50 protein-coding genes and 2 pseudogenes are annotated in these 57,671 nt (G+C 63.6%); 43 read left to right on the forward strand and 9 right to left on the reverse strand.

What is annotated here, in order from left to right:
- The first annotated feature begins 176 nt into the window (after positions 1-176).
- The 25 genes from ACFFGH_RS32270 to ACFFGH_RS32385 all read left to right on the forward strand — a co-directional run bounded on the left by ACFFGH_RS32270 (position 177) and on the right by ACFFGH_RS32385 (position 21,058).
- Complete coding sequence (locus tag ACFFGH_RS32270; RefSeq protein WP_386676639.1) at positions 177-578, forward strand: hypothetical protein; 402 nt, start codon at positions 177-179, stop codon at positions 576-578.
- A gap of 471 nt (positions 579-1,049) precedes the next feature.
- Positions 1,050-1,466 (forward strand): hypothetical protein, encoded by a 417-nt coding sequence (locus ACFFGH_RS32275; protein WP_386676641.1) that lies wholly within the window; start codon positions 1,050-1,052, stop codon positions 1,464-1,466.
- 498 nt (positions 1,467-1,964) lie between these two features.
- Positions 1,965-2,351 (forward strand): ribonuclease E inhibitor RraB, encoded by a 387-nt coding sequence (locus ACFFGH_RS32280; protein ID WP_386676643.1) that lies wholly within the window; start codon positions 1,965-1,967, stop codon positions 2,349-2,351.
- 144 nt (positions 2,352-2,495) lie between these two features.
- The gene (locus tag ACFFGH_RS32285) at positions 2,496-2,810 is read left to right on the forward strand and encodes a hypothetical protein (protein WP_386676645.1); all 315 of its coding nucleotides are present in this window, start codon (positions 2,496-2,498) and stop codon (positions 2,808-2,810) included.
- 1,453 nt (positions 2,811-4,263) lie between these two features.
- Positions 4,264-4,521 (forward strand): hypothetical protein, encoded by a 258-nt coding sequence (locus ACFFGH_RS32290; RefSeq protein ID WP_386676646.1) that lies wholly within the window; start codon positions 4,264-4,266, stop codon positions 4,519-4,521.
- 77 nt (positions 4,522-4,598) lie between these two features.
- Positions 4,599-5,255, forward strand: a complete 657-nt coding sequence (locus ACFFGH_RS32295) for a suppressor of fused domain protein (protein ID WP_386676648.1) — start codon at positions 4,599-4,601, stop codon at positions 5,253-5,255.
- Between the two features lie 480 nt (positions 5,256-5,735).
- Positions 5,736-6,071, forward strand: coding sequence for a hypothetical protein (locus tag ACFFGH_RS32300; protein WP_386676650.1), 336 nt, complete (start codon positions 5,736-5,738; stop codon positions 6,069-6,071).
- An 89-nt stretch (positions 6,072-6,160) separates the two neighbouring features.
- Complete coding sequence (locus ACFFGH_RS32305; protein WP_386676652.1) at positions 6,161-6,559, forward strand: MerC family mercury resistance protein; 399 nt, start codon at positions 6,161-6,163, stop codon at positions 6,557-6,559.
- The gene (locus ACFFGH_RS32310; RefSeq protein ID WP_386676654.1) at positions 6,541-6,762 is read left to right on the forward strand and encodes a GDCCVxC domain-containing (seleno)protein; all 222 of its coding nucleotides are present in this window, start codon (positions 6,541-6,543) and stop codon (positions 6,760-6,762) included. The genes ACFFGH_RS32305 and ACFFGH_RS32310 overlap by 19 nt, the downstream gene beginning before the upstream one ends.
- Positions 6,763-6,840: 78 nt before the next feature.
- Entirely contained in the window at positions 6,841-7,506 is a 666-nt protein-coding gene (locus ACFFGH_RS32315; protein ID WP_386676656.1) for a DUF998 domain-containing protein, read from the forward strand.
- 1,343 nt (positions 7,507-8,849) lie between these two features.
- Positions 8,850-9,125: a hypothetical protein gene (locus ACFFGH_RS32320; protein ID WP_386676658.1), complete on the forward strand. Its 276-nt coding sequence runs from the start codon at positions 8,850-8,852 to the stop codon at positions 9,123-9,125.
- Between the two features lie 79 nt (positions 9,126-9,204).
- Positions 9,205-9,591, forward strand: coding sequence for a hypothetical protein (locus tag ACFFGH_RS32325; protein ID WP_386676660.1), 387 nt, complete (start codon positions 9,205-9,207; stop codon positions 9,589-9,591).
- Between the two features lie 514 nt (positions 9,592-10,105).
- A complete protein-coding gene (locus ACFFGH_RS32330; RefSeq protein ID WP_386676662.1) occupies positions 10,106-10,537 on the forward strand; it encodes a hypothetical protein in 432 nt (143 codons plus the stop codon).
- Between the two features lie 69 nt (positions 10,538-10,606).
- A complete protein-coding gene (locus tag ACFFGH_RS32335) occupies positions 10,607-10,936 on the forward strand; it encodes a hypothetical protein (protein ID WP_386676664.1) in 330 nt (109 codons plus the stop codon).
- 85 nt (positions 10,937-11,021) lie between these two features.
- Entirely contained in the window at positions 11,022-11,849 is an 828-nt protein-coding gene (locus ACFFGH_RS32340; protein ID WP_386676666.1) for a nucleotidyltransferase domain-containing protein, read from the forward strand.
- A 479-nt stretch (positions 11,850-12,328) separates the two neighbouring features.
- A complete protein-coding gene (locus tag ACFFGH_RS32345; protein WP_386676668.1) occupies positions 12,329-12,913 on the forward strand; it encodes a hypothetical protein in 585 nt (194 codons plus the stop codon).
- Between the two features lie 61 nt (positions 12,914-12,974).
- Positions 12,975-13,412: a YbbD-related protein gene (locus ACFFGH_RS34550; RefSeq protein WP_512700307.1), complete on the forward strand. Its 438-nt coding sequence runs from the start codon at positions 12,975-12,977 to the stop codon at positions 13,410-13,412.
- A gap of 68 nt (positions 13,413-13,480) precedes the next feature.
- Positions 13,481-13,813, forward strand: coding sequence for a hypothetical protein (locus tag ACFFGH_RS32350; protein ID WP_386676670.1), 333 nt, complete (start codon positions 13,481-13,483; stop codon positions 13,811-13,813).
- Positions 13,814-13,878: 65 nt separating this feature from the next.
- Positions 13,879-14,274, forward strand: a complete 396-nt coding sequence (locus ACFFGH_RS32355) for a YbbD-related protein (RefSeq protein ID WP_386676672.1) — start codon at positions 13,879-13,881, stop codon at positions 14,272-14,274.
- Between the two features lie 281 nt (positions 14,275-14,555).
- Positions 14,556-14,861 (forward strand): hypothetical protein, encoded by a 306-nt coding sequence (locus ACFFGH_RS32360; RefSeq protein WP_386676674.1) that lies wholly within the window; start codon positions 14,556-14,558, stop codon positions 14,859-14,861.
- A 744-nt stretch (positions 14,862-15,605) separates the two neighbouring features.
- A complete protein-coding gene (locus tag ACFFGH_RS32365; RefSeq protein WP_386676676.1) occupies positions 15,606-16,202 on the forward strand; it encodes a hypothetical protein in 597 nt (198 codons plus the stop codon).
- A 72-nt stretch (positions 16,203-16,274) separates the two neighbouring features.
- Positions 16,275-16,730, forward strand: coding sequence for a hypothetical protein (locus tag ACFFGH_RS32370; protein WP_386676678.1), 456 nt, complete (start codon positions 16,275-16,277; stop codon positions 16,728-16,730).
- Between the two features lie 968 nt (positions 16,731-17,698).
- Positions 17,699-18,271 (forward strand): hypothetical protein, encoded by a 573-nt coding sequence (locus ACFFGH_RS32375; protein WP_386676679.1) that lies wholly within the window; start codon positions 17,699-17,701, stop codon positions 18,269-18,271.
- 1,831 nt (positions 18,272-20,102) lie between these two features.
- Complete coding sequence (locus ACFFGH_RS32380; protein ID WP_386676681.1) at positions 20,103-20,465, forward strand: hypothetical protein; 363 nt, start codon at positions 20,103-20,105, stop codon at positions 20,463-20,465.
- A gap of 20 nt (positions 20,466-20,485) precedes the next feature.
- Positions 20,486-21,058 carry a hypothetical protein gene (locus tag ACFFGH_RS32385; protein ID WP_386676682.1) on the forward strand — a complete coding sequence of 191 codons (573 nt, stop codon included), beginning with the start codon at positions 20,486-20,488 and terminating at the stop codon, positions 21,056-21,058.
- Here the strand turns inward: ACFFGH_RS32385 and ACFFGH_RS32390 are convergent.
- Positions 21,029-22,012, reverse strand: coding sequence for an IS30 family transposase (locus tag ACFFGH_RS32390; RefSeq protein ID WP_446686187.1), 984 nt, complete (start codon positions 22,010-22,012; stop codon positions 21,029-21,031). The two genes, ACFFGH_RS32385 and ACFFGH_RS32390, sit on opposite strands and share 30 nt — an antisense overlap.
- A 336-nt stretch (positions 22,013-22,348) precedes the next feature.
- Between ACFFGH_RS32390 and ACFFGH_RS32395 the strand changes: the two genes are divergently transcribed.
- The 3 genes from ACFFGH_RS32395 (at position 22,349) to ACFFGH_RS32405 (ending at position 27,006) form a co-directional block, all read left to right on the forward strand.
- The gene (locus ACFFGH_RS32395) at positions 22,349-23,320 is read left to right on the forward strand and encodes a CPBP family intramembrane glutamic endopeptidase (RefSeq protein WP_386676686.1); all 972 of its coding nucleotides are present in this window, start codon (positions 22,349-22,351) and stop codon (positions 23,318-23,320) included.
- Positions 23,321-25,104: 1,784 nt separating this feature from the next.
- A complete protein-coding gene (locus tag ACFFGH_RS32400) occupies positions 25,105-26,148 on the forward strand; it encodes a hypothetical protein (protein WP_386676688.1) in 1,044 nt (347 codons plus the stop codon).
- An 18-nt stretch (positions 26,149-26,166) separates the two neighbouring features.
- Positions 26,167-27,006 (forward strand): hypothetical protein, encoded by an 840-nt coding sequence (locus ACFFGH_RS32405; protein WP_386676690.1) that lies wholly within the window; start codon positions 26,167-26,169, stop codon positions 27,004-27,006.
- Between the two features lie 591 nt (positions 27,007-27,597).
- On the opposite strand, the gene ACFFGH_RS32410 is transcribed toward ACFFGH_RS32405, so the two are convergent.
- Both ACFFGH_RS32410 and ACFFGH_RS32415 read right to left on the reverse strand, forming a co-directional pair.
- A complete protein-coding gene (locus ACFFGH_RS32410) occupies positions 27,598-28,686 on the reverse strand; it encodes a potassium channel family protein (protein WP_386676692.1) in 1,089 nt (362 codons plus the stop codon).
- 203 nt (positions 28,687-28,889) lie between these two features.
- Complete coding sequence (locus ACFFGH_RS32415) at positions 28,890-31,007, reverse strand: TonB-dependent receptor (RefSeq protein ID WP_386676694.1); 2,118 nt, start codon at positions 31,005-31,007, stop codon at positions 28,890-28,892.
- A gap of 283 nt (positions 31,008-31,290) precedes the next feature.
- Between ACFFGH_RS32415 and ACFFGH_RS32420 the strand changes: the two genes are divergently transcribed.
- Both ACFFGH_RS32420 and ACFFGH_RS32425 read left to right on the forward strand, forming a co-directional pair.
- Positions 31,291-33,027: a PQQ-dependent sugar dehydrogenase gene (locus tag ACFFGH_RS32420; protein ID WP_386676696.1), complete on the forward strand. Its 1,737-nt coding sequence runs from the start codon at positions 31,291-31,293 to the stop codon at positions 33,025-33,027.
- Between the two features lie 65 nt (positions 33,028-33,092).
- A pseudogene (locus ACFFGH_RS32425) lies at positions 33,093-33,245 on the forward strand (IS3 family transposase); the annotation flags it as partial.
- Positions 33,246-33,276: 31 nt separating this feature from the next.
- On the opposite strand, the gene msrA reads toward ACFFGH_RS32425, so the two are convergent.
- Both msrA and msrB read right to left on the reverse strand, forming a co-directional pair.
- Positions 33,277-33,960 carry a peptide-methionine (S)-S-oxide reductase MsrA gene (gene msrA, locus ACFFGH_RS32430; protein ID WP_386676698.1) on the reverse strand — a complete coding sequence of 228 codons (684 nt, stop codon included), beginning with the start codon at positions 33,958-33,960 and terminating at the stop codon, positions 33,277-33,279.
- A 2-nt stretch (positions 33,961-33,962) separates the two neighbouring features.
- Positions 33,963-34,493, reverse strand: a complete 531-nt coding sequence (gene msrB, locus ACFFGH_RS32435) for a peptide-methionine (R)-S-oxide reductase MsrB (protein ID WP_386676700.1) — start codon at positions 34,491-34,493, stop codon at positions 33,963-33,965.
- A 1,047-nt stretch (positions 34,494-35,540) separates the two neighbouring features.
- Here msrB and ACFFGH_RS32440 point away from each other — a divergent pair.
- A complete protein-coding gene (locus ACFFGH_RS32440) occupies positions 35,541-36,311 on the forward strand; it encodes a formate/nitrite transporter family protein (RefSeq protein WP_386676702.1) in 771 nt (256 codons plus the stop codon).
- A 499-nt stretch (positions 36,312-36,810) separates the two neighbouring features.
- Here the strand turns inward: ACFFGH_RS32440 and ACFFGH_RS32445 are convergent, their stop codons facing one another.
- The 3 genes and pseudogenes from ACFFGH_RS32445 to ACFFGH_RS32455 all read right to left on the reverse strand — a co-directional run bounded on the left by ACFFGH_RS32445 (position 36,811) and on the right by ACFFGH_RS32455 (position 38,649).
- Complete coding sequence (locus ACFFGH_RS32445) at positions 36,811-37,173, reverse strand: response regulator (protein ID WP_386676778.1); 363 nt, start codon at positions 37,171-37,173, stop codon at positions 36,811-36,813.
- A gap of 96 nt (positions 37,174-37,269) precedes the next feature.
- A pseudogene (locus tag ACFFGH_RS32450) lies at positions 37,270-37,521 on the reverse strand (sensor histidine kinase); the annotation flags it as partial.
- A 15-nt stretch (positions 37,522-37,536) separates the two neighbouring features.
- Entirely contained in the window at positions 37,537-38,649 is a 1,113-nt protein-coding gene (locus tag ACFFGH_RS32455) for a sensor histidine kinase (RefSeq protein ID WP_386676704.1), read from the reverse strand.
- A 314-nt stretch (positions 38,650-38,963) separates the two neighbouring features.
- Between ACFFGH_RS32455 and ACFFGH_RS32460 the strand changes: the two genes are divergently transcribed.
- The 8 genes from ACFFGH_RS32460 to ACFFGH_RS32495 all read left to right on the forward strand — a co-directional run bounded on the left by ACFFGH_RS32460 (position 38,964) and on the right by ACFFGH_RS32495 (position 50,517).
- Positions 38,964-41,132, forward strand: coding sequence for a hybrid sensor histidine kinase/response regulator (locus tag ACFFGH_RS32460; protein ID WP_386676706.1), 2,169 nt, complete (start codon positions 38,964-38,966; stop codon positions 41,130-41,132).
- Positions 41,133-41,310: 178 nt separating this feature from the next.
- Complete coding sequence (locus ACFFGH_RS32465) at positions 41,311-41,742, forward strand: H-NS histone family protein (RefSeq protein ID WP_386676708.1); 432 nt, start codon at positions 41,311-41,313, stop codon at positions 41,740-41,742.
- Positions 41,743-41,942: 200 nt separating this feature from the next.
- A complete protein-coding gene (locus tag ACFFGH_RS32470) occupies positions 41,943-43,808 on the forward strand; it encodes a HEAT repeat domain-containing protein (RefSeq protein WP_386676710.1) in 1,866 nt (621 codons plus the stop codon).
- Positions 43,809-44,382: 574 nt separating this feature from the next.
- Positions 44,383-45,231, forward strand: coding sequence for an RDD family protein (locus tag ACFFGH_RS32475; protein ID WP_386676712.1), 849 nt, complete (start codon positions 44,383-44,385; stop codon positions 45,229-45,231).
- Between the two features lie 98 nt (positions 45,232-45,329).
- Complete coding sequence (locus ACFFGH_RS32480) at positions 45,330-46,817, forward strand: hypothetical protein (RefSeq protein WP_386676714.1); 1,488 nt, start codon at positions 45,330-45,332, stop codon at positions 46,815-46,817.
- A 318-nt stretch (positions 46,818-47,135) separates the two neighbouring features.
- Positions 47,136-47,447, forward strand: a complete 312-nt coding sequence (locus ACFFGH_RS32485) for a hypothetical protein (protein WP_386676716.1) — start codon at positions 47,136-47,138, stop codon at positions 47,445-47,447.
- Positions 47,448-47,538: 91 nt separating this feature from the next.
- Positions 47,539-48,843, forward strand: coding sequence for a VIT domain-containing protein (locus tag ACFFGH_RS32490; RefSeq protein ID WP_386676718.1), 1,305 nt, complete (start codon positions 47,539-47,541; stop codon positions 48,841-48,843).
- A 105-nt stretch (positions 48,844-48,948) separates the two neighbouring features.
- Positions 48,949-50,517 (forward strand): DUF2135 domain-containing protein, encoded by a 1,569-nt coding sequence (locus tag ACFFGH_RS32495; RefSeq protein WP_386676720.1) that lies wholly within the window; start codon positions 48,949-48,951, stop codon positions 50,515-50,517.
- Between the two features lie 154 nt (positions 50,518-50,671).
- Here the strand turns inward: ACFFGH_RS32495 and ACFFGH_RS32500 are convergent, their stop codons facing one another.
- A complete protein-coding gene (locus tag ACFFGH_RS32500; protein WP_386676722.1) occupies positions 50,672-52,303 on the reverse strand; it encodes an FMN-binding glutamate synthase family protein in 1,632 nt (543 codons plus the stop codon).
- A 145-nt stretch (positions 52,304-52,448) separates the two neighbouring features.
- Here ACFFGH_RS32500 and ACFFGH_RS32505 point away from each other — a divergent pair, with 145 nt between their 5' ends.
- The 4 genes from ACFFGH_RS32505 to ACFFGH_RS32520 all read left to right on the forward strand — a co-directional run bounded on the left by ACFFGH_RS32505 (position 52,449) and on the right by ACFFGH_RS32520 (position 57,209).
- Positions 52,449-53,498: a bifunctional nicotinamide-nucleotide adenylyltransferase/Nudix hydroxylase gene (locus ACFFGH_RS32505; RefSeq protein WP_386676724.1), complete on the forward strand. Its 1,050-nt coding sequence runs from the start codon at positions 52,449-52,451 to the stop codon at positions 53,496-53,498.
- A 60-nt stretch (positions 53,499-53,558) separates the two neighbouring features.
- Positions 53,559-54,983, forward strand: coding sequence for a nicotinate phosphoribosyltransferase (locus ACFFGH_RS32510; protein WP_386676726.1), 1,425 nt, complete (start codon positions 53,559-53,561; stop codon positions 54,981-54,983).
- A 97-nt stretch (positions 54,984-55,080) separates the two neighbouring features.
- The gene (locus ACFFGH_RS32515; protein ID WP_386676780.1) at positions 55,081-56,154 is read left to right on the forward strand and encodes a hypothetical protein; all 1,074 of its coding nucleotides are present in this window, start codon (positions 55,081-55,083) and stop codon (positions 56,152-56,154) included.
- Complete coding sequence (locus tag ACFFGH_RS32520; protein ID WP_386676728.1) at positions 56,151-57,209, forward strand: DNA methyltransferase; 1,059 nt, start codon at positions 56,151-56,153, stop codon at positions 57,207-57,209. Before ACFFGH_RS32515 ends, ACFFGH_RS32520 begins: the two co-directional genes overlap by 4 nt.
- Positions 57,210-57,671: the final 462 nt, after the last annotated feature.

The following is a 57,671-nucleotide window of genomic DNA, read 5'->3' on the forward strand; positions in this document are numbered from 1 at the left end:
TCGTACAGGTAACATCGGCCCGTCGCTGTCAGGGTCCGGCGCGACCTCACGCTTTCTTCCGGGCCAGCGAGTGTCCAGGTGCTTCGGACCCTTTCGGTCCTAACTACGCGTTCAAGCCGAAACCGCTTCGCGGTTCGGCTTAACTTGGGTGTTAGGCGGCTGATGGAGCAGCAACGGTGATCGAGGTTTTGGCTTTAGCCATCGTAGTTGCTGCCGGGTTGTTCTTCGTCACGCTCGGAGGCGTTTCGCTCGTCAGGCCGCAGCATGCGAGTCGGTTCTTGCTCGGTTTCGCCGGCTCGCCCGCGAAGCACTACGCAGAGCTCGCTGTGCGGTTCCTCGTTGGCGCAGCCTTCGTACTCACCGCACCCCGAGCACTTGCCCCCAGCGCGTTCAACCTGTTCGGCTGGGCTCTCTTGGCCACTACCACCGCCCTTCTGCTCGTGCCCTGGCACTGGCATCATCGCTTTGCCCAACGTGCCGTGCCCGAGGCGCTCCGGCTTCTCCCGGTCGTTGGCCTGTCCTCAGTGGTGCTCGGCGGCTTGGTTCTGTGGGCGGTGTTCAGTGGCAACGCCGCCTAACAATTCGTCTAAGCCGACGCCGCTTCGCGGCGCGGCTTAACTCAGGTGTTAGCCGCCCGTGGAAGAAATCCTGCTTCTGTTGCTTAAGCTCACAGTCCCGGTCTGGCTGGTTGTGGAAATCGTTTTGGCGGTCGTCCGGAGGCGCTGGTCGCTGACCCGGCGGTATGTTCTTTGCGCTTCGGCTTTCCGCGCCGTCGCAGTCGCGCCAGTTGCGGTTGCCGGCGGGCACGGCGGCGCACTTTTACCCCTTCCAGTAGCAGCGTGGTATTTGCTCAAAGATCCACAGGGCGTTTCTGTGCCCGGCTCCTTCGCTGCCGCAAGCGTGGCGTTAACCTTTCTAATCGCCGCACTGGCTGCGTCGGCAGTACATGCCGCTCGGACTCGTCGCCGGTCGGCTAACAGTTCGTCCAAGCCGACGCCGCTTCGCGGCGCGGCTTAACTCAGGTGTTAGCCGCCAAAGGAGAGTCTCGCTTGACCAAGAAGAGCATCACTGAAGTCGCTGGAGAAGTCGCATACGAGCTTCTGGTGCCAGGCTACGTAAAGGTTATACGGAACGCGATGTCCGAATCACAAGGGGACATTCGTACCGCCGAGTCAAAAGGCATTGCAGAGCTGGAACTTGAAGCCGCGAAACAAAAGATCATCATGAAGTATCAGGCACATCAGGCCCGCGCTTCGCAGGAAATCGCCATTGCCGAGCGCATCGCGACGTCTGAGGTAGTGGAAATAACCGAGTACTACGACGCTTCAGGAAAGGGCCATGCCGGCCTGACGGCCAACGAGTCATCTATTACCGCAGGCTTCGGCGGCGAAGGGCGTAAAGTCACCCACCGTGTGATCAAATTTGTGGGCGTCTCAGGCGCTATCACGAGCCCACGCGAGGGCTAACAATTCGTCCAAGCCGACGCCGCTTCGCGGCGCGGCTTAACTCAGGTGTTAGGTGCGTGATGCAGGTTCCTAGCCGCTGGCAAGTTCTTTCTGCGCTGCTTCCGCTCCTCACCTGCCTGGCGCTGTGGGCTGCCTTCTGGATAGTCCTTACCGCCTTGGAGCTATCAGGCATCCCGACGGGTTCGCGCAGGGACACGCTGTGGTTTCTGGCAGTTGCCGGCTGTTCTTCGGCGTTTGTGCACGGCGTAGCGACACTCTTGTGCCGGGGTCTCCGTTTCGGTCCACTCGTGGTTGCGGCCGCCACGGGCGCTACAGCATCGGTAGTGGCCGTGCTCTTGGCGTCTCAGCGCGGCATCTCATACGGCGCCCTGCCGGTGCTCGTATTCGCTATCGTGTTCGCCGGTGTGGCATGGGTCGTAGGCGGCCGGGCACGCACCTAACAATTCGTCCAAGCCGACGCCGCTTCGCGGCGCGGCTTAACTCAGGTGTTAGACCGCTATGAAAGTCATCTCGCGCTTGTTGGCAATCCTCCTGCTGCTCCTCGCGCTGCCATGCGCTGCTCAGTCTGTGGTTGAACAGCAGGACGCTTCAGTCATTGAGAACCTTCGGGCAGCAGGCTCGGACCTCTCCAAGCCCCATGACGTGGACTTCTTCTACTTCCCCGGCAAGGCCCAGGCAGAGGCGGCCGCAGCTGAGCTTTCAGCTGCCTCATATGAGGTAGTGGCAGTCGAAAGCGCGCCGAAGAGTACGCTGTGGCAGATTCACGCCAAGCGGAGCATGGCGCTGCAGCTTGAGGCCATGAACGCCACCACTCGCGCGCTCGAGGCATTGGCCTCTCGGTACGGCGGCGACTACGATGGCTGGGGCACCGCCGTCGTCGAGTAGCGGCCTAACAATTCGTCCAAGCCGACGCCGCTTCGCGGCGCGGCTTAACTCAGGTGTTAGGCCGCTATGCAAAGTTCGCGAATCGCCTTGGAGACTCCCCTTGGCCGCCTCGATGGCCGGGACTGTATCCACTTGGATGCGTGCTTGGCCGACCACGCCAACGCGACACTTCAGCTCGAGGGTGACATCAGCGGAAATGTGCCGGATCCCGCCATGCTTGGCGTGTGGGTTCCGTACGTCCTCCGGTTCCAAGGGGTCGCGGCCTGGAAACGAGAGGACTTGGATGGCTCGGACTGGCACACTTGGGCCTCAAGCCTCGACGAGGTTCAAGACTCCTCGTGGGCGCGGGCGATCGGCGAGCCAGATCTGCGCCATATCGCCATCCAAACCTACGACGATGTCTTCAATGTGGTCTGCGTCGGCTTTACCCTGGAACTCGGTGAACCGTACGCGGCCTAACAGTTCGTCCAAGCCGACGCCGCTTCGCGGCGCGGCTTAACTCAGGTGTTAGGCGGCGGACCTGACGCTCGGCGCGGACCCGGCAAAAGATCCGCAGGGCATCACCAAACTCGTTTACATTCGCCAGCTGTATGAGGAGGCACTGATGAAACACTCACAGATGCAGGCCGCTTTTATATCCATCGCAGCTTTCGGCGCGGTCGCGGGGCTTGTTCTCATTGGCATTTCGTTCGTCCAAGCCTTCGCCTCGGACGCGCAGGTGTCACTGGCCCAGCATCCGCTTCTAGTCCCTGGTGTTGCGTGTCTCGTGTCGAGCATGGTCGCTGGCTTGCTGTTGCGTCACCAGCGGAACACGCGCGAGGCTAGCTCACCCGGCAAGTCTGCCGCCCCCTAACAGTTCGTCCAAGCCGACGCCGCTTCGCGGCGCGGCTTAACTCAGGTGTTAGCTGCTTTGGGGAGCAATGACGCGCATGTGGACTAAGCATCTACCAGCTTTTGCAGCCGTAGCGACGCTACTGACCGGCTGCGCGAGCACGCAGCCTCGCGGTGAGCCTTTTCGGGCATTAGAGACAGCGCCGTTAGACCGCGCTCTCGTCTACGTTTTCCGGCCAAGAACGTTCACTGGCGGCGGCGTAAAGCACGACGTTCGTCTGGACGGCTTGCCTATTGGCTCGCTGGTCAACTGTTCCTTCCTCTCAGCCGCCGTTTCTCCAGGTAGCTACAGCCTTACGGCTGCCGCCCGGCCCAAGTTCTCAATGTCTCCGCCGCAGGCGGATATAACGCTGCGCCCGCAAACTCGCCACTTCCTACTTCTGGACATCGACGGGTCCTTTGTGGTCTTCCCTGGCGCCGGAGTGAGCTCGACAATCACCATGGGGTGGAGGGAAACTCCTGAGACTGAGGCGGTTGCCCTGATGCGCGAGTGCAGCCGAGCGCCAGCAGCTAACAGTTCGTCCAAGCCGATGCCGGTTCGCGGCACGGCTTAACTCAGGTGTTAGGCCCTTCAGAGGCACTTCTGTGTTTGGAGTAGGTGCAGCAATCGCATACTTGTGCGCTCTCGCCCTCCTGGCGAGCCCGCTGCTTGCGACTACCTACGGCTTCGATCTGTACTTCGCGCTCGCTGTCATCGCAGTTGTGGTAGCGGCGACCGTCGCGGCAACAGTCTCTTGGGCAGCCTTCCGCACAGGCTGCGCTGTGTTCTCACGCACCGTGCCTGCCATCACATCCGCCATACTCGGCTTCGCGTCGGCGCTCGTGAGCTCCGTTGCTCTAGTGCAGCTGTACGTGCACGGCCGTGGCAACTCCGGATGGATCGCATTCGGCATTGGAGTCGCGGTTGTGCCGTTTCTTGCTGCTCGTATAGGTCGGAGTTCAGGGCCTAACAGTTCGTCCAAGCCGAAACCGCTTCGCGGTTCGGCTTAACTCAGGTGTTAGGCGGCACTGGGAGCCCCTCGTGATCGACAAGGAAAAACACCCGGTTGGCTGGGCGTTGCTCATGTACGAGCTGGAAGACGCGCACGAGCATTTGGGCAACCTGATCCGCAAAATGGCCTCGGACCCGGCTTACGGAGAGGGGAACTTCCAGGTTGATCTCGGCCATGTGTATGCGCACCTAAACATGGCGTGGCACCGCCGGAACACCGAAGAGGATCTGTCGGACGAGGAGCTCGAAATCGCTGATCGTTTTCCCGCGGACCTCAAACCCCTATAGTGCCGCCTAACAATTCGTCCAAGCCGACACCGCTTCGCGGCGCGGCTTAACTCAGGTGTTATGTCTCAGAGGCGTGTATGTCGTCACTTGAAGAAGTCTGGGAGTTTCGGGAAGCGACCCTGTACCCGTCGCTGTTCGGCGAGGTCGAAAGCGGCATCTACGTACTCGACCCGGAAGACTTCGTAGCGCTAGGCGCCACTGAGTACGACCCACGGTGGCTACATCTCGGCGTCTTCGTCTTTCGGCCGACCGAGAGTAGGAAGAGCTGGCTGTACGTGACCTCAGGCGGATCCACTCCTTGGGAGACGACGCCCGACGAGTACAGCCCAGAGGAGTACTCCTGGCTTGGGGTCGAGCTTGTGCTGGAGGCCCCAAGCAAAGCGGAGTGGCCCATCAGAGTCCTGAAGAGGATGCTAGCGTTCCATGTACTGGCGGCGCGCGGTCATTTCGGCGACAGGCCTGGGCTGGACTATGGAGCACGGCTGCCTCTGGGAGGCCCCATTGCCCCCGGCACGGACTCGGCTCTTCAGTTCGCGATGGTTGCCGCACCCGAGCACTACCCGGCGACCAGCTCACTGGCTTCTGGCAAATTCGACTTCCTGCACGTCGTCGGCATTTCAGAGTCCGAGCGGGACTTCGCCAAGGATGCCGGACATGAGGAACTAGTCAGAAAGCTCAGTGCGGCGGCGGCGTTCCCGGTCACCGACCCACAGCGCGCGTCGGTCACGGGCTGAGACATAACAATTCGTCCAAGCCGACGCCGCTTCGCGGCGCGGCTTAACTCAGGTGTTAGGCGGGCAGCAGTGGCTGTCCTGGTCGGTGAGGTTCTGCGCCGCTTCGCGCTGCCGTCGCTCGCAGGCAAAGGTGCCGTGGTTTTCGTCACAGCGCCCGCGGCTTCGCTCGGGACGGCTGACTGGCTTCGGACGCATCGGGCCTCGCGCTCTTTCTGCCCGCGCCCGGCAGGGTTCTCGGGCGTAACTTCGTCACGCTGTGGCGGTTCTCGGCGGGCGCTTCTCACGCAGTCGCCGCCGGGTGGGCTGCCTTCGGCCACTGCCGGCTGACCGCTCTGCCTGTTGCTGTGCCGCCCTGCCCGGCCTCTAGCCTTGGTCTCGGCCCTTGTCTCTTTTACGGCTCCGGCCGGTATGCTGCAGCCTAACTATTCGTTCAAGCCGACGCCGCTTCGCGGCGCGGCTTAACTCAGGTGTTAGGCAGCAATGGCAGCTCTGTCGCTAATCCGTAGAAACAAAGGCCGGCTGATCGCGATCGAGGTGGTCGCGGTCGCTGTCTTCGCCCTTGAGTTGGCGCTTCTGCGGAGCGCTGAAGGTGTTGGCGCGACTGGACCACTGCTGGCTCTTGGGTTACTACCGCCACTGGTGGCGACTGCGGTCTTCTTCCCGCTGCTCTACCTGGCCTGGTTCGGGAAGGGTTGCTCGGGCTGGTACCAGCAGCTTATGCGGGCTTTCTTCTGGCTTGCTGCGTTCGGAGCCGCTGCATTCTGGCTGGCTTTCTACTGGGCCTTTGTGCTGCAGCCAGCTACAGTTGCTGCCTAACAATTCGTCCAAGCCGAAACCGCTTCGCGGTTCGGCTTAACTCAGGTGTTAGGTGCCGCAGACACGACACCGAGGCCTGAAGGAGCGGCATGAGCACCACGGGTATCCTCGACAAGACCAGTAGCTTGGGCGCGCTAATTGCCGCCATGTCCTGCGCAGGCTGCTTTCCCGCACTGGGTTCGCTGGGTGCCGCGCTGGGCCTGAGCCTTCTTGGGCAGTACGAGGGCTTTCTGTTCCGCAAGCTTCTGCCAGGGCTTGCGCTCCTCGCGCTCGTCGTGAACGCCTGGGCTTGGTACAGGCACCGACAGCTTGGTCGTAGCCTTCTCTCGGTTACCGGGCCAGCCGCCGTGCTAATGGCCCTGCTGGTCGTGTGGTCCCGCGGTGGGAGCATCTACCTGTTCTATGCTCGCATCGGACTCATGCTGGTCAGCTCGGTCGCGGACCTGCTCCACCCCTTAAAGGCTCCTCAATGTCAGCCCTTGAACTAGAGCCACTGATTACCTGCCCCAGGTGCGGCGCGGCCACGCAGGAAAGCATGCCCACCAATGCCTGCCAGTGGTTCTATGAGTGTCCCGGCTGCCGTGAGGTGTTGCAGCCGCTCGCCGGGGACTGCTGCGTCTTCTGCTCGGACGGGACCGTCAAGTGTCCGCCTATCCAGCAGGGCACGTCCTGCTGCGGGGGCGGCACCTAACAATTCGTCCAAGCCGACGCCGCTTCGCGGCGCGGCTTAACTCAGGTGTTAGGCGCTGCATCCAGCATGGAGGCGACTTTGGAAAACAGAATCAAGCTAGCTCGTGTGTTAGCGGTAGGTAGCGTCGGTTACGCGATCGCTTTCTACATGGCGGGCGGTGCGCTGAAGCCCGGATACTCGCACACGGCAAACTTCATCAGCGAGCTCAACGCGACCGGCACGCCGTGGGCCCAAGAGCTCGGCCTTTTTGGGTTCGTCCCGCTCGGGCTGCTCTTGGCTGCCTTCCTGTGGGTGGCCTATCCAGTTGGCCGTGCTGCCGGCGCAAGTCGCTCCGGTTTTCTACTCCTGTGGTCGCAGCCACTCGCGTATATCGGCGTTGCAGCTGCACCCTGCGACCCGGGCTGCCCCGCGGACGGCTCTTCGCTACAGCAGGTCCACAACCTGCTCGGGCTCGTCACGTACTTTGCTGCGGCCGCCGGTTTCTTTCTATTGTCGTTCCATCCCCGCCTTGCCATAGGTGGCAGGTGGTTCTTGCGCACCGCCGCAATTGCCTGGCTCGGCCTGTTCATCGTTATGCTGGCGCCAGAGTTCTCGCCCGTCAGGGGCCTTTTGCAACGTGTCGCAGAAGCCATTCTCTGGTCCTGCGTCCTACTAGTCGCTTGGCGCATGCTGGGGCGGCCGGACCACGCGTCGGCAGCCCCTAACAATTCGTCCAAGCCGACGCCGCTTCGCGGCGCGGCTTAACTCAGGTGTTAGGCGCCATACAGAGAGACTCAACTCTTGAAAAGAAAAACACCAGTCGCATGCTTAACGATACTTTTCAGCTTGGTCGCTTGCGGCCGAGACGAGCCGCCTCGTGAGCGTCTGGAAAGGGCCAGAGCTCAGGCGTATGCAGATCACCCCGATGACGCAGTAGAGGGCTCTAGAGCGTTGAATCGCGCACTTGATGGGGAGGCGATCAATATTGCACCTCAAGTAGAGCCAAAAGTTCGAGCTGCAACCATTTTTGTCGGCTATTACACAAAGAACGCCATGGCGGTTCCCTTGGTGTGCCGAGAGTACGGAGTTCAAGAGGTTTCTTACTCGAGTAGCTTCAAGTCAGCGAACGCCCGTCTGCTTGAAACGGCCAGTGCAGTGGTAGACGCTTCCTCCTTGATGGATCGAGCGCTACCGGGGGCTATCGAGGATGCGCGGAGCGAACTGCAGAGGATCGCTAATGCACAAGGCACCGACCTCGCAGGCGCTTGCCGCTGGGTTGAGGCTGGCGGGGCCGACTTAGCTGACAGCGCTCAGCTTGCGCACGTGCTACCGGGCGTACATGCGGATCTCACAAGGACGCAGTAGGCAGCAGTCACTGTGCTGGCGCCTAACAATTCGTCCAAGCCGACGCCGCTTCGCGGCGCGGCTTAACTCAGGTGTTAGGCCCTAAATGAGCGGCTCTGCAGACTGGAAGGAAGTGCCAAAAGCCTACAGCGGGCGCTGGAGCCGCGCGTTCCGTTCGGCACTGGATGGGCAGTTCCTCAGTTGTCCCGTTTGCGATGGAGACAAGCTGCAGATCTGGTACTGGGCGTGGGATCCGGCACCGCTAACCATTGGTCGCCGAAGCTTTCTCGGGCGTGGCTTCCTTTGGGAGTGGTGCCAGGACTGCTGTACCTATTCGATGACCAGCTGCGCTGTCCCGTCCGAGTGGCCCGCGCTGGCCGGCAATCACTCCGCGCCCCCAGAGGAAATATACTGCTTAGCGGATCGCATGGTCGGCCCCGGATTACGCGGTTAGGGCCTAACAATTCGTCCAAGCCGACGCCGCTTCGCGGCGCGGCTTAACTCAGGTGTTAGGGGTCAGGTGCAGCATGCTCGCTCTCGATAGCCCAGTTTGGTCAGAGCTGCAGCATGCTTATGGCCCGGCGTCGAACATCCCGGGCATGCTTCGGCGGCTGCCCGAGTTTCCCGACGAATCAGAGCACCAAGCAGAGCCCTGGTTCAGCCTTTGAAGCTCCCTGTGCCACCAGGGCGATGTCTACCCGGCATCGTTCGCTGCGGTTCCGCACATCGTCGCAGCTCTGGAAGCGGATCCGGGCCGAGCCACGATGAGCTTTTTTCTTCTTCCGGCCAGCATCGAACTCGCTCGCCATGAGCACGCGGCGGCGCTTCCGGCCTCCTTGTCCGCCGCCTACCTTTCTGCGCTGAGCAAGCTACCAATGTTGGCGGGCCTCGCGTCGCGGCCGGACTGGCCCGCTGATGTCTGCGCCTCCGCTCTCGCAGCTGTCGCCGCGGCCACTGGCAATCACCTGCTCGCGCAGCTCATCATGGAAGTGGAAGGGTCAGAAATCCCGGAGGTCCTAGAGTGGCTGGAGGATCGCTGACCCCTAACAATTCGTCCAAGCCGAAACCGCTTCGCGGTTCGGCTTAACTCAGGTGTTAGGCCGCATGGGAGTTGTCTGAATGGCATGGAAAATCTACTTCTGGCTCGTCGCCGCACTCATCGTGCTGCCGTTGCCATTTAAGCTTTTCGAGTACGCGACCGGGAGAGACGGCAGCCCGACGTCCATCAAAGCCGAGGAATTGATCAACGCCGCGTTTTTTGGCGTCGGCTTAGTCGGCCTGTACGGTTTCGCATACGAGCGGCCACATCTTGTTCCCCCGTTGTTCTGGGCAGGCTGGGTCGTCGTGGCCATCGTATTGTCGGTGGGCGGCCTTTTCTGGTCACCGAAGGTCAAGTACGGTTCGGGGGTTATGGGCAAGTCGAGGACTCGCATCGTCTTGGCAGTCGGCACGCTCTTTCTTGCCCCTATGCTGGTAGGCGTGTGGCTTTACTCGGCTGCTGCCTAACAATTCGTCCAAGCCGACGCCGCTTCGCGGCGCGGCTTAACTCAGGTGTTAGGCGGGCAGCAATGGCTGCCTTGGTCAGTGAGGCTCTGCTCGGCTTCGCACTACAACCACACTCAGGCAAAGGCACCGCGGTTCTCGTCGCAGCGCCCGCAAGTTCGTCCGGGACAGCGGGCTGCCTTCTGCCGCATCGGGCCTCAGGCTCTTCCGGCTCGCGCCCTCGCCGCTCTTTCGGGCGTTACTCCGTAACGCACTGTCCGCTCGTACCGGGCGCTTGCCCGGCACCGCCGCCAATTTAACTGCCTTCGGACGCAGGCGGCCACCGCTCCTACCCGTTGCTGTGCCGCCCCGCTCGGCCTCCGGCTTCGGTCTCGGCCGTTGTCTCTTTTCCGGCTGCGGCCGGTATGCTGCAGCCTAACTATTCGTTCAAGCCGAGCCCGCTTCGAAGCTCCAGAACTCCATAGCGGTTCTCGGGCGGGCCGGCTTAACTCAGGTGTTAGCTGCCTTGGAGGCATGCGTGGCAAGCGATGTTCAAACCGAAGTGGGCCGACTTGCCGATGAAGCGATCGGAATGCTCCAAGACCGGGCAGAGGGCCTGCTGGACTTCAGCCCGGCCAGCCTGCACGTCGTGGAAGAAATCCTTGAAGAGGCATCCCGCTTCAGAGACGAGCTGCCGGAAGCGCAGATCACCGCCATAACCCAGCGGGTGGGCTGCTACATCTTGGAGATAGCGCACCGGCAATTCGGGGGCCAGTTCTTCTGGCATCAGGACTTGGGAGCACCAATCCTCGTCACCGGGGAGCCGAAGAAGCATGTGGCACTTGCCACTTGGGCCAAGGTGCGCAGCCGCATTGCGGGCGACCTCGGAGACAACTTGCCGTTTTTCTACGAGGGCTTTGCGGCTCGCGCAGCGACGGCCCCAGCCGGTACGCACGCGCTGTATGTCTAGGGCGGCAGCTAACAATTCGTCCAAGCCGACGCCGCTTCGCGGCGCGGCTTAACTCAGGTGTCAGGCCGCATGGAAGTTGCCGTAAAGTTTGTTGCACTGATATCGGCGATCGCTATCGTGCCGGCCTTTGTCGCTTCATTTATCGCGTCGTACCGTCTCGACCGCTACGTACGGCAGAAGCACCCTGAAGTGTGGGCCGAGATAGAGGCCGTGCCCGGGGCCGAGCCGTCGCTGTCATCGCCAGGCACAAGGTGGGTCACGCAACGCACCTACCGGCACATCCCGGATCCGCAGCTCCACCGGCTAGGCGATAAGGCGTACCACTGCCTCTACGTTGCCGTCTTCACGCTAGTCGTCCTCATTCTTTCCATGCTGCTGGCTGGCGCGCTCGGCTGGTAAGTGCGGCATGATGCGGCCTAACAATTCGTCCAAGCCGAAACCGCTTCGCGGTTCGGCTTAACTCAGGTGTTAGCCCTCAGAAGCCATGATCCCCGAAGACATTAGAACCGAGATCCTGCGCCGCCTTCGCAATGCTGAGGCGGAGCACGGCGTACGCATCCTGTTCGCGATTGAGTCCGGTAGCAGGGCCTGGGGCTTTGCCTCTCCGAACAGCGACTACGACGTGCGTTTCATCTACATGCGGGAGCCGGAGTGGTACCAAGCCGTGGACCTCGAAGAGCGCCGCGACGTCATCGAGTATCCGATCGTGGACGACATCGACCTGAACGGCTGGGACGTCAGAAAAGCGCTCCGGTTGTTTTGGAAGTCCAACCCGGCGTTTGTGGAGTGGATCCAGTCGCCCATCACCTACATTGACCAGAGTCTGTTTCGGGAGGCGGCGCTCGCTCTGCTGCCCGAGATCTACTCGCCGGAAAAGGGCATCTACCATTACCGGAGCATGGCTAAGACCAACTACCGGGGCTATCTCCGGGAGCCCGTGGTCCGGCTGAAGAAATACTTCTACGTGCTCAGGCCACTGTTGGCGGCCCGCTGGATTGCCAAAACAGGCTCTGCCGCTCCAATCGAGTTCGAGAAGCTTCTGTCGCTCCTCCAGCAAGAACCAGCCGTCCTCTCCGAGGTGCATTCACTCCTGGAGCAAAAGCGAGGCGCACCAGAGTTGGGGCTCGCCCCCGCCGTCCCGCCGCTCAACGCCTTCATCGAGGCGGAACTCGAGGGCGGCTCCGTGGAGATTCCGCAGAAGTCCCGAAATCCGAGAGTCGTGAACCAGCTGAACGAGCTGTTTCATCGTGTCCTTGAAGAGTACAGGGCTAACAATTCGTCCAAGCCGACGCCGCTTCGCGGCGCGGCTTAACTCAGGTGTTAGGCGCCGGAGGGGGGCTGCGTGGCAAGGTCATACTACTTTCTCAAACCGTCCGATCTGCCGCTATCTGCAGCTGATCTCGATGAGTCAAGCGCCTCTCCGATCGATCCTGAAGAGGCTGTCGCCAATCTTAAGCAGGCCATGCCATCTCTGGTCTGGTCCTCGGCTACGGAAGCATCAGGCGAGGCCGCGGAAGGCTGGGTTGAGTTCTCTCAACCTGGTGAGGGCGCCTCCCGATCACTCGCTCTGCGTTGCTCGCTCCGCTCGGACTACACTTCCTTGGTCCAGAGCCTGTGCGACCGCTTCGGGTGGGTAGCGTTTGATGAAACGCCCGCTCTTTTCCAGCCCTACCGTCCGCCCGAGGCACTGTAACTGTGGCGTTCGCAGCCCGCTCGCCTAACAATTCGTCCAAGCCGAAACCGCTTCGCGGTTCGGCTTAACTCAGGTGTTAGATTTCTTTGGGGAAGCCTATGCGTCGTCTTGGAGTAATAGCTGCAGTTTTTCTAGCGCCGGCTGTCTTAGGCGCGTCCGAAGCGGAGCAGGTCACGATCGAGGTGTTTCGCGAGCCGCCCTTACTCCTGCTTCAGGTAGGCGCTTTAGCGGGAGATGGCCTGATCGAACGGATGACTCAAGCTCAAGGCCCCGTGCCTAAAGAAGTCAGCGTATCCCACCAGCTGGCTGATTCATTGCTTGTAGAGCTGGCTGCCCGTGACATGCCGCTCGGTCCGGTGCCCACGGAAGCTCAGCCCCAGAAGCGCGGTCGCTCTCTCAGCGGAGACAAGCCTAGTTCGCTCCAGGTATTCACCGATTACAGCGCCATTTCTTACCTCCCGTTTCGCTGGGGCACCTATCAATACGGCATGAAGGGCCGTGCCCGATTCATCGACAGCAACGGCAAGGTTGTCTGGGAAAAGAAGTGCTACATCAAGCACACAAAGGAAGATCCCCGGTTTCAGATCACCAAGGAGGGCTTTGACAGTGAAGGCCGCCGCATCCAAGAGGTGGTGCAAGCTGCTGCACAGGAATGTGCACGTCTCATCGCCAAAGAAATCTAACAACTCGTCCAAGCCGACGCCGCTTCGCGGCGCGGCTTAACTCAGGTGTTAGGGCGCACACATGCATCGTCTCGGCGTGCTGTTCGGATTCTCGGCGCTGTGCATCGCGGCAGCGGTGTGGGGCTGCTCCGCGCTGGAGAGGCCTGAGTATTCGTTCGCCACTTGGCCCGACGCAGTTGCATCCGGGCAAACCGGCCACGGAAAGTGGATCCCTGCGGATATCCCACCTGCCGCCGTAAATATTCGCGCCACCTACGCGATTGATTCAGAGCACACACTCGTGGCCTTCGAGCTGCCGCTGGGCGCGCCGATCCGAGTGCCTTCTCGGTGCAAGCCTACGCCTGCAGCTTCGGTCGCGCTTACTGGGCGCCCTGCGACATGGTGGCCCGAGGAACTGAGCGGCCCCGGCCAGCCGGAAGCTGGCATGTCCTTATTTTCGTGCGGCGGCGGCCAGTACTATGCGCTAGCGGGCGGTCGCGGCTACTTCTGGCGGCTGTAGGTGCGCCCTAACAATTCGTCCAAGCCGACGCCGCTTCGCGGCGCGGCTTAACTCAGGTGTTAGGCCTCATGTTCAACCTCTTCGCAACGTGCGACGAAAGCCTGGGCCGCGCCGGCTGGCTTCTCATCCTCATGCTTGGAAGTGCTGTTGCGCTCGGGCTGGTACTTCCTGAGCTAGGAATTGCCACGGATTACGTTTTTGCGGGTGTCTGGCTTTTCAACTTGCTGCCTGCTTGGTACAACGCAAAAGCAGCTCGAGCTCTCGGTAAGAGCCGGCTCACTTGGGGCCTCGTCTCGGAATTAGCTCCTATGGGTGCTCTGGGTGTGTGGGCTTGGCTGCATTCAGAAGATGCCTTGCATCAGCTGGCGCGCAGGCATGGTCAGCCCGACAATGAGGCCTAACAATTCGTCCAAGCCGAAACCGCTTCGCGGTTCGGCTTAACTCAGGTGTTAGGCCTCATACCGACATGCGCCGACTCCTCACCATCACACTCATCGTTGCCGTAGCAGCCTTACTGGGCGGCTGCAATGACATAAGCAGTAGTCACGCCACCCGTGCGGATGCAGTAGACATCATCGACCGCGGCTGGGTTCCGGCCGTGCTTCCCGATTCGTCTACGAACATCCGGGAGACACACAACCTGGACTTGAACGTCGGCCATGGCACATTCATGTTCGGAGCGACCGACGCAGCTTCTTTTAGGGCTAAGCTCACTCCGGCCCGAGCTCCTCGGACGCGGGACATCGAGGCCCGGGCCTCCCTTGAGAAGTCCGGTTATGTCTTCTATTCGTACGAGGATTTCGAGATCGCGGTGAACTGGAAGCACCGTAAAGGGAAATTCTGGCTGGGGCTCAACCGCTGAGGCGTAACTATTCGTCCAAGCCGACGCCGCTTCGCGGCGCGGCTTAACTCAGGTGTTAGCCCTTGAAATCACTCTTCTCGCTGCTTGTTGTGCTTCTCACGCTTACACCGGGCCTCGCAGGCGCCTGCTCGGTGAATCGGCCTCTATCGAAGTTCATTCCTTCACTAGGGGCATTTGAGAAGGCCCACGAGTTCTACATCGCACTAGACGTGCCTGCCCCGACCCTAAGAGTCAGATCGCTTGAGCGAGCGACGTCCACCGTGGGTGGCGACTGCAGACGCATGGCTTGGGTCTCTCTTGAGGTCTCTATTCCAGAAGGCTCGCGCTTTACCTTACGAGAGCTGGGCTTCGTGTTCCGGGCGCCAAACGGGCCCGCGCAAAGCCGGTTCTTGGCTTTCCCCAATTTCCCCATAGTTTCCTCCGAACTGACACCAGACGGGAAGGCAGCCATCTTCGCTTTCGCGCTTCATGATCCGCCCGAAGGCTGGGACCAGCCTTTTTCGCTTGAGCTTGAGGCATTTGCTATCAATGGCGGGCTTCAGGTCGGTCCAGCTACACGTATCCGTATTGGCCCGGTCAAGGGCTAACAATTCGTCCAAGCCGACACCGCTTCGCGGCGCGGCTTAACTCAGGTGTTAGGCCGCGCCAAACGGAACATTGATGTGAGCCCGCTCTTCGGCTGCATCAGCGGCGCTGGTTGCTCCACGCCTCGGCTGGTCAAGGGTGCTCCGAGGGCTCCCGGCGGCTCGGGTCCGGCAGCCGTGCACTGCTGTCGCCTCCGGACCGATCAGCCGCTACTCTTCCGCGAAAGGCCTGCAGCCACTTGGTTGTCGCTGCCTAACAATTCGTCCAAGCCGACACCGCTTCGTGGCTTCGTTGAAAGGTCCGGTCGCTCAGCCATCTGAGTTCCGGCTGCCCTTGCGCAGCGGCGCGGCTTAACTCAGGTGTTAGGGCGCTATGGACAGCCAACCTGTCTCGACAAAGCGAAAGCTGGCGCTGGCGGCGTGGCTCCTAGCACCCGTAGCGCTCGCAGTTGCCCTCGCGATTTCGATGGTGGAGGCCCGAGCCACATTTGGCGGCGGCGCGGAAGCGCTGTCGCTCCTCATCATGGCTGCCGCGTTACCGGGGCTGGCTGCCCTCCTGCTTACCCGACGCTGGTCGATCTCCGTAAGAATATTCCTCGCGCTTTGTTACCTTATCGTCGCAGGGGGCGTAGTGGTCTTGGCTGCACTGTTCTTGTCGTGCTCATGGACCGGTGCTTGCCTGTAGCGCCCTAACAATTCGTCCAAGCCGACGCCGCTTCGCGGCGCGGCTTAACTCAGGTGTTAGCCGTGCAGGAGAGTGCCGTGGAATTAGCAATATGCGAACTCGTCGAACTGGACGGAGATGACCTCTACGACCAGATGATCTGGATCGACTGGCGTAGCTTTGAGTCTGAGGTTATCGACTCGTTCTCAGAACGGCTCCCAGCCGAAGATCGTCTGGGGTACACCAACGAGGAAACTCCAACTGCAATCACTTACCGCGGGAAAGCCTACCGAAACCCGCTAACTTCTACTCCAAGTGACCGTTACGTCACAATATTCTCAATCGCCGAAATCCTAAAGCCCGAATACCACATCTACACGGAAAAAGAATCTTGTGACGGCGACACGCACGGGTTTTTTCTGTTCACAGATGCCGAGTTTTCCGAACTCTGCACAGAGCACGCAGCGTGGGTAAAGGATCGACTGAGGCCGTTGGCGCTCGGCATAGACGGATTCAGCGGGTTCAACATTCCTTACTTCGGCAATGAATCGCACGGCGACCCGGATCTGGCGCAAAAGTTCGAGCGGCTCCACACTAAGATGCACGCCCGCCACGAACGGCTGTTGAAAAAGATCACAGAGCAACTTGAAGGCAAACGGCCGTTCTGGAAGTTCTGGTGAGCGCGGGCACGGCTAACAATTCGTCCAAGCCGACGCCGCTTCGCGGCGCGGCTTAACTCAGGTGTTAGAGCCGTGCAGCAGTTTGGTCGCTATCTGACGTATTCACTGCTGGCCACCTTACTGGCTCTTCCAGCCGGGGCAGTGGCCGCTGGTCTTGCCGTCGGCCTCTTCGGGTTCTTCTCTGCGCCCGACAGTGCGCTGGGCCTCGCCCAGAACATCGGCATCGGTCTCTTCTCGGCCATTCCCGCTGTGCTGCTGGGTTTAGTGCCTGCCCTCGTCTGGGGAGCACCTGCTTACGCGGCTCTGGCAGCGCAAGGGCGCGAGAGCTTCCTTTCCGCCACCATCGTCGGCGCGCTACCTGGACTGCTTATCCTCCCCGCAGAGAGGCAGTTGGGCGTTCTGTTTATCCTTTTTGGCGTTCCTGTGGCCCTCTGCACACATGCGCTGGCCCGGAGGCGCGTCCGAGCCTTGCGTAACCACGGCTCTAACAATTCGTCCAAGCCGAAACCGCTTCGCGGTTCGGCTTAACTCAGGTGTTAGAGCCCGCATGCAGCATCGCCAGCTACTGTTTAGATCCGCCTTGGTATTCGCCGTGGTCGGGCCGCTTGTGGGCAACATCTGCGCTTGGGCATATCTCGTGCTCAACGATCCAAGCGGCGGCTCTTCCAGTCCCGCCGAGTACTTCAGTCCACTCATGCTACTGCTCGTCATGGGGAGCCTCGCAGTCGCTTACGTTGGCGGCGCCGTACCCGCCGCGCTATCTGGGGCCCTATTCGGCTGGTGCCTAGCGCGCTACCGGCTGTCCTACGTGTCATCAGCAGCCGTAGGTGCTGGTGCGGGTTTCGCATGCACGCTTGCAGCAACCTTTGTACTAGCTAGCTTCGAGGTCTCCGCCGTACAGTCCGCCACTGGCCTGGCGGTTATAGGGGCGTGCGCCGGCCTGGTGTCAGCGTGCGTGGTAAAGCACTCGGCGGGCTCTAACAATTCGTCCAAGCCGACGCCGCTTCGCGGCGCGGCTTAACTCAGGTGTTAGGCCTATGCACTCGGCATTCGCTGCGGCTGTAGTGCTAGTGGCGGCAGCCGCGCCAAGTGACGACCAACCGATGCCGAGGGCGGCTGCGCCGTTGGTTGCCGCGGTACATGCTGCGGCAGCTGCTCGTGACTCTGCGGCCCTGCGTTCACTCATGCCCCCAGACTTCGTCTCGAGCTTCGGCCCTGCCAGTAGCCCCGAGGAAGCCCTGGGCCTGTGGCGTTCGGATCCCGGCCAGCTGCAGCATCTGGCGCAGGCCACCGCGGGTGTTTGCCAGTTTCACCCTCCGGATTACATCGAGTGCCCGCGCAACGCCGGGACTGGTCACCGGGCCGGGTTCAGGCTCGTAGGTGGCAACTGGGTCTTCTCGTCTTTCGTGGCCGGCGATTAACGGGCAGCATAGGCCTAACAATTCGTCCAAGCCGACGCCGCTTCGCGGCGCGGCTTAACTCAGGTGTTAGCCGCATTGAAGACCTTCCTCGCGTTTGCAGTTGGCATACTTCTCGGCGCGCTGGCTTGCACACTCGCGTTTCAGTACCGCATGAACGCCGAGGATGCGGCCCTCGCTGACGCTGCTGCAGCTGAGGCGGTTGAGGCCGAGAGGGCGGTAGCGCGTCTCGACGCTATAGAACGGAACCATGACCTCGGCGGTACGTGGGCAGGCTCGCTGCGTTTGGTATCCCCTGGAGAACCAACGGTCAGTTCCAATCTTCAGCTCTGTCTGCTTCTGAATGGGCAGCAGCTGTCGAGGGTTTTAGTCCGAGAAGACGGCACTTGGCGCGAACTCAAGCCAGGTTCCTTCAGTACCGCGCGGCTGGGTCCAACAGCGGTGCTCTCCTCGGTCACTGCCGGGCAACCCAATGGCGGCAGCGAATGGGTGGAGGCGTGGGCGGTGACAGTGACGAGATCGGGGCCGAAGACGGCTAAGGTGGCCGTGTCGCGCCTGGTCAACAATCTGCAACTGTCCGCCCCATCAGAAGATACGCAGTTCACGTTCCAAGGGCAGGGAGAACTGAAACATGCGCAGGAATGCGGCTAACAACTCGTCCAAGCCGAAACCGCTTCGCGGTTCGGCTTAACTCAGGTGTTAGGCCGCATTGGAACAAGCCATGTTGTGTGCGGAAGGCGGGCTAGCGAGTAAGCGCGCCCCGGTTTGTCGCTCGGCTGCTCACGCTCTTTGCCCCGGATCGTTCACGGCGGCGGCTGCACTCGATGTCACTTCTTTCGGCTGTTGCAGGCCGCTCGGGTGCAGCCCTTCCGGTAAGTCCCGGCTCCAGGTGTGCTCGGCCCGGTCTTGAAGTAGTGTCTCGGCTGTCGGCCGTATGGTGGGTGGCTCGGGCCAGTTGCCCGAGCATTCTCACCAGTTCGGCCTAACAAGTCGTCCAAGCCGAACCCGCTTCGTGGCTGTAGGGCTCCAGATGGGTTCTCGGGCGGGTCGGCTTAACTCAGGTGTTAGGGCTCATGATGAAGCGGTTCGCAATCTTGTTGACGGCTCTCGTGACATCGGCAGTGGCTGCGTCTGAGTGTTTCCCGCCCCTGTCTATCCCGGACGCGCGCGCCGCAAGGTCTGCATTTGTATTTCAGGTCGTTTCGGCTGAGTACCGGCGCGGCGCCGGGTCGCCACTCGGAGACTTCGCACTTGCTGAGTTGCGGGTTGTAGACACGCTTCGCGGGCGGCCCGCATCCCACATGGCGTACTACCTAATGCCAGACTGCGGGCCGCGCATCGCCGTAGGCTCCTATTACGCGGCCTTCCTGCCGGAAACGTCTGGCGGCTTCGTGGGTAGCGCTGGCAACCTCGTGGTGATTGGCCTGACCTATTCGCCCGGAAGGAATCGCCCAGTTCTTGAAAATCTGCTGCGGGGCCAAGCAGTAAGTCAGAAGCTGTTGGATAGTTCCCAGGCGCTCCTTTCCCAGATCCCTCGTCCTCCCAACCCGTGTTCCTCTAGTGGATCGCGGCATGAGCCCTAACAATTCGTCCAAGCCGACTCCGCTTCGCGGCGCGGCTTAACTCAGGTGTTAGGCCCTTGCAGACAGATCTTGAGCGCTCCGAGTCTCCAACTGGCGCCTTCGTCGTCGAGGCGGAACCTTGGGAGGCGCGCAATTCGCTGTGGGTCTATCGCCCTCGCGTGGTCGGCCGAGCCGACGGGGATGTCCTCTGGGCACCTGCAGACAGCAACTGGTCGTTGGACGGAGCGACTTGGCGCTCTTCCACGACCGTGGATCTGGCTCTCCGCAAGTTTCCAGGCAATCACCGTCCGCCCGGCGTCTCCGTTACCCTCGACTGCGACGCGAGAACCGCTCAGGTAGGTGAGGCGGTTTGCTCGTTTGCGGACCTTGAGGGCACCCTAGAGGCGGCCCTAGCCACCCGGCCAAGGGCCTAACAGTTCGTCCAAGCCGACGCCGCTTCGCGGCGCGGCTTAACTCAGGTGTTAGGCGGGCAGCAATCGCCGTCCTGGTCGGTGGTGTGCTGCGCAGCTTCGGACCGCCGTCGCACCGAGGCAAAGGCACCACGGCTTATGTCGTAGCGCCGGTAGTTCCGTTCGGGACAGCTGGCTGCCTTCGGCCGCATCGGGTCCTCCGCTCTTTCGGTTCGCGCCCCGGCTAGTCTTCCGGGCGTTACTCTGTAACGCACTGTCGCCTGGTGCCGGGCGCTTGTCGGGCACGGCCGCCGAGCTGACCGCCTCCGGATGCCACGGACCGGTAAGATCGCCTCGTTGCTGTGAGCGTCCGGCGCGACCTCTAGCTTTCTTCCTGGCCAGCGAGTGTCGAGGTGCTTCGGACTCTTTCGGGCCTAACAACGCGTCCAAGCCGACCCCGCTTCGCGGGTCGGCTTAACTTGGGTGTTAGGCCGCTTGGGAGGCCTCCGTGTGGATCCGGAAATCATCCTCAGCGTGGTCGGGCTAGCGTCGTTATTGCTCGTGATGGTCGGCTGTTGGACACTCCATCGACGCCTGCGCACTCGAGCCACGACGGGACTTATCGTGTCAGTGGTAGGCCTGCTCGCGTGGCTGCCGCTATCTCAGATCGTTGAGTACCTGGTAATGCGGCAGGTAAGCCTTGGCCGCGACTCGTCTGCCTGGAACTGGATACTCGTCGTCACTGACCTTTTTGCGCCCATTGTCCTGCTGTTCGGCGCCTCACTAAGCTTCTGGCTGGCGGTTCGCAGCGTCGAGCCGCGGCCGCGGCCTAACAATTCGTCCAAGCCGACGCCGCTTCGCGGCGCGGCTTAACTCAGGTGTTAGGAGTCAAATTGAGAACGTCGCGATTCCAACGTGAAATTGATGCTCTGGTGGGCTCTGGAGAGGCCAAGACGATCGAGCACGCGGTTGAAATCATTAGAGATCGGTGGCTTGCTTCCGGCGAATACTACGAACTCGTAGCTGCAATCATTGGGAATTGGACTTCCGGCAACTGCATTCCGTTCATTCTGCCTGTGTCGAGAGAATTACTTGAAAGAGGCGAACTCTATCTGCACCATCAGCTCTGGGCCAGATCAATCAAGCGGCAGGTGAGCACGCTTTTCCGCGAATACTCTCACTTACGCAAGCTGCGGCTAAGTTTTGAAGACCTCGTATTGACTGACACATCCGGCTTTGATGAGTTCGACTGGCAGTGCTACAGCGACAAACACGTTGCATCTGCTTTCCTCCTCAACCGCCTTTTGGCGGATCTGAGCACATGGAAAACTGAGCTTGAACGTTTCAGCATGGACACGCGAGAGGTCGAGCAGATAGGGGATAGCCTGAGGCTACTCAAACAGCCGAAGATCGAGATTGGTCGGTTGACTGGTGAATTAACACCCCAAGTGCAACACCGGGCGTAGTTCTTCGTATCGCTCGATCGGTGTCTTGTAGCCATAGCGCTTCCGGGGTCTTGAGTTGAGTTTATGTGCGATGGCATCGCAGTGATGCTGTCGGGCGCTGGCCAGGCTTCGGCGCTTAGGAAAGTACTGTCGAAGCAGGCCGTTGAAGTTTTCGTTGCTGCCCCGTTGCCAAGGTCGGTGCGGGTAGGCGAAAAAGCAGCGGATGCCTGTTGCCTGTTCCAGCTCGCGGTAACCATGGAACGCGGTGCCGTTGTCCCATGTGATCGTCTTGAACGGCAGACCGCTTTCACGAACGAGCTTCAGCGTTGCGCGGTTCACCGCCGTCACCGTTCGCTGCGGCAGCTTTGCCACCAGGGCGATGCCGGTGCTGCGCTCGACGAGAGTCAGCAGGCAGTCGCGCTCATCGACGGCGCCCATGACCGTGTCGCCTTCCCAATGCCCGGGTTCGCTGCGTGTCTCGATGATTTCCGGGCGGGTGTCGATCATCGGCTTTCCCTGCAGACGGCCGCGCTTTTCCACGCCGAACGTCCGCTTGCGCCGCCTCTTCCGGCCTTGTCGCAGCGACGCGCGCAGGCTGCCACCGCGACGCTGGTCTTCCCGGACGTGGCGGTAGATGGTCATGTGGCTGATGCGCGCCAAATCGTTCAGCGCGAGCCAGCGGGCGATCTGCTCCGGGCTCCACTGCTCTTCGGACAGCAGGCCTTCGATCGCCTCGTAGACGGACACGTCGTGCTGCCTGACTCGCCTCGATCTTCGGCGTCGGCCGTTCGTGCGCTCCTGGGCCTTGCTGGGTCGGTAGGCACCGTCGGTCGCATGGCAGGCGTTGCGTCGGATCTCACGGCTGATCGTGCTGGGACTTCGGCCCAACAAGCCGGCGATCGAGCGTCCGGACATGCCTTGTCGCTTCAGAACGCCCACGGTGTATCGTTCCTGCTCGGTGAGCTGGCTGTACAGAAGGGATCTCCTCTTGCCCGAGTGATCTCCTTCAGTCTGCCGGCTCACCGTCCCAGATTTAGGTGCCGCGGGTGTTGCACTTACTTTGTTAACCCGCCGGGCCTAACAATTCGTCCAAGCCGACGCCGCTTCGCGGCGCGGCTTAACTCACGTGTTAGGCGCTCGCCGAGCGACACGGGAGCCGCGCGGTCGCACTGTACACAATGGACCGCCCCGCACGGTCCGCAACAGCGCCGCCCCGACAAACAGCACGCGCCCACGTCTGCCGAGCGCACCCGTCCGTCTGCATGCTGCAGGTGGTTCTGGCATGCTGCTTCAACACTGACAGGAGGTCACATGGAAACTGCCACGGAAGTGACATCGTCCACGCTTGCGGAGGTACCAGCCGCGTCGCTCTGGGAGAAGGTACGGGGGCACGCGATCACGCGCCTCGTGCTGGGTGCGGCGATGCCGTTCGCGATCCAGATAGCCGTTATGGCCGCCCTGCACGGGTCAATGGCGATTCCGGCGTTCGCTCAGTGGATAAACGCGTCCTCGCGCGTGTCGGACGTGCCGCTGCCAATCGTCGTGATTTCCGGTCTTGCAGTGGCGTTGCTGGCGATTCCTGCATACCGTCTGCTCGTGCGCTGGACGGAGCGCCGCGAGGCGACCGAGCTCGGTGTCGCGGGCGCCGGTCGTGGGCTTCTTTTCGGCGTGGGGATAGGCGCGGGCCTCATGGTCGTCGTCGTCGGCCTGCTGTGGGCGCTCGGCAGTTACCGTGTGATCGGTTCGAACCCGGCGAGCGTGATGCTCGCACCGCTGATGATCGCTATCTCGTCAGGGGTCGCCGAGGAGATACTGCTGCGCGGCGTGGTGTTCCGCATCATCGAGCAATCGCTGGGTTCGGTCCTGGCCCTGCTGGCATCGGCCTTGCTGTTCGGCTTTGGGCACATGGGCAATCCGGGGGCGACCGTGTGGTCGTCGCTTGCGATCGCGGTCGAGGCCGGTCTTCTGCTTGCCGCGCTTTACATGCTGACCAGGAGCCTGTGGGCGTCGATTGGCGCGCACTTCGCGTGGAACCTGATGCTCGGCGGGGTGTTCGGTATCCCGGTGTCCGGCCTGCAGATGGACGGCTGGCTGCGTTCGACCGTCAGTGGACCAGAGTGGCTCACCGGAGGAGCATTCGGTGTCGAGGCTTCGGTACCTACGCTCGTGCTCGCTACCACGGTTGCGGTCGCGTTGTTGATGCGTGCGAAACGAGCCGGGAACTTCGTGCCGTTTCGTTGGCGTCTGGGCGGCGCCCGTCGACAACGCCTACAGGCGGGCTGACCAGGCGCGCTGCCGCGCGGTCCGGGTGCGCGTCAGACGGGCGCGCAGGGGCTGCGTGCAGCGGCCTGGGCGCTTGGCACAACCGCCGTTCGGGCTCCGGCCGATCTCACCGGACGTGAAGTGCAAGCCGCTGCGCAAGCTCGTCAAGGGTCGTGGCTTCGTGGTCGACAACCCGGCCCGCCAGTTGCACGGATGCGCCCGCAGTGGTGTCGGAGCCCCGTCGATCAGACCAAGCCCGCCAGCGGTGAACCAAGGCGAGCGCATGTCCGCTTTGGGTCGACAGCGGACATCGGCTCTGCCTCGCTATCCGAAGTCCGCTTTCGGCCAGGAGCGGACGCCGCAACCTGCTCCGACTACTGCCGCGGCGGCCAAGCACCTGGGGCTCCACCGCGGGGAATCACCTCAGAACCGGCCGGACCCGCCATCGGCCGGAACGCGCGTGCTCGCCGGGGTCCATGTTCTGCTCCGCGATGAACTCCCGCAGTCCCTGCGCGCTCGACTCGCATGGCTCACCGCGTCCATGTGCACGCCGACCACGACGGCATCCAAGGCGATGCGCCGCGCACGCACGAAGTTCTCCTTGCCCGTGATGATCGCGCCATCGGTACCGAGAATCAGCGCGTAGCCCGCTGAGAACGACCACGTCGGGGCGATGCTGTTGGACGGCCGCTTCTACCTCGGGGCGGCAAATGGTGTCGCGCGCGCCGGAGACCGTCTCGTGACCCGGGCACTCGAACACAATGCCGGACACCGCGCCCAGGGCCGCGCCGAGCTTCGCCATGTGCGCGCGTGCCGTGCTGGCGCGGGCGCGGATCAGGCGGGTGCCGTTGAACGTGGTGTCCGCCGCGATGATGCACGCTTCGGCGAAGCCCGCCGTGCGATCGGCGGCGGCGTCCTGCGCGCTCCGCCCGAGTGGGGTATGCTCCGTCCGATCCTAGGGACAGGATCGCGACCGATAGGGAGAGTCGGCCATGCCTACGAACGAAGGCGTCGTCCGCGAGTACGCGGCTGAAGTCGCCAAGCAGCACGAGGCCGAAGAGGCCATCCAAGCCGACCGATGGACTGCCCACTGGTGGGACGTGCCCAACGACGCTTGTCGCAGTGCACTTTTCACAAATCAGGCAGATCTAGCCGAGAGCGGAGTCCCGCAGAGCAACGAGCACTGGATCATGGCCGGACGATCGGGATCCAAGCCGCGTGTATACCGGCGCGCAGCGTGTGCCTTCGAATGTGGAGAAGCGGAGTGTTCCCGGCGATCGCGGGCCCCGGCGGCACTCCTACGCGAGCGCGTGGCGTTCTTGCTGAGTTCCTCCTCGATCGTCCCGCCAGCAACGTCACGCGCGGCGATGCTTTCCAGTGCCGCGACAACCGGAGCAGCCGAGTCACGAGGGCTCCCCATCCGCAGTGCATCGCTTCTCCGTTGCCCAGGACAGGCTCCACACATCCGGCGCGGATAGAACGCCTCGTTCGCGCTTGATGCGTGCGAGCCGCATGCGAGCGCACATCTTCAACGATTTTGCGCACCGGGGAACATTGGCCAAAGTGCGAGCCCGCAAAGGGCGCAGCTGTAGGCCAGCACGGTGTACATCTCGGGAACTCTGCAGACCAGGTGTCGAGTCACATTTTTCCGCTTGGCTACCCCGTCGCCAAGCGAGGTTCATGACGCTCCGTTAGGCACTTCGCTCAACTATTGACCCATGTTTTCGCCTCGCGCGAAATTTTAAAGGACGGGTTCACGTTTCATCGTGCAGCACAGGAGTGTTGGGAATGAAGGGGAATGGAATATGAGCGTTTTCGCGTCAAGGAAAACGGCTGGAGCACTGTTGTTATTGGCCCTGTTCGGGCCGGGAATCGCGGAAGCGCAGGCACCGCTGCCCGCGAAAGTCGTTGCTGCCGGCGAGCTTCCGGGCAGTGTAGGCTACGTCACGGTTAAGAGGTCGCCGAACGACGTCATCGACGCGAACGTCGGCCGGTGGGATACGCCGTATCCGTACCCAGACACGGGTGAGCGGGCACCGGGTTTACAGCCGACCGGTTTCAGCACGTTTTATGTCGACATTGATGTAAACGATGGGGGCACTGCAGTCCTCTCGTACCTCATGCAGACGTACGACGCGGGGGTATGGGACTGGTACGACATCTACATGCAGACGCCTGACGGCGAAGTTCAGCTCGTGACGCGACTCGGAAAGCCGGGCAGACAGTACGGCACGTATTGGACGAGCCCGCGCGTATCGTTGTCTCAGTCCCTGAACAAATGGCGGAATCAGCGTGTCAGGTTTGTCTTTCGGGTCCAGCAAGATGGCTGGGGTGACCAGACCCAGGGGCAAGTGATCGGATTCAGCCTGTCCAATTGCCCGGTGCCGCCCCTGTCTCCCATCACGGACCCGGCTGCGATCAGCTTTGAGAGCGGCAACAGGATCGTGATCGACAGGCTGGTGCCCGCGGCCCAGACCGGCTTGGCGTGCATGAAGCAAGCTGTGGCTCAGTTGGGCGGAAGCTGGTCCTTGAGCTCGGCGTATCGCCCGCCGAGCTACCAGACCCACCTGAGAGAGGTGTGGGACCGCTGGAAGCTCCTCCGCAACAACACCAACGCCGAGTGCTCGGCACTGAAAAGCCAAGTGCGAAGCGAATTCCAGGGTCATAGCCTGCTTGTGAGTCAGCGACCGGCTGCCGGCAACCCCAACGCGCCGCATGCGAGAGGAATCGCCTTCGACGTCAGCATTCGCGGGTTGCCCGCAGGCCATACGGTCGATACGGTGGCGGCGAGCTGCAATATGTACCGACCGTGGCCCGTCAACGATCCGCCCCACTATCACCCGCGGTAACAGACGAGGAATGCACCAATGCGAAAGAGACTGAAAGTTTGTGCGCTTCTCGCCCTGCTCGGCTCGCTGCTGGGCGCGGGGATGGGCGTAGCCGCGCAACGCGATCGGGATGCCGCCGAAGTTCACGTGTACAAGGAGGTCACGCCGGACAAGATCCGGTACATCTACGTCGTCACCAATAACGGTGACTCGCCGATCACAGGGCTTGAAGTCGGGTTCGACCATTACATCGGAGAGCCGACACTGGAGGGCGACCATCCTCAAAGGCTGCTTGCGCCGCGTGGCTGGGTATCTACCGTGACGCCACTCGAAGAGAGCGATATGTACAGCGTGGCCTGGGAGGTCGAGAGTCCGGCAGCTGCTATCCAACCGGGGCAAATGAGGGTTGGCTTCATCATTGAAACCGAGTCGGATCGTGCACCGCTGACGTCCACCAACTGGACGGTAACGATTGACGGGCCGATGACGACGGCCTCTGAGAAGCTGGTGCATATTCAAGGTCCCGCTCCAAACGTTGACACTTTGCCGCCCACGATCGTGGCCCGGGCGACACCGGAAACGATCTGGCCGCCCAACGGCAAAATGCGCCCGATCCTTATCGAGCTTGAAGCATCGGACGAAACAGATCCGAGCCCGATCGTGCGCCTTGTCTCCGTGGAGTGCGCAGAGTGCTCGCCCGGCGACATTGCCGAAGCCGTCATTGGCGAGGATGACAGGGAGTTCAAGGTTCGAGCTATGCGGTTGGGCAGCAACAAGGTGGGTCGGGTCTACAGAGCCACTTATGTAGCCGTCGATCAATCCGGGAATTGGGCAGAGGCAGCAGCAGAGATTGTGGTGCCCCACGATCAGCGGAAGTAGTGCGCTTCAGGCACATTTAGAACAAAAGAAGAAGGCGCCTTTGGCGCCCTCTTCTTTTCAGTACATAACGATAGCTCCCCAATGCAGCTGGGCTCAGGCTCGCGCTGGATCGCTATGGCCGGCTACGGCGAGTCGATCATCCCCTCGCTAGGCAAAGAAACCCGTGCGTGCAGAAAGCTATTCGCCCGCACATGCCGCACATGCCGCACATTCGCTTCCTTGCCATCACCGCCCCTCCTGAGTGGACCGGCAGGATCGGATCGGCTTGTCTCTCAGGCTGCGACACCGGCCGACCTGTCAACGCCGGCCCTTTGACTCAGCTGGAAGCGGGCATGTCGGCTTTCGGCCAGAAGCGGACCTTCCTGAAAAATCGGGCGCGTGTTGTCTTGCCCGTTCGCGTCGCTGCGCATCCGTGCTGGAGCGATCGCGCGCTACGGAACGCTAGTAGCGGGGCTGGCGTTGAAAAGCGTTGCACATGCCGCGGGCGGCCGCAGTAGTCGCAAGACTATCGCGCACCGGGCACAGCCTAGTTGCCGCCAGGCACGACGGAAGCCAGCCTCGTGCCGGCTCTGCGCTGGCGACCAGATGACCTCACTTCGAGTCTGGTTGTCGGTCGTGCCCGGGCTCGACCTGCTCCCATCGATGTCCCATTAGTTCGGCGAACGCCGACGCCGCACCGATCCACTGCCCTCTAAGCGCGCGGTACTTCTCCTCAGCCTCACTCTGATCTCCCACGAGTTGCGCGCCAGCGTCTTCAAGCTGCCTACAAGCCAGCCTGAAGTGCGACCGGTCGGCCGGGTCCGGCCCATTCAGTGCCTGCCGATCGAGTGGCGATTGGCCTGCCTGCCGCAGCAAATCAATGCCCCCACCCCACAGCATGCTTGCATCAGCGGCTAGTTCGTTCTCGCGTTCGGACGCTGCCAGGACGCTTCGCGCCAAGGTCAGCGGCTGAAGGACGAGGACAGCCATCCTGGCCATGGAGTAGCGGGGGTCGCGCATGCGGAAGTAGTGCAGCACGGGATAGGAATGATGGGACTCGAGCAGCCCTAGTACCTCAAGCCCGACGTCCATGAAGCCGCCCTTGCCTCCGGTCAGCCAGCCGCTGCGCTCGACTCGAATCAGGAGCTGTACCGCATCGCCCGTTGCGCCGGACAAATGGTGCAGCATCTGCGCTAGCGTATTACGCCTGACAAGGGAGGAGTACACGGCCATAAAGTACGTGACCGCAAGCGTAATGATCGAAAACCCAACCAAGGATTTGACCACCATCAGCAGGCGGTAGGCTGCCGTGCGGGGGACAAGATCGCCAGTACCTAGCGTGGTCAGCGAATATCCTGCGTAGTACACCGCACTCCACCAGTCGGTGGGTGTCGGCCCGCTGCTCTTGACGATCGCATCGCCCAGCGCCGGCCACACGAGCAGCGAAAAGCCGACGAGCAACAGCAGGAACCACATCGCAACGGTGAGCAGCATCATCACCGGGCCGGAAAACGACAGCACAGCCTCTCGGCGCTCGCCCGCGAGTCCGCCCACAAACCGGAGCAGACGCCACGTTGCGCGGTAAAGCCGGGGCGTTAGTAAACCCACACCTGCACGGCTGTACAGGACTGTCAGGAACACGTCGAGCAGTGCCAGCCCGACCAGCACTCCGCCTAGACCAATGGCAAAACCGTCGACCATGCTGGATATCTCTTTGACGGCTTTTGGCCGGCGGGCAGGGAATTTAGCGTGCCAAGCTCGCGCGGCACTCGCGCGAGGCAGTCATTAAAAAGCCCCGGCATAGCCGGGGCATTAGCCGTGGAACCTGGCCGAGGTGTGCGCTAGGGTTGGGCCCTGTACCGCGGCCAACACGCGGCGGTTGTTATTTTTGCTGATCGGCTCGATCAGAAGAACCACTGCAGGCCGAACCGGAACGAGCGCCCCGCGGCCGGGTATAGGTAGGTCTGGCGCGCGAACCCGCCCTCCAGGGTCTGGTAATCGAAGGTATAGCCGGTCGATGCGTAGCGCTCATCGAACAGGTTGGCAGCTTCGAGAAAGAGCAGCACGTCGTCGAAGCGATAACCTACCCGGGCGTCGACGACGGTGACGTTGTCGAGGCGCTCGGTGTTCGCATCGTCTAGATACGCCCCGCCGACGTACCGGGCCACCGCGCTCGCGGTTAGTCCCCGCGCGCGGCCGTAGCGCCAGCCGATGTTCGCGGTGTCGAGCGGGATTGCCTTGACCTGCAGACCGGTTTCCGCGTTCTCGACGTCCTGCCGCGTGTAGTTGGTAAACACGGTCGAGGCACCCCACCGGGCTTCCACGCCGGCTTCCACGCCAGTGTGCAGGCTGCGGCCGATATTGCCGTAGCGGAAGATTGCAAGGTCCAGGTCGATCTCGTTGCGCAGCTCGATCCGGTAAGCGGCCAGCGAAACAGCGATGGAGCCCTCCTCCCCGGGGCCGCCGAAGGGCATGCGGTGATTCAAGCCGACCTCGAAACCGGTGCCGACCTGCGGCTCGAGGCCGGGGTTGGACAGGGTGATGTCGCCGAACGGCGTCGGGATCGGGCGCGGGTCGAACAACTGCACCAATGTGGGCGCGCGGAATTCGCGCGAGACAGCCGCGTACGCCGAGCCAGCCGCATGCGCAGTGTCGAGATATTGCCAGCTCAGGCCGGTGCGCCCGCTCCAGGCGGAGAGCGCGTCGTCGGCTCCGTCCGGACTGCCGTCGATGCTCGAGTTGTCGACCAGCCGATCGCCGCGTACGCCTACCAGCAGGCGCACGTCCGGCGTCAGCCACCAGTCGCGCTGTGCGAACAAGGCCAGCGCGCTGCGCGTGACTTCGCCCTCGACCAGCGGCGTTAGCGCCGGCGCCGCACCCGTACCGTCGTACACGGATGCCGGGCCGCGCAGCAGCAGCGCATAGTCCGAGTCCAGCCACGTCCGACCCACCTCCGCTCCCAGCAGCCAGTTGCCTTTGAATCGCCCGCCGGCGTCACGGGTCCATTGCGTGACCAGCTCGATCTCGCGGCTGGTCAGGTCGTTGCGCTGGGTATCCGCGAAATATGGCGCCAGCGGCAGCGTCCGCACGGTTTCCGCGTCGCGATATGTGGCCGTTACCAGAGTCTGGATCGTCTGTCCGGGCGCAGGCTGCCAGGCGACGTCGAGGGTGCCGGAGTACCGATCCTCGTCCTCGGCGTCGAAGCGGTAGAACACATCGCTAGCCGCGGGGTCGATCACCGCGACGTCCGCAGGCAGTGCGCCCGGCAACTTCGCCTCCGCCGAGTAGGAGGACGTTCGCAGGTAAGCTCGGCCGCCGCTCCACTCCGCGAGTTCGGAAACCGAACCCGTGGTCAACGCGCGTCGCGCCGAGTGGTCGCGGAAACCGTCCGTTTCTTCGTAGGCGGCGTATTGGCGACTGAGGAACGAGTCACGGTCGCCGAGTGAGAGCCGGGCCGAACGCTGCCCGAAGCTGCCCACTTCAGCCCCGATCAGCGACCAGTCGCCGTCGCGCGTGATGATGTTGATGACGCCGCCCACCGCCGCGTCGCCGTACTGGGCGGAGCTCGCGCCGCGGACGACCTCGACGCGTTCAATGGCTTCCAGCGGCACCGCGTCCCAGACCACGACGCCGGATTCCGAGCGGTTGATGGGGATTCCGTCGACGAGAATCTGCAGGTAGCCGTTCTCGCCACCGCCGTAGAAGCCACGCGTGATGGGCACCGGGCGTCCTGAACTGCCTCCGAGGCTCACGAAGCTCATCCCCGGCATGCTTGCCAGTGCCTCGGCGAGGTCGCCGGCCGGCAGGCTGCGCAGCACGTCGCCTTCGATGACCTGGACCGCGGTGGGCGAAGCCGACAGCGGGGTCGCGATGCGATCGGCGGTGACCACTACCGCGTCCAGCGTTTCGGCCGTGAGCTCATCAGCCGGAGCTGGCAGGGAGAGGGCCGCCACCACGAGCGATGCGCAGCCCGCGGCAGTACCGGCTGCTCGCCTCGGGTGGCGGAGTGCCTGTCTTGTCATCACGGGTTCCGCTGGGAAATTCCAGGCGACGCTAGGTACCTGAACGTAGTCAGGTGGTGAAACCTGGATCCGAGCGATGGGCCGGCGCCGACCGCTGCGTCGCGTCCCAGCGTCGCGCTTGAGGGCTCCCGGCGCACAACTTTTCGCCACGAAGCGCAAAGAGTGCGATCACGATCGGTTCACCGCGCCGGATTAAGGATGGATACAGCACCCATCTGAAGCGTGCCGGCGCGGGAGCCCAAACCGTTCGCGCTGCCGGCGCGTGAGATCGAAGGAGATCGACATGCGAGCCCAATCCCGCGTGCTGTCGCGCGCCCCTCTCGCCAGCGCCCTGGCGGTGCTTTTGTTCGCTGGCGCTGGATGCGTGGGGATGCAGCCGAATGACGACGACCCCGCGCAGCTGGGCTCGATCCCGGCAGCGGGGCCGTCCGGCGGCGGTGCAACGATGGAGGCGCAGACGAGCCCCAGTCCAGAGCCGCCCGACGGTTTCGACTACGTCGGGACGGATCAGTCGGCGCGCGTGCGCAATCCCGGTCAGCAGCCCGAGCACAGCGAGCCGCAGAGCCTCCCGGCGGATCCCTCTGCGATCAAAGTGCCGACCGGATATGCGGTCGAGGTCGTAGCGCAGGGGCTCGATTACCCGACCGACATCACCTTCGGACCCAAAGGCGAGATCTACGTTGCCGAAGCCGGCGGGCACACGTACGGAACCGCGCCGCCGAACGCGCCGGAAGCCCGTCTTCTGCAGATCATGCCCGGCGGCGCGCATCGCGTCGTGTATGACAAGACCGTACCGCTCGACGTGCTGCGAAAGGTCGAATTCGGCCAGCCGGTCCCGGCCGAAGGCATCGTCCCGCCGTTTACCGGCGTGACGTTCAATCCTGCGGACGGGCTGCTCTATCTCGCCAGCCGGCAGCGCTACGCGACGCTCAACCCGCAGACCGGTGAGTGGCGCACGATCATTGACGGGCTGCCATCCTGGGGCGAGTTCCTGAACACGAAACCGGTGTTCGATCGGGAAGGAAAGATGTGGTTCGTCCAGTCTTCCCAGGGAAACAGCGGCACGGTCGAGACACACTGGATCAAGCTGGTCGACATCTTCAACAAGCCCGACGCGCACGAAGTCCCCTGCGAGGACATCACCGTCACCGGCGTCGATTACTTCGTAAAGGATAAGCTCGAGCAGTATTTCCCGGGCAAGGACAAGATCCGGGCCGAGGTGTATGCCCCGCTCGGGGTGGACACCACCGCTGGCCAGGTGCTGCCAGGCAAGTTCTGGTGCAACGGCGCGGTGTATCGCGTGAATGCGGACGGGACCGGCGCCGAACGGATCGCATGGGGCCTGCGTTCGGTATTCGGACTTGGCTTCAGCCCCTCGGGCCGGCTGATCGTCACCCAGAACAGCGCCAACATCATGAAGCCACGTCCGCTCTACGACGACTGGGAGACCATTCTCTCGATCGAGCCCGGGCGATGGTATGGCTGGCCGGATTACTACAGCGGTCTTCCGATCACCGACGAGCGCTTCCGGCGGCCAAACGATCCGGAGTGGAAGGGCAATCCGGAAAACCATGCATTTGCGCTCACCGAGGGAACCCGGAAGCGCTTGCTGAAAGGCGGGCAGCCGCCGCAGCCGCTGGTCCGTATTCAGCCACATGCGGCAACTCAGGGCTTCAGCTTCGGCCGCCCTGAGTGGGGAATGGACGGAGAAAACGAGCTGCTCGTTGCCGAATGGGGGGCCATCATTCCCTACTACAAGGACCCCGAAGCCTGGCCCGGCTTTCGTGTTTCGCGTGTCAACCTGCAAACGGGAGAGACCGAGCCATTCCTCATCAACAAATGCGGGAAGCCGGCCTGGATCAAGGGTTGTGGAGCTGGGCTACGTCGCCCGATCACCACTGCCTGGGGGCCCGATGGCGCGCTGTATGTCGTCGACTTCGGTGTCGTCCAGTTCACTCCCAAGGGAATGAACGCGCGGCCCGACACGGGCGTGATCTGGAAAGTCGTGCGTCGGCCATAGGGAGAAAAAGAGGGGTAAACCGTCTCGACGTTCTCGGAGGCTCCTTACCTTGAGAGGACGGCGCCATGGGCAAAGCAAGCCAGTATTCGCCTGAAGTCCGGAAGCGTGCGGTGCGGATGGCGCTGGAGCACCAGCTTCAGCACAGCTCACAGTGGGCGGCGAGCGGATCGATCAACGCCGAGATCGGCTGCAAGCCAGAGAGATTGCGGTCGGGGGTCCACGCGCGCGCGCAGCCGCCTTGGCACTCAACTATTTTGCTACGCCCCAGACCTCTTCCAGCCGCTGATCCCGCCCGCAGTTCCAGCGGTAGAGCTTGTAGCGCTTCGGATTCTTGACGTAGTAATCCTGATGGTAATCCTCGGCCGGGTAGAACGTCGTTGCGGCGATGAGTTCAGTCGCAATGGGCTGGTCGAAGCGCCCCGATGTCTCCAGCTTGCGCTTGCTCGCCTCGGCCAGCTGCTTCTGCTCGGCATTGCCATAGAAGATCGCGCTGCGGTACTGAGGGCCGGCGTCGCAGAACTGACGGTTGACCGCGACCGGGTCGATGTTGCGCCAGAACACGTTGAGCAAGGTCTGGTAATCGACGTTGCGCGGGTCGTAACGCACCTGCACGGCTTCGATGTGGTCTGTGTTGCCGGAGGAGACCTGTTCGTAGGTCGCGGTGGCGGACTTGCCGCCGATGTAGCCCGACGTGGTCGAGATGACGCCGGGTAGCTTGTCGTACGGCGGCTCCACGCACCAGAAGCAGCCGCCGGCAAACACCGCAACCGCGGTGCCCGGCGCCGTCGATCTGGCGTTTTTCGAAGCCTGTGCGCCATTGCTTTGCGCGCAGGCGCCGAGCGTGGCGAGCATCAGTGCCGCGCCCAAGGCGGGCGCAAATCGAGGTAGGTTCCGCGCGGAGCGCAGCGCAGTTGTTTGCGTGTTCTTGAACATGATCAACCTCGCAATGCAGGGAGTGGTTCGCCCTGGGGGACGAAATTGAGCGCGACACCGTTGTTACACCAACGCTCGCGACGTGGCGGTGGACCGTCCTCGAAAATGTGGCCCTGATGGCCGCCGCAGCGCGCACAGTGATACTCGGTGCGCGGCAGGATCAGCTTGTAGTCGGTGCTGATGCCCATATGGCCAGCGATCGGTTGCGTAAAGCTCGGCCAGCCCGTGCCGCTGTCGAACTTGAACTCACTCAGAAAGAGCGGCAGGTAGCAGGCCGCGCAGATGAAAGTGCCCTCGCGCCATTCTTTATCCAGCGGACTGCTGCCGGCGAGCTCGGTTCCGTCTTCGAACAGCACCTCGAACGCGGCCGGGCTGACCTTGCTGCGCCAGAAGCTGTCCGGGTGGTCCAGTGACACGACGGCAGGCCCCGCGGCGCCCGCGGTCGTCACCGGGTCGACCGCGCGCGAGCAACCACTGAACAGCGACAGGGCAGCCACCGAGGCAAGACCCTGCAGAACATGACGGCGGTTCATTCGCGTGCCCTCTACGAGATTTGTCGATCTGACCGAGATACTGGCGCGATCGTTCCTACTGATCCCACCTTGCGCCTCCGTATCGTGTGCTTGCGGTGAGTGCGATTCAGCCTCACACGGGCTGGCGGCAGCGTCTAAGGCGCATCCATACGCAAGGCAGCACGCAAGCATTCGACGATGCGTGGCCGCTACCTGAGAGGTACCGACGGCCGCTGAGGCCGCTGCGTTCGAGCGTGGCGATTGCGCGGCGTCCGGCGTGCGACTGCCTGGCCAGACGCTACGCGACACGCCATCGGTACGAGGCGCAGACGAGTTTCGGATCGCGTCGGCACGCCGGAGCGGTTGCAGGGGTTTCCGCATCGAAGCGCTACCTCTTCGGGTCCTGACGCCTGTGTGCTCACGCGTCACTCAGCGCCCAAGGGCCTCAAAGAGAGGCGGCCGGCTCAACCGCGCGGCGCACTCTCGCTCGACGAGCAGACGGCGCAGGCCCTGAGCCCGGGAACGATCGCCAAGTTCCGGGTGGAGCTCGCCGCCGCAGTGGAACGGGCGTCAGTAATCCCGCGATGCGCCGAGTCGTGGCGGCCGGCCACTCGGCCGCGGGGCGCCTGCCTTGGCCCCGCTCTGTCGCCTCTGGTGCCGCTATGGCGCGTAAGGCCTCAACGTGGCGTCTGGCTGAAGGTCCTTTCAAGCTCGCCGCAATTCTCAAGCGTGGAAAGCGGGCGATCGAGCTCCTTTTTGACGTCGGGCTTGTGGGCGCGCATCGCCATTGCGAAGTCCCTGCGCGCCCCCGCTTTGTATCGCTCGTCAATGTCGACGTCGGACCGGCCACGCAGGTCGCATGCTGCGACGCGAATCACCGTGCCCGAGTGCCGCGGGCTCGGCGACGCTGCCCCAGAACGGCATGCTGCGGCGGTAGAACGCCTGGAGCGGTATACCGCGCAGTTCTCGATGGCCTGGACCTGAGTCCGCGTTGCAGCGGGAACTGTCGTCGTCACGACTTGTTGAGCTGCACGCCAAGAACCTGTGTCTATTTGGGGGGGGCAGGACATGAGCGTTGCACCGACACCCAGCGAGATCTTTAAGCGCGCATCTGGCGAAGGCCGCCGCCGGATCTGCCAGTCAGTGCTGGAGTTGACGGCAACGGGGTTCATTGCGGGTTTCACCATCGTGTTCGGTATTGCCGCGATGGGCATCGTGCATTCGGCGTTTCTGCCCGAAGGGCGCGAGGTGGCAAAGCTTGCGGGGGCCGCGGCGTTCGCGCTCGGCCTGGTGCTGTTGGTAGTCCAGCGGGCTGAGTTGTTCACCGAGAACTTCTTCGATCCACTTGCCTCCGTGTTTGACGATGGGCACGGGCGGCTGGCTGGCGGCGTGGCCCGCCTGTGGGTGCTGACGTTGCTGTTCAACGCGCTGGGCGGAGCCATCCTTGCATGGCTGGTCACGACAGACGGCGTGCTGCCGCATGGCGCCCGCGAGTCGCTCGCGAGCATTGCCGAGGAAATCGCGCGCCGCGGGCACTTGGCTGCATTCGTTTCGGCGATCATCGGGGGCGCGCTCGTGGCCTCGCTTTCCTACGCGTTGCTCGGGACCGACATGGTTTTCGGACGGATCCTGATGGCGTGGATCGTCGGTTTTCTGCTAGCGGCCGGGCCGTTCGACCATGTCGTGGTCACCGGGTTACACCTGGTCATCGGCGTTCTTGCAGGAGCCTCGATCGACGGCGTGCGGATACTCGAGATCGTGGGGATCGACGCACTGGGCAACCTCGTGGGTGGAGTCGGGCTGGTTACGCTCAGCCACGTGGCACAGGCGAAGGGCTGACATCGATGCGGGCACTGATTGCTGGGAAGCCAGACCTCTCGACGCGGCAAACGCTGCTAAGCGTCCGTCGTCGGCCGTGGGAACGCGCGGCTCGACTGAGCCGAACAGCCGTCGGCGCTCCAGCGCTACCCTGGTGACCTCTGCGCTGAAGCCCCGAAGGCGATGCGCAATCGCATCAACCTCGGCCGACACCTTTGCCTCGAGCTGGACCTTTCCGGCGTCGCCGATGATGCAGATCGACACCGAGCGCAGCGAGACATCCAAACCGGCGTAGTACGCCATCTCGTCTCTCCTGCCAGATCATAGTGCTCTGGATTTTTAGGGAGAGCCGACCTGATCCTGGCCCGCCCGATTACCGATGCTTTGGGTCGGAAGCGGACGTCGGCTGGTCACCGCCAGCAGGTGGTCATCGTCTAGCCCACCGCCGGCGCAACAGTACCAGCGCGCTTTCGAAAGGTTTGGATCACGGCCTCGCCGAGTGCCCACCGATGGTCGCAGACTACTGCGTCGTTTTTTTCGAGCGCGCGTGATCAGCAAGTAACAGAGCTAAAGCCGCCTGGTCCAGCGGCTTGGCAAAATGATCGTCAAACCCGGCCTGAATTGCCCGATCGCGATCCTCAGGTTGTCCGTACCCGGTCACGGCGACCAGAGTTAGCCGCCGCCAGATGGGATGCATGCGGATTGCTCGGGCAAGCTCATACCCGTCCATCTCGGGCATGCCCACATCAAGCAGGCAGATATCTGGCCTCTCCACGTCAATGCGCTTGAGTGCGTCGACCGGACGTCCCTCGATGACGGCGTGGTATCCCATCGCCTCGACCAGCATGCCAAGCATCTCGGCGGCGTCTTCGTTGTCGTCCACGATCAGGACCTTCAGGCGCTCACCCGCACGACCGTGCTGCTCGGCCGCGGGTGACAGGAGCGTTTTCGTGTCCTTGCCGCCCGCGGCCCGAGGCAGCGATACGCTGAAGCGACTGCCCTTGCCGATGCCTGGGCTCTCAGCACGAACGGTTCCTCCGTGCAGCCCAACTATGCTGCGCACAAGGGAGAGACCTATCCCCAGGCCGCCGCCAGCGCGCTCCGAAGTTCGCTCACCTTGAACAAATAGCTCGAAGCATTGCTTGAGGAACTCAGGCGACATGCCCGGGCCGGTGTCAGTCACCGAGACCTCGACCGTTTCCTGCTCCACGCGCATTGACACCGTGATGCTGCCACCCTCGGGCGTCTACTTAGCCGCATTGATGAGCAGGTTGCTAAACGTCTGCACCAGTCGTTTCTGATCGCCATCGACCAAAGCCGCCAGCGGCGGCGCGTCCAGAGTGAACTCATGCCCTCGCGCCTTAAGAAGGGGACGCACCTGCTCGATGGATTCGAGCAACACCTGATGAAGGTCGACCTCCGACAGGTTGAGGTTGACCTCGCCACGCGTCACCCTCGACACGTCGAGCAGATCGTCCACCAGGCCCGTCATGTGGCGCACCTGACGGGCAATGACCGCCCCGGTTTTCTTCACGCGCTCGGCGTCGCCGCTGACCATCTCCAGCAGGCTGGCGCCTGCAGCGATGGGTGCCAGCGGGTTGCGCAGCTCATGCGCCAACATCGCTAGAAACTCGTCCTTTCGCCGGCTTGCCTGAGCGAGTTCCTGCTCGACCAGCCGCGCCTGCGTGACGTCGCGAAATAGCAACCCCAGGCGCGTGCTGTTCTCGGCGCCGTAACGGAAGGCGAAGCAGTCGTACCACTTGCCTTGCGAAGCCAGCTCCTGTGTAAATCGGGAGCTGCGGCCCGTGCTCATCACCTGGCCGAATATCTCGATCCAGTTACGTTCGATGTCCGGAAAAACGTCCCTGACAGTGCCGCCGAGAGGGACTGTGGCGCCGAGTTGAGCCTCGAACGCTGGGTTGGTCGCAAGGTAACGGAAGTCGTAAGCGCGTCCTTCGTCATAGAGGGTCTCGAATACAACGAAGCCCTCGTCCATGGATTCCACCAGCGACTTGTCTGCAATCACCTTTTCCGTGGTTTCCGTGGCGACACAGAAAACACCCTGGACGCGTCCTGACTCGTCACGCAGAGGGGTGTAGGAGTACGTGAACCAGCCGATCGGGCGCGTTGGTCGCCCAGCAATCGGAATGGCCTGATCTTCGAAGTAAAGCGCCTTCCCGGCCATGACCTCTTCCATCAGAGGTCGAAAGTCTTCCCAGACCTCGCTCCAGACCACTCCGAACGGCTGGCCGAGCGCCCACTCCTGCTTCTCGCCCAGGATGGGGAGGCTGGCATCATTGAATAGGACGAGTAGGTCCGAGCCCCAGTACAGCAACACCGAGTGGGGATTGGCGAGCATGAGGTCTACGGCCGTTCTAACGCTCTGGGGCCAATGCTCGATCGGGCCGAGCGGGGTCGATCCCCAATCGAACTGCCGAATACGCGCACCCATTCTTCCGCCGTCTACAGGCCAGACCATCGTGTGCCCAGTGGGTGCTTTGGACCTGCCATCTTAGCGAGGCGACGTCGCCTCCGTCGCCCGGGGGCGGCGGCCGGATCGTCGATTTTGGAGACAGGGAGAGCCGGCTCCTAGGCGCGTCACTGGGGTGCAGTGCCCGCTGGCACGAACGGATGGGCCTCCTTGGACCGCCGGCTTCGCATCGCACACGGACCTTGGCTGATCAACAGCGGCAAGCTGGTCAGCGGCGACCGGAACGCCGATGCGCCGATATCGGCGTACCCATCAATCAGGGCACCCGCGCGTGCGGGGTCTTCCGGCTCGGCCAGACTTCCTCCGCCGTCGCGGTCCATTTGCGCAAGGAACTAGGCAATCGCAGTGCAGCCGCTACCATCGGTTCCAGCTTGGAATCGACTGCCCAGATGAACCGCACTTCGTTCCTGTTCTCCGCGGGCACCCCGATGGCGGCACGTTGCCGTGAGTATCCGTGGGCAACGTCACCCCTCGGGGAACCGCATACGTGGGACTCGGCTTTGCAGACCCTGGTGCCGATCATCCTGGCGTCCAACCAGCCGATGTTTGTCGCTTGGGGCGATTCCCGGACGCTCATCTACAACGATGCGTATGCCGAGATCCTTGCAGATAAGCATCCTGACGCGCTGGGGAAGGATCTTCTGGATGTCCTCCACGAAATCAGGGACGCCATCCTCCCGATCGTGCAGCAAGCGTACGCAGGCGTGCCTGTCCAGATGGACGAGATCGAGGTGTGGCTGGAGCGGCGCGGGTACCGCGAGGAAACTCACTTCTCGTTCTTCTATTCCCCGGTCCGGGACGCGCAAGGGGATATCGGCGGCTTCTTCTGCGCGTGCAATGAAACCACCGCGCAAGTTTTCGCGGAGCGGCGGATTGCGCAGAGCGAGGCCCACCATCGTGGCGTCCTGGAGAACATGGACGAAGGGTTCACCCTCTTCGATCGCGACTTCACGATTCTCGAGGTAAACCCGACGGCCCTGCGATTGGTCGGACTGAGCCGCGAGCAGATGGTCGGCCAGAACCATTGGGAGCTTTTCCCGGGCACTCGGGACGGCGTCGTCGAGACGCTCTACCGACGGGTTCTCGCCGAGCAGCGACCGCTTCTGCTGGAGCACCTCTACAGCTTCCCGGACGGCCGCGAGGTCTGGTTCGAGCTGCGCGCGTTTCCCGTCGGGGACGGCTTGGCGGCCCTCTACCGTGACGTCACGGACAGAAAGCTGGCCGAGCAGGAGCTACGGGAGGCCAATAAGCGCAAAGACGAGTTCCTCCCGATGCTCGCCCACGAGCTGCGCAACCCACTGGCACCGATCCGCGCAGCCGCGGACGTGCTTGCGATGCCGTCCACCGACGAGGCGCGCATCAGGAGGACCAGCGAGATCATTTCGCGCCAGGTCAAGCATATGACGAGCCTGGTCGACGATCTGCTCGACGTCTCACGCGTCACGCGCGGCCTGGTGGTGCTTGAGAAAGAGCGGCTGAGCCTGAAGTGGGCCGCTTCGACCGCGATCGAACAGGTTCGCCCGCTGATCGAAGCCCGCAAGCACCATCTGACCTTGCAATCGCCCCCCGGCAACGCGGACGTCTCCGGCGATCCCAAGCGCCTCGTGCAGGTGCTGACCAACCTGCTCAACAACGCCGCCAAGTTCACGCCCGAAGGCGGCCACATCGTGCTGACGATCGAGGCCGAGGCCGATAAGGTCTCGATTAGCGTCGCCGATGACGGCATCGGCATGTCGCCAGACATGGCTCGCCGAGCGTTTGCGCTGTTCTCCCAAGCCGAGCGGACCTCCGACCGCAGCCAGGGCGGTCTCGGCATCGGGCTGGCCCTGGTCAAGAGCCTGGTGGAGCTACACGACGGTACCGTGACGGCCACCAGCGCGGGGTCGGGTACTGGCAGCCGCTTCACCGTCTGCCTGCCAAGGCAGCCGGACGAGCCGAGCCGGGCACGTCACGTGGACGATGGGACGCCTAACGCTCCATCCGAAAAGCTGCGCGTGCTGATCGTCGACGACAACCAGGACGCGGCGACCATGTTGGAGATGTTCCTGGAGGCCTCCGGACACACTGTGATGACCGAGCATGGATCCCGGCAGGGACTCGAACGCGCACTGGCCGACCAACCCGATGTGTGCCTGCTCGACATCGGCCTTCCCGACATGGATGGCAATGAGCTGGCGCGGCGGCTGCGGGCTAGACCGGAGATGGAGGACACCGTGCTCATCGCCGTGACGGGATACGGCCAGGATTCTGATCGCCAGAGCACGGCGGCAGCCGGGTTCGACCATCACTTGGTCAAGCCGATTGATCCACTGGTGCTGACCAGGATCCTCGCCACCGCAAAGCCGCGATAGTTGGGGCGACGTCCGCTTTGGGTCGGAAGCAGACCCATTCCCCGCCAATCATTCTGGCTCGCCCGTCCCTATCGGCAGACAGAGTTCAGCGGTGCGGGGCCATCGCCCCCCGCACGATCGCCCTGCAGCGTCTACAAGGCTCTTGACATGCCCAGGGCGCGGCCCAACGCTCAGCGCGATGAAGATCGATATTGAGAGCCTCAGCCTTCGCGAGCTGAATTCCCTGCTAGCCGCGGCCGAGCAAAGGAAAAAGCTGTTGGGCACCCGCCGACCTCTCGCCGTTGTTCGCAAAGAGCTAACCGCGTTTGCCGTCTCTCAGGGTTACGCGATCGAAGAATTCGTCGAGTTTCACCCTGCTTCCCCGGTCGCCAAGCATTCCCGACGACCGCGGAAGCGATTGAAGGTCCCGGCGAAGTACCGCGATCCCAACAACAAGCGAAATACCTGGTCTGGCCGCGGCCGAATGCCGCGATGGCTCGCCGACCGGACGAAGCGCGGCCAGAGTGCTACAGACTTCCTCATACCTGGATTGGGTCAGCCGACTGCAAAGAAGAGCGGCACAATCGGCAGAAAATCTGTATTCAAACAAGGCGGAGGTCCGGGCACCTAGCTGTCTGTCACGGCGACACCGAACGGTCTGACTGCAGTGCAGGGCTATGAATCGCAACCGCTTTCGGCCAGGAACGGGCGCGGAGCGAACTAATCCCGAAATCGCGCCTGAAAGCCAGCCCTCTAGGAGGAGGCCCCTTATGTTTCAGGTAATCCCTTGACGGACAGCGACGCCGCGCTCTGCTGCGCTATTCTGCGGCGATGACCGCTGCCCATTCGCTTCGACTTTCGATGCTGCTTGTGCTCGGTGGCTGCACCGCCGCGACACCCGCCCCAGTGGCTACCGAAATTCCGCCCGCGACCGCAGTTGTCTCGCCCGCGACGAAAACGCCCGCTGTTCCCGAAACCTGCGTCGATCTCGATGCCTGCGTAAAGCGGTTGCGCTTTCTCGCGCTGAGGGCCGATGAATACAACTCCCTCGACGCTTCCGATCAAGCGTTGATCGAGCGTATGAGCACGGTAAAAGGCGCGACCGCTCGACTGGTTTCCTTGCTTGCCGATCCGGACAAAGACGTCGCAGAACTTGCTGCGGCAGCCCTGAGCAACACTCCCAACATCGATCCCGTCTATCTGCCGCAAGTCAAAGCCGGACTGGATCGCAAGCTCGGCTGGCTGCCCCGGGCGCTCGGCCGCATGGACAGCGACGAGGCCGCTCGCGAGGCAGTGGCGCGCTTCCTCGTGTCAGAAGATGCCCCCGCCAATCAGGAGAACTTTGCCGTTAAGTTGTCCGGCCGGCGAGCGCTCCCGTGGATCGTGAAGCATGCACGCTGCAAGCCTGCCTGTGGCGAGAACGACATCTACTTGCTTGCGGCCGCGCTCAAGGAAATGGGCAACGAGCGCGGCGAGGCAGCGCCAGCTTTGATGGATATCGCCGAATCGCCGTCGAGTTCGACGACGGTGGCCCAGGGTGCACTCCAACTGGTCGCGGCGTTGGAGAAGGATGGCCTCGCCGCCGAAGCGCGGCTCGTGGCGCTATCGCGCACGCGTCCCGAGCTGAAGCACAGCGTCGACCTCGCGTTGATTGGCACTCACTCTGAACTTGCGGGAGACATACTTGCGTCGTCCCTGGGCCCGGAAAGTGACCCTGTCGCCCTCCGCGATGTGGCTGTCTTGGGCCGAGCAGGCCGTTCGGCCGGTCCCAAGGTCGTGGAGCTGCTGCACGCCCCCGACTGGGAGCTGCGCATTGCAGCAGCGACTGCGCTTGGCGAGATAGGCTACGAACCTGCCATCCCGCTCCTGGCCAAAGTCGCGCAGGATCCTACCGACGTGCGCCTTCAGTGGGTCGCCGTGCGCGCGCTTGGCCGGTTGCGCGCGATCGATGCGCGACCGGAGCTCGCGCGATTGGCCCGCGACCATTGGTATCCACCGGTACGCGAAGCGGCAGTCGCGGCGCTAGAAGAGCTTGCCTTGCCCCCAGCCGCGCCCGATGCGGACAACGCCGAACGCCGCGCCATCGATCGGTTCTGGAGCTGGTCGCATATGGGATCAACTGCCGCCGAGTGCGAACGCGTGACCGTCGAATCTCGCGAGATGCCCGGCACGCTGGATGGCAGTACTGATTCCGAACGCATCCAGCTCATGTCGCTTGCGTACCCGAAACTGGCGCGCTATGCGCCTCCGCCGCCACCGCCCGAACCGGGTCTCAGGCCAACGGAACGCGCGAAAGCGCCGACCACGGAAATGACGGTGCCGGACGTCGCGCTACGCCTCGATGACGGCTGGCTGGTTGGAACCAGCGAGGGAGAATGGGGCGGCGATCTGGTGTTCGTCCAAGACGGAAACCGAACCAAGGTGATCGCCACCCACAACGTAACGGGCATACACCGGCTTGGCTCACGGGTGGTGGTTTTGTCCGGCCTCGCCCATCTGACGGCGAACCGCGGCGCGGCTTTCGAACTTGTCCGTAAGGATAAGGATTGGAGACTCCAGCCCTGGCGTGGATTGCCAGCGGCTCCGCTCGGAAATTCGATGACCGCATCCGGCGAATTGCTCGTGCAGACTGCCGGCGGTGGCACGCTCCTGATCGCGCCAAATGGCACGATGCGCATGGCGCCCTGCTCGCGCTAGTGGTTGTGAATTAGGGCGACAGAGAACAGGTTGAGCCTTCAGCACTAGGCGTGACTTTGGTGCGCATGCTGCCACTTCGGTCGATGTCCGCGTCGGGTTGGAAGCCGACGTCGACCGGTGAGCGCCCGCGGGCTGATCAGCCACAATTGGAATCGTGACGCAGCGCAATTAGCGCAGGCAGTGGGTCACGACGAGCACGCGTTTCGCCAGCTCGAGTGCCTTCTGAGCTGACTGGTCGATGTGATCGTCAAACAGTCAACATGTGCTTTTAGTGTCCAGTAGCTTCAGATGCGACTGCCCCGCAAGATCACGCACGAGGTGGAATGCGCCGTTAGCTAGCCGGCCACACTTGACCTCGTCGAAATCGTGTTCCTTCGATCTCTTCTTCCGAAGATTTTCAAGCTCATCGCACTGCTCCCCGCGCATCAGCATCGTGGCCGGGAGGTTGCTCGTGCCGCGCTAGAAGGAATCTAGGTTCGCGTCGGCATCGCCGGTGGTACCTTCCCCACGGGGGCGTGCCTGGCACAAAAGGATGTCGGTGACGCGTAACGCAGTGAAACGGGGCGAAGAAGGAATGAGCGAGAACTGGTTTTACCAGGCCGGCGGCAAGGCGCGTGCGTCCACATTGGACGGGCTGATCGGCCTGATGCGAAATGGCCTCATCGATTCACACACCCCTGTCTGGCAGGAGGGCTTTGCGAACTGGAAGCCGCTGGGCGAAGCGCTGCCCGAGATTGCGGGGAGCGGTGCCGCGGTACCCCCGCCGCACATGCCGCCGGTGGACCGGCCGGCCCGACTCCCGCACGAGGACCCGTTTCGGTCAGAGTCTGTCACGGCAGCGGCGAGTCCGGCGTTGCCCAAGCTTGCGGTCGAGGACGATGGTTGGCAGGACACGAGCCCACATCCGTGGCGCCGCTACTTCGCGCGCATGATCGACATTACAGTCTTCAGCGCGTCGGTGGGCCTGCTGCTGGGCTCGGTGCTCGCGACGGTGGCCCCTGCGCTGCACGAGAAGATCTTCTACGACATGATCGGAGACAACCGCGCCGCCGATGCGATCTTCTCGACGCTCATCGTGGTTCCGGTTCTGGCGCTGCTGACGGGGCTGTTCGGCACTTCGCTGGGCAAGTTCTTCATGGGCGTGCGCCTGACGCTCCTCGACGGCCGGCCGATCGGCGTTCCGGCGGCATTCGGACGTGAGTTTTCCGTCTACTTCCGCGGCCTCGGCCTCGGCATCCCGCTGGTGGTCCTGTTAACCCTCGTGTCGAGCCACAACCGGCTGAAGACCGACGGGGTCGCTCCGTGGGATCGCGACCGGCCGTGGGTGGTGACCTATCGCCCGGACGGGGCGGTCCAGGTGCTGCTCGTGATTACCGGGCTCGTCATCTGGGCCGCGGTTTTCGGCTTCATTTTGACGCTGTAGTGGCAATGTATCTGCGAGGCGAGCAAGGCCCGCGCGATGCCGCGGAAGTGGAGGCTGCGTTCTGTCGAGGCGAGCTCAGCCCACGCACGATGTCCTGGATGGAGGGCGAGCCGCGCTGGCAATCGCTGGAGCGTCGTTTCGTGCCGGTTAGGCGCGGCAGTGCTCGCGGCGTGGTCCTTTCGCTGGCGCTGGCCTTGTTCGCGACCGCCGGCCTGCTCGTGCCGTCCCACCTCGGCGACCAGCTTCCGTTCGAGATGCAGGGCTTCGATGCGTGGGCTGCTACAGCGGCGGTGACGGGCGCGATCGCGATGGTGGCGCTGCTGGCCTACATGCGAAAGCCTGACGCCCAGACACGGCCGAGGACCGCGGCCGCGGGTGGACTGCTGGCGCTACTCATCGCGGTTGATGCCATTCTGCTGCTGAGTGCACACGAGCTGCAGTCCGCTCGTGAGGCCATGCCCGACGCAGAGATGTCCGTCCAGGACGGCATCGTCACCATCAGGGGCGAAATTGGGCCGAACTTCGCCCGCGACCTTCATCGCCTGCGCAAGGGCGCCGGACCCATCGAGCGCATCGACATCGACAGCCATGGCGGCCTCGTCGACCAGGCGCTTCTCGTGGCCGATCAGCTGAAGGCCTGGTTGATTCCTGTCCGGGTGACCGGCACCTGCGCGAGTGCGTGCGCGATCGTCTGGTCGGGCGCTCGCCAGCGCGAGATGGTCGCCGATGCCGTGGTGGGCCTGCACTTGGGTTCACTGATCGACGGGGTCTCCACCGAGTTCCAGTCGATGTCTCTGCGCACGACCGAGCCGATGACACAGGCGGCGCTCAAGGAAGCCGGCTTCAGCGCCCGGCTGCTGAAGGCGAGGAGCGACACGCCGGCCGACGGCATGCACTGGGTTTCAGCTTACGAGCTCATGCAGGAGGGCGTGAGGTTTCGCCCGGTGGACGCGCGCGGGCTCGATGCCTCGCACGAGGCGGTCTTGCTGATGGGCGATGCCCTGCGGCGCGACGAGAGCATGCCCGCTGTCAGACGCCTGCTCATGGCCTATGCGCAGGCGCGCCCCGAGGATGTCATCGATACGGTCAAGCGGCTGCGCGCCGCGCAGCTCGAGGGCGATGCTGCTGCGGTCGCCCGCGAGGGCGCGGAGCTCGTAGTTGGCGCGCGGCTGCACGCCTTTGCCCACGCTCCCGGCGACGACGTCGTCCAGTGGGGACGCGAAATCATCGGACAGCTGGGCAAGGTGCTGGACGAACGCGACGAGAATGCCTGCAGCACGTATCTGGCAGTTTCCGAGGAGCCGGACCCGGAGGCCAACGCCCGCAGGTTCGCTGCCATTGCCCGGCTAATGGAGTCGGCCGTGGACGGGATCGCTGATGCGCCGAGTGCGTGGGATCGCAGTAGCACGCAGGCGGTGGTAACACCGCACTATGCGCGCCAAGCGCTCACGGCCCGCACTGACGACATCGAAGCCTGGCCGCCGCTGTCGAGGTGCCGGATGCTCCACGACGTCTACGTCGAGCTCGTGCAATTGCCGACCGATCGTGCGGCAGCGGGCATCCGGCTCATGGAAGGCGTGCAGTAGGCGCAGGCGCCGCGGTGGGCCCACCACCGACCGCGACGGGCCCTTCTCCGGCCCACTGGGACTTACGGTGCTCTCGCCTGCGCGTCCCGATCGGGTTAATCGTTAATACCTGTCTGAGCTGACCGCTTCGCCGTTGCTAACCAGATCCGCTGACGAGCGCTTTCACTCAGTGCTAGCGGAAGCGCGCGCACTGACGTTCAGAGGTTCGACGGTTGAGCGTACTCTGGGCAGGGCGACCAGCAGTCGCCGGCTCCTGTGGAACATGACACCACGCTCCAGCGGACGTGGCGCCTACAACCTCGGCTGATCGGACCAGCGATGAACGGCAATTCGTGCTCCAACTGCTCCTCGGCCGAGGATCTGTACTTCGTCACTATCGGGAGCCCAGGCGGCGACTTACCGGGGCGCGCCCTCCTCTACTGCCCCCGCTGCCGGGCCACGAATCAGCATCAGGTCGACATCAGCTGGCCCCTGGCGCTGCTGACGCCCGGCACGTTCCTGCAGCTGTACAGAACCGGCAAGACCGAGTCCGATCCGCGGCAGGCCGTCCGCATCGTGTTTGGCCCCGGCCACGACTGGATCTCAACCGAAGCTGGAGACATCCTCGAGCGGCGCAGACTCGGCGAGTAACTCGTTCTCGGCCCAAGTGCTGAATCCCTGCGCGTGACGATGCAGTGCACTGGTCCTTTAACCCCGCTCGGCTTCCAGCTACGTTCCGTATGTGGACTCCAAACGGAACTGGAACATGCGCGCCATCCTGGCTGCTTTAACTCTTGCCGCCCTGATTCCATCGGCCGGCCTTGCGCAACGCACGCAGCTGATCGCTGTACCAACACTTATGCAGGTCGAGGGGGACGAACGACCCGTTGAACTGGAGTCGGCGCTGCTCACCGTGGAGCCGGCGGCAGGCATGGCCCGCACGACGATCGAGATGGAATTTCGCAACCCGAACTCGCGGGTGCTCGAAGGCAACCTGCAGTTCCCGCTCCAGCCCGGCCAACAGGTGGTCGGTTTCGCACTCGACGTCGGCGGACGCATGCGCGAAGCCGTCCCGGTCGAGAAGGAACGCGGCCGGCAGGTTTTCGAGGCGATCGAGCGCGAGGGCGTCGACCCGGGACTTCTGGAGCAGACCCAGGGCGAGTTCTTCCGGCTGCGCGTCTACCCATTCGCTCCCGGCGGCACGCGCCGGGTCCGAGTCGAACTCGTCGAGCCACTGAAGCAGATCGAGGGCGCTTCCGCCGTCACGCTGCCGCTGGCCTTCGCCGCTCGCTTGGAGAACCTCGAGTTGCGCGCGCGCAGTGCGCAGGCGCCGCGCGTTGACGGTGTGCCGGGAAACCCCAAGGCCGCGCCCGCCTCGGCCGGCCTGCATCGTTTTGTGCTCAGCCGCGCATCGATAGGCTCCAGCCGCGGTGTAACCCTCCTCTTTCCGTCCAGCCCAGCGCCTGCCGTGCAGGTGCAGTCTCATGGCGGCGAGCGGTACTTCGTTGCCGAGGTGCCCGTGGACGTAAAGTCCCGCCCGCGCGCCCTGCCCGCCCGCATCGGTCTGGTCTGGGACAGCTCCATGTCCGGCGCCAAGCGCGCACACGATCTCGAGCTCGCATTGCTCGATCGCTATTTCGCGTCGGCACGCACCCTCGACGTGGACCTCATTCGCCTGCGCAACGTCGCCGAGCCCGCGCGCCGCTTCCGAATCGAGGGCGGGAACTGGTCCGAGCTGCGCCGCGAACTGGAGTCCACCGTTTACGACGGCGCCACGAGCACCGACGGCTGGGCGCCCGACGCGTCGGTCCCCGAATACCTGCTCTTCAGCGACGGGCTCTTCAACTACGGTCAGGCGCCCTTCCCGGGCTTCGGGGCAGGTCAGCGCCTGTACGCCGTGCAGGCCGGCGCGGCGGGCGACAGCACGCGTCTGGCTGGGCTCGCACACGCACGCCACGGGCGGCTGGTGCGGCTCGACAGCCGCAAGGACCTCGACGACGCCGCGCGCGACCTACTGCACGAACAGACGCGCCTGGTTGCTGTCTAGGGTGCGGGCGCCGCCGACCTGCGGGCCGAGTCGCCTTTCCCAATCGGTGGGCGCCTGCGCATCGCAGGCCGCCTTCTCGAGGCCGATCCGCGGCTGGTGCTGCTGATGAGCGGCCCGGACGGTCGAACGACGACCGAGGTCGCCCTCCCCGCGCCGGTCGAGGGCAGCATGGCCGCCTGGCTCTGGGCGCACTACCAGATGGCCCAACTGCAGGCCGACCCCGAACGACGCCGCGCAGCGATCAGCCGCCTCGGGGTCGAGTTCGGCCTGGTCACGCCGCAGACGTCGCTGATCGTGCTCGAGAACGCTAGCGACTACGCCCGTCACGGCATCGCGCCACCTGCCGAGCTCCGCGACGAGGTGGCGGCCCTTACGCGGGAACTCGAGAAGACCAAGGTCCAGAGCCAAACGGCGCGGCTTGAACGCGTTGCCGAGCAGTGGCGCGATCGCATCACCTGGTGGGAGACACGCTTCCCGAAGGACGCGCCGCGGGCGCGCGCCAAACCGGTCGCCGCCTTCGCCATGCCCCCGCCGCCCGCCGCATCGCCAGTGATCGTCGACGACCCGACTTCGATGGACGGGCCCGCGCCACAGCGTTCGCTCGCACCCGCAGCCCGTGCTGCGCCCCCGCCGATGGAGATGGCGGCCGCCGCGTCAGCGGATGAGTCGACCACGCTGGACAGCATCCAGGTGACGGGCAGCCGGATGTCTGATGAGGAAATCGCAGCGATGCGCGCTGACGCCGGCGTCGCGACGATCAGCCTTCAGCCTTGGCAGCCAGACTCGCCGGTCGCGCGGCGACTCCGCGCTGCGGCTCCGGACACCGTCTACGCACTGTACCTGGACGAGCGGGAGCGTGCGACGCAGGGGACGGCGTTCTACCTCGACGTGGCTGACATCCTCTTCGCGAAAAAGCAGCCTGAGCTCGCGCTGCGGGTGCTCTCCAACCTTGCGGAGATGCAGCTCGAAGACCGCCACATCCTGCGCGTACTCGGCTACCGGCTGATGCAGGCAGGCCGCGCCGATCTGGCGGTTCCCGTGCTCGAGCGGGTGCTCGCGATCGGCGGCGAAGAACCGCAGAGCTATAGCGACCTCGCGCTCGCCCACGCGGCGCTCGGCCACCACCAGCGGGCGGTCGACCTACTGCACGAGATCGTGCTCCGCGACTGGGATGGTCGCTTCGAAGACATCGAGATCACTTCACTTGCCGAGCTCAACGCTCTGGCAGCGACTGCGCCGGTGGCCGTCGACACCAGTCGGGTCGATCCGCGGTTTCTGCGCAACCTGCCAGTGGGGCTCCGCGCTGTGCTGTCGTGGGACACAGACAACTCCGACATGGACCTGCACGTCACCGACCCCAACGGAGAGGAAGCCTTCTACAGCCATCCGGACACCTATCAGGGGGGGCGGCTGTCGGATGACTACACCGGCGGGTACGGCCCGGAGGAGTTCGTGCTGCGCGACCCCAAGCCTGGGAAGTACAAGGTGGAGGCGGTGTACTTCGGCGATGACCAGCAGATTGTGACGGGCGCGCCGACGCTCAGTCTGTGGCTGAGCACCGACTTCGGCACCGCACGCCAGCAGGATCAGCGCGTGACCGTCCGGCTGCTCGAGAAGAAGGACAAGATTCTCGTGGGTGAGTTCGAGGTGCGCGCACCTAGCGCCGCCCCGTAAGCCGGGGGACATGCTGCGAGCTGCACGGCTGTGCCGCTGAGCGCGTCCGCGTGCTCTCGCGCCTAACAGGTTGATCGCGCACCAGCCCACGCAGTCCGCTGCGGTGGGAGCGTATCGCGGCTATGCACGGCCCGAGGTCTGTTAGACGATCGGGTTATTGGGACGGATCAGAACCACAGCTCGGCACAGCTCCTGACGGACTGAGCTTGAACGAGGCGCTGCTCGCCCGGTCCCAGAACGCCTTGAACACAGCGTGCTCCGTATCTCCGCGCAACAGCTCGCCCGGCTCCAGGAAACGATAGAGCGCCGCAAGCGAGCGGACTTCAAAGGGCGATACACGGCGCAGGACATGCTCCGGCCCGAGTTGCTCGGGGCCATCGAGGCCCGCCGCGCATAACAGGTGCTGCAAGGCATGCAGCGTGTTGTAATGAAACTGGTAAACCCGTGTCGCTTTGTCGGGCACGTCCAGTGCTTTGGACCGCGACGCATCCTGCGTCGCCACACCCGTTGGACAGCGGTCCGTGTGGCAGCTCTGCGCCTGGATGCATCCGAGCGCGAACATGAAGCCCCGTCCGGAGTTGCACCAGTCCGCGCCCATCGCCAAGGTGCGCGCAATGTCGAACGCGCTGACGATCTTGCCGGCGGCGCCAATGCAGATCTGGTCGCGTAGGTTGAGCCCGACGAGGGTGTTGTGGACCAGCATCAGCGCCTCCTGCATCGGCAGGCCGACGTGGTCGATGAACTCCACCGGGGCCGCGCCGGTTCCGCCCTCGGCACCATCGACAACGATGAAGTCCGGCAGCAGCCCCGTCTCCTGCATCGCCTTCGCAATGGCAAACCACTCCCACGGGTGGCCGACCGCCAGCTTGAAGCCGACCGGCTTGCCGCCTGTGAGATCGCGCAGGCGGTCGACGAACTGGAGCAGGCCGACCGGCGTTGAGAACTCCGAGTGCCAGGCTGGCGACACGCAGTCGATGCCGACCGGCACGCCGCGCGTCGCGGCTATTTCAGGGCTGACCTTCGAGCCAGGCAGCACGCCGCCGTGCCCGGGCTTCGCGCCCTGCGACAGCTTCAGCTCGATCATCTTCACCTGCGGAAACTGCGCGTTCGCGGCGAAACGCTCGGGACTGAAGCGGCCTTGCTCGTCGCGACAGCCGAAGTACCCCGAGCCGATTTCCCAGACCAGGTCGCCGCCGGGCCTGACGTGGTACGGCGAGATCGAACCCTCACCGGTGTCGTGGTAGAAGCCGCCGCGTTTGGCGCCCTCGTTGAGCGCGAGGATCGCGTTCGAGGAGAGCGCACCAAAGCTCATCGCCGAGATGTTGAATACGCTCGCCGAATAGGGCTGGCTCGTGCGGGCGCCGCCCACGTTGACGCGAAAATCGTGCGTTTGGATTGAGGTGGGCATCATCGAGTGGTTGATCCACTCGTAGTCGGTCGCGTACACGTCCTGCAACGTGCCAAACGGGCGCGTGTCCAGCACGGACTTCGAGCGCTGGTAGACCAGCGCGCGCTGCTGACGCGAGAACGGCACTTCGGCCGTGTCCGAGTCGATGAAGTACTGCCGCATTTCAGGGCCGATTGCCTCCAGCCCGTAGCGGAAGTGTCCCAGCAACGGGTAATTACGCAGCAGGGTGCTCCGGCGCTGGAACAGGTCATGCGTTCCGACCAGTGCCAAGCCTCCGAAAGCTGCCGCTCCCCAGAACCACGCGGGACTCCAGATCGCGAGTACCACGCACGCGAAGGTGAGCACGATGCTCGCGATATAGGCGGCGTAACGAGACATCTGATCCCCGACAGTGCGTATGCAACTCCCGGAATCCCGCGGCGCCGAGCGGCGTAGCTCGACCTCTTGACCCGGTACGCCGGAAGAGTAAAGTGATCTCAGGCGAACGGACAGACCGACCGCCACTCAACCGTGAGGGATTCTCATGGACTTCGATTACCTGGTCTTCATTGGCCGTTTCGAGCCGTTCCACAACGGCCACGCTGCCGTCGCCCGCCATGCATTGGCCCGCGCCCGCAAGTTGATTTTCCTCGTCGGCTCGGCCGACACCCCCCGCACGACAAAGAACCCCTGGACGGTTGCCGAGCGCGCCGTGATGATCCAGGCCGCCTTGCCTGACGTCGGCGAGCGCATTGTCATTCGACCGCTGCGTGACCGTCTCTACAACGAGGCGCTCTGGGTTGCGGACGTCCAGCGCACTGTTGCTGAAGCGATCAAGGCCGATGGCGGGGACACCACGGCCCGGGTAGGCCTGGTCGGCATGGACAAGGACGCCTCGAGCTACTACCTGCGCGAGTTCCCGCAGTGGCCACTCGTGGATGTGCGGCATGTGGAGACCCTCTCAGCCACCGAACTGCGCTGCTACCTGTTCGAGGCGAACCAGGTCGATAGCCACGGCGCGCTGATGCTGATTCGCGGCAACGTGCCCGGCCCGGTGTACGACATGCTCGACGCGTTCCGCCGCAACTCCCCGGCGTTCCGCCAGCTGGTGGCCGAGCACGAGTTCATCAAGACCTACCGCGCCGCGTGGGCCGATGCGCCGTATGCACCCACGTTTGTGACGACCGATGCGGTCGTCGTGCACAGCGGCCACGTGCTGCTGGTGCGCCGCCGGGCCGAGCCAGGCAAGGGTTTGTGGGCGCTGCCAGGCGGGTTCGTCGGCCAGCACGAGGCGATCTTCGATGCCTGCCTTCGCGAATTGCGCGAAGAGACCCGGCTCAAGGTGCCGGCTCCGGTCCTTCGTGGCTCGCTGAAGGGGCAGCAGGTGTTTGACCACCCTGACCGTAGCCAGCGTGGCCGGACCATCACGCATGCGTTCCACTTCGACTTCCCTGTCGGGGACCTCCCGCCCGTGAAAGGCGGCGACGACGCCGACAAGGCCCGGTGGATCCCGGTCAGCGAGGCGCTGGAGATGGGCACGCAGCTGTTCGAGGACCACCTGCACATTCTCGAGTTCTTCCTGGGCCGCGGCTAACCGGCCTACCCCGCCGGCGGACAGACCGCCGGCTTCCCACGACGCGAAGGAGCTTCCGTCATGCGCCACCTCGACAACCTCATCCTCAACACCGACAGCTACAAGGCCAGCCACTGGCTGCAGTACCCGCCCGGCACTGACGCGACGTTCTTCTACGTCGAATCGCGCGGCGGGGTCTACGACCGCACGCTGTTTTTCGGGCTGCAGGCAATCATCAAGGAGTTCCTCGAACGCCCGGTCACCCACGCCGACGTCGACGCCGCCGCGGCGCTGCTGGCCCAGCATGGCGAGCCGTTCAACGAGGCTGGCTGGCGCCGCATCGTCGACCTGCACGGCGGGCGCATGCCCCTGCGGATCCGTGCCGTCCCCGAGGGCACGGTCGTTCCGACCCACCAGGCGCTGGTGACCATCGAGTCCACCGACCCGGACGCGTTCTGGCTGCCGAGCTACCTCGAGACCCTGCTGCTGCGCCTGTGGTATCCGGTGACGGTCGCGACGATCAGCTGGCACGCCAAGCAGACGATCCGCCGCTACCTGGAGCACACAAGCGATGACCCGGAAGGGCAGCTGCCGTTCAAGCTCCATGACTTCGGCGCCCGCGGCGTTTCCAGCCTCGAGTCCGCCGGTTTGGGCGGCATGGCCCACCTGGTCAATTTCCTGGGCACCGACACGCTGGCTGCGCTGCTGACGGCACGCGCGTACTACGACGAGCCGATGGCCGGCTACAGCATTCCTGCGGCCGAGCACAGCACGATCACGAGCTGGGGACGCGAGCGGGAGGTCGACGCCTACCGCAACATGCTCCATCAGTTCGGTAAACCAGGCAGCCTCGTGGCGGTGGTCTCCGACAGCTACGACATCTACACGGCGATCCGCGATCACTGGGGCAGCACGCTGCGCCAGGAGGTCATCGACTCCGGTGCCACGCTCGTCGTGCGACCCGACTCGGGGGACCCGGTCGAGGTCGTGCACGAGTGCCTGCTGTTGCTAGACGAAACCTTCGGCAGCACGGTCAACCGCAAGGGGTACAAGGTGCTCAACCACGTGCGCCTGATCCAGGGCGACGGCATCAACCCCGAGAGCATCCGGCTGATCCTCGAGCGCGTGGTCGGCGCCGGCTTTGCCGCGGACAACATCGCGTTCGGGATGGGCGGGGCGCTCCTGCAGCACCTCAATCGCGACACGCAGAAGTTCGCGCTCAAGTGCTCGGCGGCGCGGATCGACGGCGAGTGGGTCGATGTCTACAAGGATCCGGTCACGGACCCCGGCAAGCAGAGCAAGCGTGGCAGGCTGATGCTGGCGCACAACCCCAGCAGCGGTGAGTTCCGCACCCTGGCCGTTCCGCCGGGAGCGGCGAGCGCAACCGACCTGGCGCTGCCCGACGGGTTCGAAGACGCGATGCTGACCGTCTGGGAAGACGGGCAGTGGGGTGCCCAGTGGCGACTCGCCGAGGTTCGCGAGCGGGCCAATGCCGCCCGGCTTTAAGCCGGGCACTGGGAAGACGCCCGGCTGCGTTTCGGGACGACGAGGTTGCTTCAAGATGATTGCAGGTCTTGCTCCAACGGACGCCGCCAGCTTGCCGCTGGCGGGTCGGTCCCCGCTGTTCGATCGGCTGTGCACTGCGGTGCCCGCGCTGGTCAGGCGCGCGCCGCCACCACACGATGAGTCGCGGTGGCACCGGGCGACCCTTGGTGACCACGTCCGTCGATTCGCGCAGCCCATTACGCTGACGCCTTATGCCTCCGCGCGTGCCTGCTCGGCACGGTGCCGGTTCTGTTCGGAAACGCTCAGGCCGGCTCATGGCGGCACGATGGCGGCCCGGTTGCGCCCCGGCGCGGATTACTTCGCGCTGCTCAGGAAGGCGCTGTCGCAGGTGCGTGGCATACCGATGTCGTGGTCGCTGTCGGGCCTGGAGGCGAGCGATGACGAAGACTGGCTGCTCGAGCTGCTAGACACGCTAGCGGCCGAAGAGCGCGACGGCGGGGTGATCCACGATCGCGTCCTCTACAGCAACGGCGCGGGGCTCGCTCGTGCCCGGGGCGACGAACTCGTCGCTGCGCTCGAGCGCTTCGGGTTGTCGTGGCTCGAACTGTCGCGGCACGATTCCGAGCAGCACCGCAACCAGGCCATCATGCGGTTCCGCATCGGTGAGCCTATCGCCGACCAGGACGTGTTTGCCCGAACCGCCGCGGCCGTCGCGACGCGCGTGCCCGTCAAGCTGGTTTGCATCCTGCAAAAAGACGGCGTCTGCGACGCGGCCGGGCTGCGCGCCTATCTGCGCTGGGCCGCGGAGCTGGGGGTCCAAGGCGTGATCGTGCGCGACCTGTCGCGGCTCGATGACCACTACCGCTCGACCACGAGCCGGCGCTACATCGACGGTGCCCGGGTCTCGATCGAAAGCGTGCTCGTCGACTGCATGGCCGCCCCGTGGTGGGACTCGCTGATGCCCCTGCGCATGACCGAGGGCTATTACTTCTGGAACCTGGTGGCGCGGACGCCCGGCGGCATGGAGGTGACATTCGAGGTCTCGGACTACGCGGCCATGCACCAGCGGCACCAAACGGGCGACGTCTACAAGCTCGTCTTCCACGCCAACGGAAGTCTCTGCGCCGGGTGGGAGCCGGACCGCGATGTGTTGTGGACGGCAGCCTCGTGAACAATGCGAGCTGGCTGATTCCGGACGCCGACCCGCCCGAGTGGTCCCTTCCTGCGGACATTCGTGCCCGCGACGCGCTCGGCGGCCGCGACTGTGGATGGGTCAACCAGATGCGACCGTTCATCAGGCACTTCTCGTCGCCCGGGCACCGCGTGCTCGACCCGTTCTGCGGCTTCGGCACAACGCTGCTGGGCGCACACCTGGAAGGACGGCACGGGCTTGGCTTCGAGATCGATCCGGACCGCGCGGCGCTCGCGCGCGAGCGCCTGCAGCGCCACGGGCTGCACGCTGACATCCGCGTTGGGAGCATCAACGGACTGGACGCAGGGCGCGCGAACCTGTGCCTGACAAACGTGCCTTACTTCGGATGCGGTTGGACAGGGGCGACGGTAGACGGTCAGCTGTACCTGCAGCCTACCTACGCCGACTTCCTGTCAGGCATACGAGGCGTCTTCCACGCGGTGCGCCAGACGCTCGAGGATGGCGGGTTCTGCATTGCCATGGCCCAGAACCTGGTCGTTGCCGGCCGACGCTTCCCGCTTGCTTGGGATGTGGCGCGGATTCTCGACAGCTTGTTCGTGGCGCACGAGGAGCGCGTGCTCTGCTATCCCGCCGCAGCCCTACCAGCCAACCCGGGCAGCACCAAGACCAATCGCAGTCACGAGTACGCCCTTGTCTACCAGAAACGCAGAGAAACGGTTGACCTGAAGGGCACCGCGGAGGTGCTGGAAGCCCTACGACTAAGTGGGTTCTCCTACGAGCTATTCGGCAGTTTCCAGCAGTGGCAGGAACAGGGACAACCCATCGCGGCGCGCCTTCCTGCTGACGCTGATCTGTTGCTCCCGCTTGAGCAGGATCAGCTCAATGCGCTGCTACGGTGGCTGAGTGCTCGCGGGTTCCAGCTCACCCTGTGGGGCGAGCCCATTGCGCCTTCTCTTCCTCTGGAGACGTGGCAGTCACACCATTATGTGCGGGCGGACTGTCGCGGGCGAGATGGGTCATTGATCCGTCTCGATCTGTGCTGCGAGCCCAAGAGCACAAGCGCGCGCGGCTGAATCCACGTTTCCACCCGCCGCGAAGCGGCGTCGGCTCGGACGAACTCCAAGGCGTCCGAATGGTTTCAGGAGGGCCGCTTCTGCACGCCGCGCATGAGCATGGCGCCCAAAGCGACCGTCGGAAGCACCGCAGCTGCTACGAGCCCTGTGAAAGTTAGCCGGGCTCCCCTACTTAGGACTCTACGTATTGCACAAAGGCGGGCCCGGAGACGCCGCCAATGAACAGTGCGAGACTTGCGTAGGCAGTGTGGCGAAGCGAAGCAATCATCGAATTTCCTTTTCGAGATCGGCATGTATGACGTCACACCCTTGCGAACCGCCACATCGGGGTGCATCGGCGCCGCTGCCGTGGAAGCCCAGCCCGGCGATGTAACAACCTGCCGGCAAGGACGTGCCTGCAGTGCGGGTGCAGCAGCATCGAACTACAGCACGCTTGTGAGGCGGTAAACGGTTACATCGGTG

Source organism: Lysobacter korlensis (genome assembly GCF_042434515.1).

What these genes read in the sequence shown, in the direction of transcription:
- ACFFGH_RS32280 (WP_386676643.1), top strand. Translation starts at nt 1,965, where the DNA reads ATGAAAGTCATCTCGCGCTTGTTGGCAATCCTCCTGCTGCTCCTCGCG.
- ACFFGH_RS32295 (WP_386676648.1), top strand. Translation starts at nt 4,599, where the DNA reads ATGTCGTCACTTGAAGAAGTCTGGGAGTTTCGGGAAGCGACCCTGTAC.
- ACFFGH_RS32300 (WP_386676650.1), top strand. Translation starts at nt 5,736, where the DNA reads ATGGCAGCTCTGTCGCTAATCCGTAGAAACAAAGGCCGGCTGATCGCG.
- ACFFGH_RS32305 (WP_386676652.1), top strand. Translation starts at nt 6,161, where the DNA reads ATGAGCACCACGGGTATCCTCGACAAGACCAGTAGCTTGGGCGCGCTA.
- ACFFGH_RS32310 (WP_386676654.1), top strand. Translation starts at nt 6,541, where the DNA reads ATGTCAGCCCTTGAACTAGAGCCACTGATTACCTGCCCCAGGTGCGGC.
- ACFFGH_RS32320 (WP_386676658.1), top strand. Translation starts at nt 8,850, where the DNA reads ATGAGCTTTTTTCTTCTTCCGGCCAGCATCGAACTCGCTCGCCATGAG.
- ACFFGH_RS32325 (WP_386676660.1), top strand. Translation starts at nt 9,205, where the DNA reads ATGGCATGGAAAATCTACTTCTGGCTCGTCGCCGCACTCATCGTGCTG.
- ACFFGH_RS32335 (WP_386676664.1), top strand. Translation starts at nt 10,607, where the DNA reads ATGGAAGTTGCCGTAAAGTTTGTTGCACTGATATCGGCGATCGCTATC.
- ACFFGH_RS32340 (WP_386676666.1), top strand. Translation starts at nt 11,022, where the DNA reads ATGATCCCCGAAGACATTAGAACCGAGATCCTGCGCCGCCTTCGCAAT.
- ACFFGH_RS32345 (WP_386676668.1), top strand. Translation starts at nt 12,329, where the DNA reads ATGCGTCGTCTTGGAGTAATAGCTGCAGTTTTTCTAGCGCCGGCTGTC.
- ACFFGH_RS34550 (WP_512700307.1), top strand. Translation starts at nt 12,975, where the DNA reads ATGCATCGTCTCGGCGTGCTGTTCGGATTCTCGGCGCTGTGCATCGCG.
- ACFFGH_RS32350 (WP_386676670.1), top strand. Translation starts at nt 13,481, where the DNA reads ATGTTCAACCTCTTCGCAACGTGCGACGAAAGCCTGGGCCGCGCCGGC.
- ACFFGH_RS32355 (WP_386676672.1), top strand. Translation starts at nt 13,879, where the DNA reads ATGCGCCGACTCCTCACCATCACACTCATCGTTGCCGTAGCAGCCTTA.
- ACFFGH_RS32360 (WP_386676674.1), top strand. Translation starts at nt 14,556, where the DNA reads ATGGCTTGGGTCTCTCTTGAGGTCTCTATTCCAGAAGGCTCGCGCTTT.
- ACFFGH_RS32395 (WP_386676686.1), top strand. Translation starts at nt 22,349, where the DNA reads ATGGAAACTGCCACGGAAGTGACATCGTCCACGCTTGCGGAGGTACCA.
- ACFFGH_RS32400 (WP_386676688.1), top strand. Translation starts at nt 25,105, where the DNA reads ATGAGCGTTTTCGCGTCAAGGAAAACGGCTGGAGCACTGTTGTTATTG.
- ACFFGH_RS32405 (WP_386676690.1), top strand. Translation starts at nt 26,167, where the DNA reads ATGCGAAAGAGACTGAAAGTTTGTGCGCTTCTCGCCCTGCTCGGCTCG.
- ACFFGH_RS32410 (WP_386676692.1), bottom strand. Translation starts at nt 28,686, where the DNA reads ATGGTCGACGGTTTTGCCATTGGTCTAGGCGGAGTGCTGGTCGGGCTG.
- ACFFGH_RS32415 (WP_386676694.1), bottom strand. Translation starts at nt 31,007, where the DNA reads ATGACAAGACAGGCACTCCGCCACCCGAGGCGAGCAGCCGGTACTGCC.
- ACFFGH_RS32420 (WP_386676696.1), top strand. Translation starts at nt 31,291, where the DNA reads ATGCGAGCCCAATCCCGCGTGCTGTCGCGCGCCCCTCTCGCCAGCGCC.
- msrA (WP_386676698.1), bottom strand. Translation starts at nt 33,960, where the DNA reads ATGTTCAAGAACACGCAAACAACTGCGCTGCGCTCCGCGCGGAACCTA.
- msrB (WP_386676700.1), bottom strand. Translation starts at nt 34,493, where the DNA reads ATGAACCGCCGTCATGTTCTGCAGGGTCTTGCCTCGGTGGCTGCCCTG.
- ACFFGH_RS32440 (WP_386676702.1), top strand. Translation starts at nt 35,541, where the DNA reads ATGAGCGTTGCACCGACACCCAGCGAGATCTTTAAGCGCGCATCTGGC.
- ACFFGH_RS32455 (WP_386676704.1), bottom strand. Translation starts at nt 38,649, where the DNA reads ATGCTCGCCAATCCCCACTCGGTGTTGCTGTACTGGGGCTCGGACCTA.
- ACFFGH_RS32465 (WP_386676708.1), top strand. Translation starts at nt 41,311, where the DNA reads ATGAAGATCGATATTGAGAGCCTCAGCCTTCGCGAGCTGAATTCCCTG.
- ACFFGH_RS32470 (WP_386676710.1), top strand. Translation starts at nt 41,943, where the DNA reads ATGACCGCTGCCCATTCGCTTCGACTTTCGATGCTGCTTGTGCTCGGT.
- ACFFGH_RS32475 (WP_386676712.1), top strand. Translation starts at nt 44,383, where the DNA reads ATGAGCGAGAACTGGTTTTACCAGGCCGGCGGCAAGGCGCGTGCGTCC.
- ACFFGH_RS32480 (WP_386676714.1), top strand. Translation starts at nt 45,330, where the DNA reads ATGGAGGGCGAGCCGCGCTGGCAATCGCTGGAGCGTCGTTTCGTGCCG.
- ACFFGH_RS32485 (WP_386676716.1), top strand. Translation starts at nt 47,136, where the DNA reads ATGAACGGCAATTCGTGCTCCAACTGCTCCTCGGCCGAGGATCTGTAC.
- ACFFGH_RS32495 (WP_386676720.1), top strand. Translation starts at nt 48,949, where the DNA reads ATGAGCGGCCCGGACGGTCGAACGACGACCGAGGTCGCCCTCCCCGCG.
- ACFFGH_RS32500 (WP_386676722.1), bottom strand. Translation starts at nt 52,303, where the DNA reads ATGTCTCGTTACGCCGCCTATATCGCGAGCATCGTGCTCACCTTCGCG.
- ACFFGH_RS32505 (WP_386676724.1), top strand. Translation starts at nt 52,449, where the DNA reads ATGGACTTCGATTACCTGGTCTTCATTGGCCGTTTCGAGCCGTTCCAC.
- ACFFGH_RS32510 (WP_386676726.1), top strand. Translation starts at nt 53,559, where the DNA reads ATGCGCCACCTCGACAACCTCATCCTCAACACCGACAGCTACAAGGCC.